This window comes from Bacillus sp. FSL M7-1345 (assembly GCF_038006985.1).
GTDB classification, from domain to species: domain Bacteria; phylum Bacillota; class Bacilli; order Bacillales; family Bacillaceae_G; genus Bacillus_A; species Bacillus_A cereus_U.
Window position 1 is genome coordinate 4,514,023 of the sequence record NZ_JBBOWG010000001.1, and the last position, 57,031, is coordinate 4,571,053.

Genomic DNA, 57,031 nt, shown 5'->3' on the forward strand with positions numbered 1-57,031 from the left:
ACTCTTTCCTTATTTGCAGGCTGCCAATCAACTAATAAAGCCGAAATGGAGCGTGAAGAAGGAAGTCGTGTTCTTGTTTCCAACAAAAACGACATGTATCATACGGAAAACACAAATACAAGACTCACGAGAGTCGGTTATTCTTCTAAACAGAAGCATGAAGTATCTAACAAGCAAGTAGGCGCTATTAACCGTGAGAAAGTCGCCGAAATGATTACGAGCATGACAGTCAAACTTCCTGACGTCACCAATGCCGCTACACTCGTTACCGACGACGAAGTGTTCGTTGTATACCGTGCAAACACAACGGATCCGAAACTCGTAACAGATCAAGTATATAAAACAGCTTTGTCCATCGTCCCTCGCTATTATAAAGCATATGTATCAACAAACCAAAAGTTGATTTCTCAAATTCAAGGTCTCCAATCTGGTAGCTTAAACGATAAAGAATATGAACAAAGTCTTGATATGTTAAAACGTGAAATGAGCAAAAATCCTCATTTGAATAATACGGGGGATCAAACTTTAAATAATATGATAAAAAAATAAAAAGGTGGAGAAAACATCCACCTTTTTACTATTTCTTACGATTCGCATAAACCTCCATCGCATCACACATAAACTGCGCTAATCCCCCGCCAAACTTATCAATATTTTTCGTAAAGCGCTCATCAGCAACATACATTTGACCGAGTCCCTTAAAGGCCTCTAATGAATATTCACCGAAGTTTTGCAAGTAATCGTACCATACCCCGATTGCTTCTTGCGCCTCTTTAGAATCCGGTGCTCCATTTCGAAGTGTTGCTAGCTTTCTGTAAATAGTATTAAACTCCTCCTGTTTCTCTGTAGACATACCCTTCGCTGTTTTATTCGCTTTATCTACAGCCTCATCTCCCCATCGTTCACGTGCTTCTTCTTCATACGGATTATGACTAAAATCAAATCCTTCAAATTTCTCTTTATTCGTCATCTCAATCTCTCCTTTTGTATGCTGAATTGTTTTATTAATCGTCGCTATCACTTTATCCAATCTAGCCCGCTTTTCAAGAAGCATTTTCTTATGAAGCTGTAATGCCTCTTCACGGTCGAATGAAGGACTCATGATAATCTCCTTAATCTTCTTTAAAGGGAAGCCAAGCTCTTTAAAAAATAAAATTTGCTGCAACGTTTCTAAATTTTCATTGGAATACAGACGATATCCAGACTCTGTCGTCTCATCTGGGGTTAACAACCCAATTTCATCGTAATGATGCAGTGTGCGCACACTAATTCCAACTAAATTAGCTACTTCTTTTACCCTCATTGTCATGCGTATCTCCCCCTTAATACATACGATAAAGTATGACGCAACGTTAGAGTCAATAAAAATTTCATTTTGTATTTGAAAGATTCATCTCTCCACATTCTCCTACATTTCATGCATAATATATATGTACATACATTAGAAAGCGGTGAAAGTATGGTTTCAAATACTGTAATTGCCAGTATCATAATTCAACTCGTTGTTTCGGTTCTGGTCCCAATTATTGTACTCGTTTATTTACGTAAGAAATATAATATTAATTTGAAAATAGTTGGCGTTGGTGTCCTTATCTTTATCGGGTTTACCCAAATTCTCGAAACACCATTCCAATTATTCATGCGTGGTAATCCAACAATAGGTCCAATTTTAGAAAACCCATTTATTTTCGCAATATATGGTGGGTTGACTGCTGGTATTTTTGAAGAACTAGGTCGTTTCGTTGCCTTTTACTACTTACTGAAAAAATATCGAGATTATAAGGACGGTCTTGCGTACGGAATTGGACACGGCGGTATTGAATCGATTTTAGTCGGCGGATTCGCTGGGCTTCAAACTCTTACCTTTGCAACATCTATTAACAATGGTAGCTTCGCTCAAATGGTTGAACAATACCCACAGTTGAGCCATATCAAGGACTTGTTAATAGAGCAACCTGCCTATTTTTACTTACTTGGTAGCCTAGAAAGAATTATGGCATTAGTACTGCAAATTGCCTTCACAATGCTTGTCGTATACGCGGTAAAACAAAAGAAATACATTTTCCTCGTATACGCTATACTATTCCACGCACTTGTAGACTTTTTCGCAGCACTTTACCAAACAAAAATGATTAACATCTTTGTAGCAGAAGGAATTACTCTTCTCTTCGCGATTGGTGCTTTCGTTCTTATTCGAAAAATGAAAGAGAAATTAGTGAGTACAGCAGAGTAAAAAATCAACCACCAAAATTGGTGGTTGATTTTTTATGTGGATTTTCGTAACAGTGATAACTTCGGCCACCTCGAAGTTCCTTCTTTGTTTCTGCATCTATAACTATATATTTATGCAACTCATCTACTTCATCTTGAGAAAAGGATCCAAAAAAATAAACTTGGCGATCAGGATGAATAAACGAATCTTGAAGCACCACTCTACTTCGACAGCCGACAGCTGTTTTTTGTCGGAAGGTAAATTCTGCATCTTGTACTTCTTTGAATAAGATTTTTTTACGAACGCTATATGTTGCATTTTTGTATTCCTTATAAACCTTCTTATCTAATTGTTCATAAAATAGATCTTCATTCACAAACGATTTATTTTGATTGCTCGGATATTCTAATTCTTGATTGGATTGTGCATATGCTGTGGACAATTGTATGAGAAAACAAACACTGAATACAATACATATCATTTTTTTCATAATTGCACCTCAAATTTTGATTTATCCACATTACTTTTCCACAGACTTAGATCACTATGCCCTTTCCAAGAAAAAGGAATTTTTTCCACATTTGTCGAAGTATATATCGTCAACTTGAAAGATGGGGATGAAATATGAAGAAAATTATTGTAATCAGGCATTGTTCAGCAACTGGACAAGAGCGTAATGCCGAATTAACAAACATAGGAAGAGACCAATCAAACACCGTTGCTACATTCCTCATGGAAAATCATCTACAAATAGATCATATTATTTCAAGCCCATTTGTCCGAGCTATCGATTCTATTCGGCCATATGCCCTCCAAGCTAATTTATCTATTCAAGAAGATGAACGGTTAGCAGAACGCATATTAAGCACTGTTTCAATGGATGATTGGCTTCAAAAACTAGAATACACTTTTACCAATATAGATATTGCCTTTTCGGGCGGAGAGTCAACAAAACAAGCGATGGATCGCGCCACCTCACTTATTCAGGAAGTTTTAACACTAGAGCATGACACAACATTACTCGTTACACACGGCAACTTACTCACATTAATTTTAAAGCACTTTGATCATACTATTGGCTTTGACGAATGGAAAACTTTAACGAATCCTGATATTTATGAAATTACACTTGATGAACAATCTATCATAAAACGATTATGGGAAGCGCCATCCAAGTAATATCCCTTTCCAATACATTCAGTTGACACCGCGAGAAGAGACTGTACTAACAATAGAGAGGGGTATCATTCAATATGTACGAAGACGTACTTTCTTTACTACATAAAACAAATGCTTCTTATGAAAAATTTGAACACGAACCAGTACTTGACTATGAGACTGATCGCATCGTTCGTGAAAGGCTCGGCTTACAAGGCACTCCAAGTAAAAGCCTATTTTTAAAATCAAAAGCCGGGGCGTATTACGTATTCTTTACGTTAGAGGGAACTCGCCTCAACCGAGGAGAGATGAAAGAAATAACAGGAGAGAGCTTATCTCTCTGTTCTCCTGATGAGCTAAGAGAAGAGACTGGTTGCATACCAGGATGTGTAGCTCCTTTCGGTTATTCACAAGATGTAACGATTATTGTGGACAGTTCGATTTATACTTACAAGAAAGTTTTAATCACACCTGGTGTACCTGAATTTACAATTGAATTATCCACAGAAGAATTAAAAAGAATTTTATCAACGTGTCAAAATACTGTTTTAGAGTATAAGAAAAAGGAGAGCTAATATTAGCTCTCCTTTTTCTTTATTTCGCTTCTGCTGTTTTTTCTTTTGCAGAACGTACTTGCTCGTCCGCATGGTAAGAAGAACGCACAAGTGGGCCAGCTTCACAGTGGCTAAATCCTTTGCTAAGTGCAATTTCTTTAAGCTCTGCAAATTCTGCTGGTGGGTAATATTTAAGAACTGGTAAATGCTTCTTAGATGGTTGTAGGTATTGTCCAAGAGTTAAAATATCCACATTGTTTGCACGTAAGTCATCCATTGCTTCAATTAAATCTTCTCTCGTTTCACCTAATCCCAGCATAATGCTCGATTTAGTTGGAATATCAGGCTGCATTTCTTTTGCTCGACGTAAAAACTCTAATGAACGGTCATATTTTGCTCTAGCGCGAACTCGGTTAGATAATCGACGTACTGTTTCAATGTTATGGTTCAAAATATCTGGTTTTGCATCCATTAACATTTTTAAGTTTTCTTCTACCCCACCCATATCAGATGGTAATACTTCGATTGACGTGAATGGATTTTCACGACGTACAGCGCGTACTGTTTCAGCAAAAACAGCTGCTCCGCCGTCCTTTAAATCATCACGTGCAACCGCTGTTATAACAACGTGCTTTAAGCCCATTTGTACTACAGAATCCGCTACGCGTTCTGGCTCTTGTAAATCAAGCTCAGTTGGCAAGCCTGTTTTAACCGCACAAAAACGACAAGCACGTGTACAAACCGCACCTAAGATCATAAATGTTGCTGTTTTCCTTACAGCCCAGCATTCATGAATATTCGGACATTTCGCCTCTTCACAAACTGTATGAAGATTTTTAGAACGCATCATTTTCTTTAAGCCTGTATAGTTTTCATTCGTGTTTAACTTAATTTTCAACCATTCGGGCTTGCGCTTATACTCTGTTTGTTTTGTCATGGTTATCAACTCCGCACAATATGAAATAGTTTACCGTGTTCGCTTCTTTCAATGTAACATATCTATTCTAACGTATGAAAGCGATTTGCTCAAATGAAGATTCTAAGATTTTTTCCAATCGTTCCCTATAATGAAATACTCCGTATATCCCACACTAAAAAGAGTGATGTTGTGAAAGGAGTCTATTTCATGCTTCGAAAAATTTCTCTTTTGCTTTCGATTTGCTTTCTTCTCCACCAAAACATCGCTTACGGTGAAGATAATCAGCAAAGCATATATGAAAAGCGCATGGCACTATATAAAGAAACTGAGCAATCTTCAAGTATTCCGTGGTATTACTTAGCTGCAATGGATCAATACGAAAGAAACATACGGAGCGTAAGAAAAGATATTCCGAAAAAACCAGATGCCATCATTTCCCTTTATTTCAAACCTGAAATATGGGCTGGACCTGTTAATAGTACTGATACTCTCCCCCATACGATTTCTCTATTTGGCGGAATGGGTTTAGATGGTGACAAAGATGGATTTGCAAATGCAAATAACGACCGTGATCTTCTGCATACAGCAGCAACTATTTTAAAGAAACAAGGAACGTCAGAAGAACATATTAACATTATGCTTTGGGAATATTATAGACGTGCAAAAACAGTTGAATTGATTACAGAATACGCCCGAATTTATAAACATTATGGACGCATTAATTTAGAAGGAAATGCTTTTCCCCTCCCTATTCGCAGTGACCATAGCTATCGTAGTACTTTTGGTGCTGGTAGAAGTTTTGGCGGCAGGAGGATTCATGAAGGAACCGATATTTTTGCTGGATATGGCGTACCAGTACGATCAACTTGCTATGGCGTTATTGAAACAAAAGGATGGAATCGTCTTGGTGGATGGCGCATTGGTATTCGTGACCTTCATAATAATTACCACTATTACGCTCATTTAGGCGGGTTCTCTAAAGAAATACAGCTCGGACAAATTGTCGAACCAGGAAAAGTAATCGGATTTGTCGGTAGTACTGGTTATGGTCCTCCTGGTACAGCTGGAAAGTTCCCGCCTCACTTACATTTCGGCATGTATAAAGACAATGGCTATACCGAATGGGCTTTCGATCCATACATGCATTTAAGCCTTTGGGAACGAAAAGAACGAGCAAATACAAAACGATAACCGTAGCGAATTGCTACGGTTATTTTTTATCCCGCTATTTGTGGGCAGTAAGACCCCTACCTCAAAATTCAGCGAAAGCAAAGAAGTTCGGTGGGGGTCGGGCTGCCCGTAAAAGCCCGATTGGTGAAGGCTAATAATCAGTGGGGGACAAAGCCCCCCACTGATTAAAGTTTCACTTTATATTCACTAACTATCCGTTTTCTTTTTATCTGGTACAACAACCCCGCCACTTCCGTAATAAGTAGGCACTTCACCTTGAACGATGCGCGTCGCAATCGGAATGTTTTGCTTCACTTTAATTTCTTTCGTGCGTAACGGAATCATAACTTGTAACGTCACTTCCACTTCCATAATAATTTTGATCGCCGTATTATTAATTCCTTGCGGCTCAACTAGCTGTTTAATATCTGTATTCACATGACCAATTGGCGTAAAATTAATCGGAATATCTGGTCCTATATTACCAAGAAGCGCATTATCAGTTATGCGCCCAAAAGGAACTGACATAGATACCCCGTTCTCTTCAAAAATACCAAGTGCTTTCGTATCCCCTTTTTCTACTTGCTGTAAATATTTCTCTATGTATGCAGTAGTCGATGTTAATATTTCATTTACTTGTTTTGTATTTAAATCAATTGTAGATACTTTCCCGTTCTTATCCGTTTGTACTTTCATTAATGAATCTACATCAAACCCTTCATTAATTCGGTCTTTTACCGCTTTCGTCATAACTGCTGTTGCCATTTTATGCGTCTCTGTTTCCCCATACTTAATTAACGTTGGCTGAATACTTTTATTTACAATCCATAAACCTTGAACTACCATTACGATAAAAATAATAAACGAAATAAGCAGTATATACCGAAAGGAAATCGGTCCCCTTCGAAACCGCGAATTTTTCGAACGAAATATGCTCATAAGAAAACCCTCCTTCTTATATTATTTCTATGCAAGAAGGAGGGACGATATATGCTTATCTCATTTTTAATAGTGCATCTTTTCCGATTGTGCCTACCGGAATGCCTAAAGCTTCGGCTTCAATCGTTACTGATTCCAGCGGTGCTTCAAGAAGTTGTTCAATCGTTCTTACACCAACCGCACGGCCAGCAATAATTCCTCGATCGCCTAACTTCTCATTTAAAAGACCTACATCTAGAGCACCGCACATAATATATCCTTTATCGCTCATTACAGCTAGCAAATTTGTCTTCGGAAGTTTTACGCTAACAGCAATGAACGTATAGTTATCAATTATAATTGGCTCTACATTAACCATAGTTCACACTCCTCTCTTTCTTATCTTTATGACAAGAGAAAAATGAGTGTTACAAGTTAACTAGCCTATAGTTTGACTGAAGATGTATAAGTTATCAACATGTCTGTTAGTACATCTCTAAGTAATTCCGGCATATAATATTGTTTGTCAGAAAGTGTGGATAGCTCTGGGTATAAGTATCCGAATGTAAACATATCAATCGTTCCTACCGTATATATACGGTCTAATTCCAGCGATTCGCCGTTAATCAATACATCTTCTAGTAAAATTTTATTCCCTGGAATCGTATCTGGAATCACTTCCAGCCCATCGTAAATCATTTTCCCCATTACTTTTCCGCGAAATCCGAATCCTTTCACCTCAAGATTCTCCATATTCGGGCGGCGCGCTTTCAAAATAACTTCTCTTAACGTTTTCCCTGGTACTTTTAACAGACATGGATTAATTGGATGTGGACAAATTCGATGAATATCTCCGCGCGTCACAACACCTTCATTTAATCCCTCAAGAAGTACACCAGCGTTCACCATCCCAACATCCGCATTACACCACTCTTTAAGCGCACTTGCCAACATATGAGAAAACGTCGTCTCCTTAAACCAATCAACCGGCAATGACTCTTTTAAATGAACGACAGGCTCAGCCATTATCTGTTTACTTTCTTCCTTTAGCATTTCAATTGTGGATAACGGCTCGCTATAAGCACCTAACCGTTCTGTCTTAATCGCTCTACCGTCTTTTTTCACCAGTCTCTTCGTCTCTTTATCCACAGTAAGCTGAACATGTCCAACGTAATGTCCCCACTTTTCACAACAGCAAAGCAAAGTATTATCCACAAGAACGCCACGCTCAAATAAATGATGCGTATGTGCCCCTAAAATAACATCTATATCATAATGCTCAGCCATATACTCGTCCATACTTTTTCCAAGATGAGAAAGTACAACCGTAATATGAGCTGTATCCTTAACTTCTTCTAAAATAGATTCTAAATGGATGATTGGATCTTCGATATGCCAATCGAGCATTTCATAAAACTCTGGATAAGCTACCGTTAATCCAATAAAAGCAATCGTAATCCCATCTGTCGTTGTATGTAATTTATAAGGCCGCGCCCACGCCGGACGTACACCTTCTTTTTCAAATAAATTCGCTACGAGCACCTCAAACCCAGCATCATCATATAGACGATTCAAATGCTCTTTCGCCAATGTAATTCCTTCATTATTTCCGATCGTTACATAATCATATAACGCCTCATTTAAAAGCTTCGTATTCCCAAGTCCATTTGTCGCTTCCGAAATACTATGAAAACGATCCACATGATCGCCAATATCCACAGTTAAAACAGTCTCTCCCGCTTCCTGTCTTCGCTTTTTCTCCCCTAGTACAAACCGAGAAATTTGCGGCCAATTTTCAAAATGACTATGTATATCGTTTGTATGATAAAGGTGGATGATCGTTTCTTTATTTATATTCAGAGAAAAAACCTCCTCTCAGTTCCTTACTGCCATTTACGCTACACGTACGCAATAATCCTGTAAATACTTTTCGTCTTTTCTTGCTATTCTACATTGTACTCGCATTGTGAGAAAAAGCAAAAGATTGTCCTTTTATTATGGAAAACTTTATATTACTTTTTCTAGTGTGTGAAATAATTCTAGCTGGTGGAGCGGGGATTTGTCAGAAAGTTTAACAGAGAGCTTGTTGGCTGGGTCTTCGGCGGATTTGTCAGTATCTTTGCCTTACTTCCATATAGGTGCTCCTCTCGTATTTGAATGTTGAGGGGTATATGAGAGATTTCTTTTGTCTCATTTTGTCGATAAGTCGATATTCCTTGTCGAAACGCCGATATATTGAAATAATCGCCGATAAATTCCGAGTTATGGTCGATATATTTGAATAATCGCCGATATTTTTTAAAAAACACCCACCTGGGTACCCACCAATGGCAATTGCACACAACATAAAAAAGCGCCCTGCATGCAGGGCGCTTCCTTCATTCTACATATTAACCAATAGAACCTTCCATCTCAAACTTGATTAGGCGGTTCATTTCAACTGCGTATTCCATTGGAAGTTCGCGAGTGAATGGCTCGATGAAGCCCATTACGATCATTTCTGTAGCTTCTTGCTCAGAAATACCGCGGCTCATTAGGTAGAATAATTGTTCTTCTGATACTTTAGATACTTTCGCTTCGTGCTCAAGTGAAACGTAATCGTTTTTGATTTCGTTATAAGGAATTGTATCAGATGTAGATTGGTTATCCATGATTAACGTGTCACACTCGATGTTAGAACGAGAGTTTTTCGCTTTTGGTCCGAATTGTACGATACCACGGTAAGTTACTTTACCACCATGCTTCGCAATCGATTTAGAAACGATTGTTGAAGATGTGTTTGGTGCTAAGTGAATCATTTTCGCACCAGCATCTTGGTGTTGGCCTTTACCAGCAATCGCGATAGATAATGTTAAACCACGAGCGCCTTCGCCTTTTAAGATAACTGCTGGGTATTTCATCGTTAATTTAGATCCGATGTTACCGTCAATCCATTCCATCGTTGCGTTTTCTTCACAAACCGCACGTTTTGTAACTAGGTTGTATACGTTGTTCGCCCAGTTTTGGATTGTTGTATAACGGCAATATGCATCTTTCTTAATGATGATTTCTACTACCGCACTATGAAGTGAGTTAGTCGTGTAAACAGGTGCTGTACAACCTTCTACGTAGTGTACGTGTGCGCCTTCGTCTACGATGATAAGCGTACGCTCGAATTGTCCCATATTTTCAGAGTTAATACGGAAATACGCTTGAAGTGGTGTATCAACTTTAATACCTTTTGGAACGTAGATGAATGATCCACCAGACCAAACTGCAGAGTTTAATGCAGAGAATTTGTTGTCTGTTGGTGGGATTACTTTTCCGAAATGCTCACGGAAAATATCTTCGTTCTCTTTTAATGCGCTATCTGTATCTTTGAAGACGACTCCTAGATCTTCTAGGTCTTCTTTCATGTTGTGGTATACAACTTCAGATTCGTACTGTGCAGATACACCAGCTAAATATTTTTGCTCAGCTTCAGGAATACCTAATTTATCAAATGTCGCTTTAATTTCCTCAGGTACTTCATCCCAAGACTTCTCAGATTTCTCAGATGGTTTTACGTAGTACGTAATTTCATCGAAATCTAAGTCGTTTAAGTCGCCGCCCCATTGTGGCATTGGCATTTCATAGAACTTATCCAGTGATTTTAAACGGAAGTCTAACATCCACTGTGGTTCTTCTTTCATACGTGAAATCTCTTCAACGATCTCTTTTGTTAAACCGCGTCCAGCACGGAAAATCGAAACGTCTTTATCCTTGAAACCATATTTATAATCGCCGATATCTGGCAGTTGCTTCGCCATGTTGGTGTGTCCCTCCTTATATAACCTCGTTTTTAGGAACCTTTAACATTACTTATCTTCGTTTAAGCCCTTTTCTAACGCTTTCCACGCTAATGTTGCACATTTAATACGTGCCGGGAACTTGCATACGCCTTGTAATGCTTCAATATCTCCTAAATCAATGCTGTCATCATACTCTTTTCCTAGCATCATGTCAGAGAAAATTTTAGAAAGCTGAAGAGCCTCTTCAATTTTCTTTCCTTTTACTGCTTGTGTCATCATTGAAGCTGAAGACATTGAAATTGAACATCCTTCGCCTTCAAACTTCGCTTCTTGTACAATACCCTCTTCTACTTTCATCGTAAGTTGAATACGATCGCCGCAAGTTGGATTGTTCAAGTTAACGGTAACACTATCTTCTAACACGCCATGGTTACGAGGATTTTTGTAATGATCCATAATAACTTGACGATATAACGTATCTAAATTATTAAATGACATTTGTGAAATACTCCTTTGTCTTGATTAGCGATTCAACAAATGTATCAATTTCTTCTTTTGTATTATATAAATAGAAGCTCGCACGTGCTGTAGAAGAAGCTTTCAGCCACTTCATAAGTGGTTGTGCACAGTGATGTCCTGCGCGAACCGCAATGCCTTCTACATCTAATACAGTTGCTACATCGTGAGGATGTACTTCATCAATATTAAATGTAACTAGACCAGCGCGATGCTTTGGACCATAAATTGTAACGCCATCTACTTCTGATAGTCTCTCTAAAGCATATTGCGCTAATTCATGTTCATGCTTTTCAATATTATGAAGACCGATTTCTTCTAGGAAATCAATTGCCGCACCAAGTCCGATTGCATTACCGATAATCGGTGTACCTGCTTCGAACTTCCACGGAAGCTCTTTCCAAGTAGACTCTTGTAAGTCTACGAAATCAATCATTTCACCACCAAATTCAATTGGTTCCATATTGTTTAGCAATTCTTTCTTACCATATAATACGCCGACACCTGTTGGTCCGCACATCTTATGAGCAGATAATGCGTAGAAATCACAGTTTAAATCTTGTACATCCACTTTCATATGAGGTGCACTTTGTGCTCCATCAACGATCATGATTGCACCGTTTTCATGTGCGATTGCTCCGATTTCTTTTACAGGGTTAATCGTTCCAAGTACGTTTGACACGTGCATAATAGAAACAATTTTTGTATTCGGTGTAACTGTTTGACGAACATCTTCTAAAGAAATTGTACCGTCTGGTTGAAGCGGAAGGTATTTTAAAGTTGCGCCAGTTTTCTTCGCAACTTGTTGCCACGGAATGATGTTACTATGGTGCTCCATGTAAGAGATGACGATTTCATCGCCTTCTTTTACATTATCAAGACCATAGCTAGCTGCTACTGTATTTAATGCAGTTGTCGTTCCGCGCGTGAAAATAATCTCTTCCATTGATTTCGCATTAATAAACTTGCGAACTTTCTCACGTGCACCTTCATACGCGTCGGTAGCTTTCGTACCGAGCGTATGAACACCGCGATGCACGTTAGAATTATATTCTTTATAATAACGTTCTAACGTTTCAATGACTTGAATTGGTTTTTGAGAAGTTGCTGCACTATCGAAATAAACAAGTTGTTTGCCGTTCACTTTTTGATCAAGAATTGGAAACTGTTTGCGTATTTCATGAATATTCATTAGCGAACTTTCCTTTCAATTACCTCAACAAGCTGTGCTTTTACTCCTTCAATTGGAAGCTCATTTACTACAGGTGCTAAGAATCCATGGATGACTAAACGTTCTGCTTCGCGTTTTGGAATCCCACGGCTCATCAAGTAGTATAATTGGTATGGATCTACGCGGCCTACTGAAGCTGCGTGACCTGCCATTACATCATCTTCATCGATTAAAAGAATTGGGTTTGCATCACCGCGAGCTTTCTCATCTAACATAAGAACGCGAGAAGATTGTTGTGCATTTGATTTAGATGCACCGTGTTCAATCTTACCAATTCCATTAAAGATAGATGTTGCACTATCTTTTTGTACTCCGTGTTTTAAAATCCAACCTTCAGAGTGTTTACCGAAGTGAACAACTTTAGTTGTAAAGTTTTGTGTTTGGTTACCACGGCCAATTGTTACTGTTTTTGTATCAGCAAATGATCCGTCGCCCATTAAGTTCGTAACGTTCTCTGAGATTGTATTTCCGTCATTCATAAGGCCTAGAGCCCAATCAATACGGCCGTCGCGTCCAACAATGCCGCGGCGGTTAACGTACGTTGTTACGTCTTTTGCTAATAGATCAACCGCACCGAATTTCACTTGTGCGCCTTGTTCCACGATTACTTCTGCTACGATATTTGCAATACCTTTAGCATTTTCATTGGCAACGTAGTTTTCTACATATGTTGCAGTACTGTTCGCATCAGCTACGAATAATACATGGTTATATACGTTAGCTTCTTCGCCGTCTACTAAGAATACAGCTTGAAGTGGAGTTTCAAGAACAACGTTTTTCGGAACATATACGAATGCACCGCCGTTGATTAATGCAGCATGAAGTGCAGTTAGACGATGCTCGTCTACTTTCACGCCGTCTTTCATTAAGTACTTTTGTACTAGTTCAGCATGCTCTGTTGCAGCTGTTACGATGTCTGTAAAAATAACACCTTTTTCTTTCGCTTCGTCTGCTAAAGAAACGAACGCAGTTGTACCAGCACGTTGTACTAATACGCTGTTATTTTCATCGATTAAGTTTTTCACTGCTTCTGGAAGCTCTGTTAAAGAACTTACAGGCTCTTGCTTAGCAGCGTCGCCTTTTCCGATAAAGTCCCATTTTTCAATTTTCGTTTTATCAGGCGTTGGCATTGGAAGTTCAATTGCTTGTGCAAGAGCTTGTAAGCGGAACTCAGTCAACCAAGCAGCTTCGTTTACTTCGCTTGCGCGCTGACGGATTGTTTCTTGATCGAAAGGTAATGTACCGATTGTCATGTTTATGCTCCTCTCTTACGCTTCTTGCTCTGCTGTTTCGTCTTCAATACCTAATTCTTTTTTAATCCAGTCATAACCTTCAGCTTCTAGACGTTGTGCAAGCTCAGGGCCACCAGATTTAACGATACGACCGTTCATCATAACGTGAACGAAGTCTGGAGTGATGTAGTTTAATAAACGTTGGTAATGCGTAATCATTAGGCAACCGAAATCTTCGCCACGCATTTGGTTAATACCTTTAGATACAACTTTTAATGCATCGATATCAAGACCTGAGTCGATTTCATCTAAGATTGCAATTTTTGGCTCGATCATCATTAATTGAAGAATCTCATTACGTTTTTTCTCACCGCCAGAGAAACCTTCGTTTAAGTAACGTTGTGCCATTTCTGGATCCATTTCTAGGAATTCCATGTTTTTATCTAATGTACGGATAAATTTCATAAGAGAAATTTCTTCGCCTTCTTCACGACGTGCATTAATTGCAGAACGTAAGAAGTCAGCGTTTGTTACTCCGCTAATTTCACTTGGATATTGCATTGCTAAGAATAGACCTGCTTGTGCGCGCTCGTCTACTTCCATTTCTAATACATCTTCACCGTCGATGATGATGCTACCTTCTGTTACTTCATACTTTGGGTGACCCATAATCGCAGAAGATAAAGTTGATTTACCTGTTCCGTTAGGTCCCATAATTGCGTGGATTTCTCCACCTTTTACTTCAAGGTTTACACCTTTTAAAATTTCTTTGCCGTCGATTGATACGTGTAAGTCTTTAACCGTTAATGTAGAACCAGCCATCTCAATACCTCCATTAATCCTCTATATACATTTTAAAAATTACTAAAACGTTCATATTCTCATTTTATTCTCATTCTAATCTTATAGCAAATAAAATGATATCGCAAACACTAAGAAAATGTAACAATTTTTTCACAAATGTATATAAGTATTTCCTTTACATCCTCTTATGATACACCTTTCTTCTTATATATATAAAGAAAAAAGGACTGGGTTATTCCCAGCCCTTTCCAGCACCTATTCGTTCACAGGAAGTACAGCACCTTTATATTCTTTGTTAATAAAATCTTGAATTTCTTTTGAATGTAGCACTTCTACTAGCTCTTTAATTTCTTTTTTCTTCTCGTCACCTTTACGAACTGCGATAATATTTGCGTAAGGAGAGTCTGATCCTTCAATTGCGATTGCATCCTTTGTTGGATTTAATTTCGCATCAATTGCGTAGTTTGAATTAATAAATAAAGCATCACCTTCATTGTTTTCGTACAGCTTCGGTGAAAGCCCAGGTTCTACATCTGTTTTAAACTTTAAATTTTTCGGGTTTTCTACAACATCTTTCACTGTTGCTTTAACGATATCAACACCGTCTTTTAATTTAATAACGCCGCCTTTTTGTAACAACGCTAACATACGGCCACGCTCAGCTACGTTATTACTCATAATAACCGTTCCTCCATCTGGAAGATCTTTCAAGCTTTTATATTTCTTAGAATAAATGCCCATTGGCTCTAAATGAATTTTCCCTGCGTTTACAATTTTATATCCTTTTTCTTGAATTTCTTTATCTAAATAAGGGATATGTTGAAAATAATTTGCATCGATTTCTTTATCTGCTAACGCTTTATTCGGTAACACATAGTCCTGGAATTTTTTAATCTCTAATTTAATACCTTTTTTCTCTAATATCGGTTGTGCTTTCTCTAAAATAACAGCGTGCGGCACGTTAGAAGCTCCAACAACAAGCTTATTCTCCTCTTTCCCCCCGCAAGCAGCTAATGTAAATACAGACAGTGCTGTAACAACTGATAGTATAATCTTTTTCATATAATGTCCCCTTCTCCCCTATAGTTATGTAGCTATGAAAAAGAGCCGGCATACACCAGCCCTTCTTCAAACGATTATTCTTTTACAGGAACAACTGCCCCTTTATATTCTTTATTAATAAAATCTTCAATTTCTTTAGAATGCAGCACTTCTATAAGAGCTTTAATCTCTTTTTTATCTTTATCACCTTTACGAACAGCTACTACGTTTGCGTATGGAGAATCATTTCCTTCAATTGCAATCGCGTCTTTTTCTGGGTTTAACTTCGCATCAATTGCATAGTTAGAATTAATTAGAACTGCATCGCCTTCTTTATTGTTATACACTTGCGGCAATAAACCAGGCTCGATATCCGTTTTGAACTTTAAGTTTTTCGGATTATCTGCAATATCTTTTGGAGTCGCTTTAACCGGATCTACTCCATCTTTAATTTTTAAAACTCCTTCTTTTTGTAAAATCGCTAAGCCACGTCCATGATCAGCAACAGAATTGCTCATAATAATTGTCGCCCCGTCTGGAAGTTCTTTTAAGCTTTTATATTTTTGAGAGTACACGCCAATTGGTTCTAAATGAATTTTCCCCGCTATTTCAAAATCATATTTTTTATCTTTAATTTCTTTTTCTAAATACGGAATGTGCTGGAAGTAGTTTGCATCTAAATCCTTATCCGCCAATGATTTATTCGGCAACACGTAATCTTGGAATTTTTTAATTTCTAACTCAATTCCTTTTTTCTCAAGTAACGGCTTTGCCTTTTCTAAAATAACCGCATGAGGTACGTTAGAAGCACCAACAACTAGTTTCTTTTCATCTTTATCTTTCCCACCACAAGCAGCTAACCCAAAAATTGAAGTTGTAATAAGTGCTGTAAGTAATAATTTTTTCATTTGAAATATCCTCCCGTTTTTCATTATCTTTTATCTATTCGAGTCGTTAAACTATCCCCAATCCACTGAATGAAAAATACAACTAGTAATACACAAATTGTCGCAACGATTGTTACATCGTTATTTCCTCGCTGGAATCCTTCTAAATAAGCAAGTGTTCCAAGGCCACCCGCACCAACAACACCTGCCATTGCCGTATAGCCTACTAAAGCAATTGTCGTTACCGTAATACCAGATACTAACGCTGGTAACGCTTCTGGAATTAATACTTTCAAAATGATTGTGCTTGTTTTTGCTCCCATTGCTTTTGAAGCTTCAATTACCCCTTTATCAATTTCACGAAGTGCGATTTCAACCATTCTCGCGTAAAATGGTGCCGCTCCAATAATTAAAGCTGGCAGCGCTGCACTCGCTCCGAGAATTGTTCCAAGAAGAATCTTTGTGAATGGGATTAATAAAATAATTAAAATGATGAACGGTATAGAACGGAAAATGTTTACGAACGCTCCAATCACCGTATTAATCGCTTTATTTTCCCATAAATTATCTTTCGCTGTCATAAAGAGTAATAGTCCTAAAATAAGTCCTAAAACAAATGTGGCAAGCGCTGCGATTGCCGTCATATATAACGTTTCACCAGTTGCTTCTAACATTTGATTCCAATCAACATTTGCAATTAACTTATCCATGTGCAATCACCTCCAGCTCTACTTGATCTTGATGAATCCCTTCTATTGCTTGCTGGATCGCTGTTTCTTCACCATTTAAATGAACGACTAAACTTCCGTAAGAGCCGTTATTCGTTTGTGCGATATTTCCTTGCAAAATGCTAACTTCTATATCACCGCGCTGCATTAACCTTTGAAGTACCGGTCTTTCTACTGCTTCACCGACAAACTGCAAACGAATTACTTTTCCATCTGGATACTTTTCTATCAAACTTTCAATCGTTTCATTCGTATCTTCAGAATCAGTTAACTGCTGTACAAATCGTTTTGTAATGTCTTGCTGTGGATTACGGAATACGTCAAGTACTGGACCCGTTTCTACGATCTTTCCTTTCTCCATTACAGCAACACGATTACAAATTTTGCGAATAACGTGCATCTCATGCGTAATCAATACAATTGTTAAGCCGAGACGCTTATTAATATCTAATAATAAATCTAAAATTTGATCTGTCGTTTCCGGATCAAGAGCTGACGTTGCTTCATCACATAAAAGTACTTGTGGATTGTTAGCTAACGCTCTTGCAATCCCGACGCGCTGCTTTTGTCCACCACTTAGCTGAGATGGGTACGCGTCTCCTCTTCCCTCTAATCCAACAAGATGAATTAACTCATCGACACGTTTTCTTCTCTCCGCCTTATCGACACCTGCAATTTCAAGTGGGAATGCGATATTTTCACGCACAGTTCGTGACCAAAGTAAGTTGAAATGCTGAAAAATCATTCCGATTTCTTGTCTTGCCTTACGAAGTTCATTTCCAGTAATCGCTGAAATCACACGATTCGCAATTGTAATTTGGCCAGAAGTTGGTTTCTCTAACTGATTAAACAATCTGATTAACGAACTTTTCCCAGCGCCACTATATCCAATAACACCAAATATTTCGCCTTTCTCTATTTGTAAGTTGGCGTTATCTACAGCAGTGACATCACCGCTTTTTGCCTTATATATTTTCTTTACATTTTCTAATAAGATCATGATGCTCACCCCTCTTTTGTTTGGACAGACTCCGCATTTTTTTATTTTTGATACGTGTAGTCCATCGTTATAGCTCCTCTTATTATTTGAATATCCTCCGCATTCAAACAACAAAAAACCTTTCCGCTTCTAGAGAAGCAGAAAGGTTTATATGCGTATATAACAACATTATCCCTCTCTCTCATCTCTCAAAGCATTTGCTTTGCAGGAATTGGCACCATTTCAACATAAGTTGACGGTTGCCGGGCTTCACAGGGCACAGTCCCTCCACCTCTCTTAATAAGAGAAATCAGATTAAATTTTCGTCTGATTTAAAATTTATGAAATTGTCTATATTTTATGAATTGAATTGTATCAATATCCACACGCCGTGTCAACAGAAATTTTCGCAAAAAAAGAAACTTCAGAATTTTAAGCCCCGACTGACATCGGTTTACATATATGAAACATTGATTCAACTAATAACATCGTTCGATATGTTCCAGAATATTGTACCCGTCCATCACTCATTAACGTTTGCAACCTCATATTTCCAGTCACTAATTTTTGTACATCCTCTTCCTCTAAACAAACGATTTGTTCCGTTCCTCTCGCCTCTTTCAAAAGTTCTATATAATCTCTTGAAATTTGTAACGAACAGCATTCATCTCCAAAACGAAAATTAACAGTTCTTTCTCCTTGCCTTAAAAGCGGTTCTAAATGATATTGACCATTAGCGTAATTTACAAATGATTGAAGCAAAGAATATAATTTCATCCTAAACCACATCCCTCATATCACTTTCTATTACATACCATTCCCTCTTATTAAAGAGCAATCCTGTTACTTTCGCTCGACAAATACTGTATCTATCACGCATGTCGACATATTTCCCAAGAAATATGTCGAGGCGGCAAAAACTTTGCCGCCTACTTTAATTCCGTATATAAATATTCAACCGAATGAAATGCATATATTTTCTTCATCAGTGTCCCATTTTCAAAAACAAGTAAACACGGTACACTTTCTATCCCATACTCTTTCGCTAAATGCGGGGCATAATTTAAATCTAACATCCCAATTTTCAAATCTTCAATCGTCATCTCGACGACCGTTAACATCTTCTTTGCTAACTGGCATGTTCCACACATTGGTGTATACACATATAACACTGTTTTTTCTTCATTTCCTATTAGGTCTGTAGCTTCGGCACCTGTCCAATCAATCACTTCTATCATTCCTTACCGTAAATATTCTGTATAAACGTCAATGTCAGCTCCCCATAATACATTTGCTAAATGTGAAGAAGGTGCAGTCGCCACCTCGCGATACGAGCGATCAATATAAATATGCTCTGCTTGCGGAAATTCTTTTCGGAATTGTTTCCTTAACTTTTCTCCTGCATCATCAGCATCCACTAGCACATATACGTCCTTATCAAAAAGTTGATCAATGAGCTCATCCATTTTCGACAAACCAATTGTACCATTTGTACAAACAATTTCCACTGGTTCACGAATAATAGATTCAATCTTTCTTCTATCCGATTTACCTTCTACAATAATGACTTTTTCCACATAAATCATATGTCATCACCCGATCACCATATACTATACAACCTTTAACTTAGTATATAGTATATTCGTTATTTTCATGTTGTTTCCTGTTTATTTTTGCAAAAGAAAAGCGCAAGCGGCTCGTTCAGAACAGGAGGGCATTGGAACTCCTGAACTGGAGGCGCTTTTTGCCTCAAGTGAAGGCGTAAAATGACCGACTGTTCTAGCCGCTGGAGCTAGACAACGAAAAGCGCAAGCGGCTCGTTCAGATGGTGAGGGGGATGGAGCTTCTGACGTAGAGGCGCTTTTTGCCTCGCAGGAAGACGCGAAGCCACCGAACATTCTAGCCGCTGGAGCTGGATCATAACGAAAAGCGGAACCGACTGTTTAGCCCTGTTGGCTAAGGTTCTTTCGTACAGAAGACGCTTTTTGTCTTCTCGTACGGAAGGTTCTTAGACATGAAGGGCTAGGAGGTGGAGCTAGACAATGAAAAAAGTTTTTTCAAAAACGTTCTCCTATATAATAATTAATATATATGTTTTTAAATTCATTATGTACACAACATAAAAAAGGACAGCACAAAGGCTGTCCTTTTTCTTCGACTATAATTAGTCTTGGTTTGTCATTTCTGCATATTTTTCTGCAGTTAATAACTTCTCAACTTGGCTTGCATCAGAAAGTTCAACTTTAACCATCCATGCACCCTCGTATGGAGATTCGTTAACTAGTTCTGGTTGGTCACTTAATTCTTCGTTTACTGCTACAACTTTACCACTTACAGGTGCGTATAATTCAGAAACTGTTTTAACAGATTCTACGCTTCCGAATGGCTCGTCAGCTTGGATTGTTGCACCTACTTCAGGAAGTTCAACGAATACGATATCGCCTAACTCACCTTGTGCAAAATGAGTAATACCGATAACAACCGCATTACCTTCTGTTTTTACCCATTCGTGTTCTTCAGAGTAACGTAAATTATTTGGAATGCTCATGACTGTACCTCCAGTGAATGTATTAATTATGTAAAAATACCTTATTGGTATTTTTTCCACGCACTTTCAAACTGCTCTTCGTTAAAACCAAGTGTTACACTCGTTCCATCTGTTACAATTGGACGTTTAATTAACATGCCATCAGATGCTAAAAGCTCGTACATTTCGTCTTCGCTTGCATCCTTTAACTTATCTTTTAAACCAAGTTCGCGGTAACGCATTCCACTTGTATTAAAGAATTTTTTTAATGGTAATTCACTTTTCTCATGTAAATTACGTAAATCTTCTTTTGACGGTGGATTTTCAACAATATGAATCATCTCATATGCTACATCGTTTGCCTCAAACCATTTCTTTGCTTTTTGACATGTGCCACACTTTGGATATGAATAAAATGTTACTGTCATAAATTCACCTACTTTTTTACTAACCTTTACCTTTATCATATAGAAAACATTTTATTATTTCAAACGATTATTCGCTAAACTTTTACTTATTTCGTGATAATTTTTAATAATCCTGCTAATTTTTCTTATTTTTCCGCCATTTATTAAGAAAAAATAAATATATAATTTTTTTAAAACTTTTTTCTCATTCCATGCCGAACATATATCTTAAACAAACGTTTGATTAATTTCATATTTTTCTACCTCAGCCTTTGGAATACGTAGATTCTTTCATACCGAACATATACCTTAAACAAACGTTTGATTAATTTCATATTTTTCTACATCCACCGTTAAAAAATATGACTTTTCCCATACCGAACATACCTCTTAAACAAACGTTTGATTAATCTCATGTTTTTCTATATCACCGTTGGAAAACATGATTTTCTATACCGAACATATATCTTAAACAAACGTTTATTTAAAAAATAAGAAGCCCTTTTACAGGCTCCTTCATCATCGACTTAAATAGTCCGAAATGGTTTGAAATACTACTATATACATATTATGAATATTTTGATTGGAAACCGTATCATTATATAACCCTATACCCCAATATTGTCCTTCGGGTCTTCCCATATTCACAAAACCTTGCGTATACATCATTGCCCTATCCCTTGGAGCATTGTCAAAATCTAAATCTTTTTCAGTAAAAATCAAATACGGTCTATCTTGTAAACCGATAAAAAACACCGGCTTCTTTAACGATAAAAATAAGTCCGTATACTGTTCCTTTGATGCTTCTTGAAAATATTCTTTCATGACGAGAAAACCATCAACTTTTTCGGATTTCTCCTGCATCTCTTCTAACTTCACGTTTTCAAACTTTATATTTCTAAATGTATCTTTCGGCTTTTCACCAACAACTCCAATGACGAGCGCTCTCCCGTTATATTCTAATGTATCTCCTTCATTATCCTTGGCACATCCAGTACCCACTAGGCATAACAATATAAAAAATAAGAAATAAAGTGAACGCTTCATATAGCACCCTCCCCCTCTTTTAAGTCAAGTGACAAAAATGTAAGGTGAATTCAAGAAAATGTAAGTGAAATCGATAGCCCAATTGGATTTTCTATATTATAATCAATTGAATTTATTTACATTACTAAAACATAGGAGATTATCATGAAGAAATTTAAACTTTCATCTCTTCTTCCGTTAAGTTATATACTTCTACTCGTACTCGTAAGTCCCCTTTACGATGTATTAAATAAATCTACTGTTCACGCAGTAGATGTCACAACTGTAGTAGATGATTGGATTCCATTTGTGAAAGCATTTATTATTCCTTACTTACTTTGGTTTCCATACTTATACGGTGCACTTATTTATTACTGTTTTGCTAATCGAAAGCAATATTATGTCACTTTAAGTAGTGTAATTCTTGGAAAACTTGCTTGTTTTTCGATTTACTTTTTTTGGCAGACAACTGTGCCACGCCCAACCGTCGTTGGAACAGATGTATTTTCCGAACTAGTCCGCTATATTTATAGTATTGATCAACCAGTAAACTGTTTCCCAAGCATTCATGTCCTTACGACATTTGTAATTATGTTAGCTGCCTTTAAGCGTAGAGAACAGCATGCTTTGGAATATTACATCCTTACTTTCTTCGGTACGCTTATTATTTTATCAACGCTATTTACGAAGCAGCATGCCTTTGTAGACGCCATTTCTGGAATGACGCTCGCAAGCATACTATACTTCGGTGTTCAACTATTATTAGCAAAAGAAACAGTACGCGTTCCAGTAAAACGAAATCATAAAATGTAAAAAAGCAGACTGTGGCTTCAGTCTGCTTTTCCCTATATTAAGGAGATTTTCAAATTAAGATTGCGGTACAGTCATATCACCAGAATGAATACGACCTGCTTTTTTAAGAGCAATGTAAAGTATATAAGAAACCGCTACTGGGATGATGATATAAGTGATTATCATCGCTGGGACAACCTCCCACCCTTGGCTGGAAATTAAATTAATTGGTGCGATAAGAGAGCTTAATCCAAGACCTGCAATTTCTTTTCCTGCTTCCAGTTGGAAAATTAATGCTGATACTGGGCCCACTATAGCACTGGCGACGACAGTTGGGACGAGAATCATTGGATTTTTAGTAATGTTCGGCAACTGTACTTTTGGAGTACAAAGTGCCTGAGCTAATATGCCACCTAAATTATTCTCTTTCGCTGAAATAACAGAGAATCCGATAAACTGAGCAACACATCCTGCAAGTGCTGCACCGCCTGCAACACCATCTAAGCTAAGTGCTATCGCTAAAGCAGCCGATGAAGCTGGAGAGATAAGTAATAGTCCCCAAACTACAGCAATCACGATAGAAGCGATAAATGGGCTACCAGCTGAACTATCTTTAATGAATGCTCCAACTGTATTTAAAACTGGGCTAATATTTTGAGCTAACCAAATACCGACTAAACCAGAACCTAATATTGCTGCAAATGGAACGAGCATCATATCTAAAGCAGTTTTTCCACTTAATCGTTTACCAATATAAACTGCTAAAGTCGCTGTTAATAATGCACCGATCGGTTCACCTGTTTTAATGATGAGACCAGCTTCAGTAATTGAAATTGAACCAGCTCCAATTGCTCCAGCTACCATCGCTGAGAAAATTACGAGTCCGTTTGCACCGAGCATAAAAGCAATCCCGGCTCCAATTGCTGGTGCCATAAGTGATTTTGCAACAACTCCGATTGTAATAAGTAATGGGATATCAACAATTCTTCCTATATTTTCGATCAGTAAACCAATTCCAAGGGATACGAAAATACCCTGTGCGATTCCGGCAGAAGCTTTAAACACACGAGACATTATATATTCTTTCATTTGTTTCACCTTCTCCTATAATTTAGTAACCAATTGTTTTCATATAATCGCGTAAAACATCGTTTGATTTTGCAAAGCGGCTTTCTTCATCTTCTAATAAGTTCAGTTCTACCACTTCTCTTATACCGTCTCTAGTAATAATTGCTGGTACTCCTGTACAAATATCGTATTCGCCATATTCACCATCTAAAATAGCTGAAACAGCGATAACACGGTGATCATCATTGAAAATTGAGCGCGCAATATAAGCTAAAGAATTTCCAATTCCGTAATAAGTAGTTCCTTTGCGCTTATAAATTTCCCATCCAGCTTTTGCAGTCTTCTCAACAATTTCATCTAAATCTATTTCACCTAAGCGTTCTTTTTGTTCCTCTAAAATTTGCAGAATTGATTTTCCACCAACAGTTACATGAGACCAAGCAACCATTTGAGAATCACCATGTTCTCCTAATGAATACCCATGAATACTACGAGGGTCTACATGTAACATTTCAGATAAAATTGTTCTTAAGCGAGAAGAATCTAGTGATGTACCTGTACCAATCACACGATTTCTAGGTAATCCAGATAGCTTCCACACTTGATATGTAATAATGTCAACTGGGTTCGATGCGAGTAAGAAAATGCCATCAAATCCACTTTCCATTACGCCGCCAACAATGCTTTCCATAATCTTAGCGCTTGCTCCTAAAGTGTCTAAACGACTTTGTCCAGGCTTCGGCGCTGGTCCTGCTGTAATAATAACAATGTCCATATCTTTGCAGTCTTCATAACTTCCTGCATATACTTTTGTTCTTGTATTTGTAAAGTTAATGCAGTGCGATAAATCCATCGCTTCTCCAACTGCACGTTCATGATTTATATCAATTAACAATAGCTCTTCGCAAATCCCTTGGTTTACAATGGAATACGCACAGCTTGATCCAACTAATCCAGTACCGATAATTGCAATTTTTCTTGTGTTTCTATTCATAGCAATCTCTCCCAATTGATTATGTAGTCTATTTCTTTGGTTCTTTACACTCCTAATTATAGAGGTTCTCACGATAGAAACCATGGATACTTTGTGAAATGTTGAGCAAAGTTTTTGTCCTTTTTGTGAATTGTTATATTTAATTTTTGTCATATTTGTTACAACTGGAAAAATATTTATTATGTATTTATTGACATATACCAAACAAAAAAACGAGCGAATCCATTCGCTCGTTTCATTCATCGCGCTATTCCGCACTTAATTGACTTTTTAGTTGCTGTACAATCATTGGATTAGCAGGCGCTGCCGGCTTATAATAACTTTTTTGCTTTGCGTATTCATACATATTACGTTGACGAGATTCATCTTGATTACGAATTTGAATTAACGTTTGATGTAACTGTTCATTATCAGATTGAGAAATATAATTTGCATAACTTGTTAAACTTGAATTTAACCCTGCTAAATAATCATTTACCATATCTTTTTCATTCATTTCTCTCTTCCTCCTATCCTAAAAAAGTCATTAACTGCTGTTTCGTATTTCGTGCATCTTGCGCATCCTTTTGTAGCATTTGTTTCAACTCTGGATCTGTACAAGCCTGTGCATACTGGTCCAATTTGTTAATAATCGTCGCATGACCACCAATTAAATGACGTAAATTTTCTACTTCAAGCTCTGTTAAATTTTGCATAGAACATACCCGCCTTTCTTTTTTCATTCGTCATTAGTATTTGGGGTTTTTTGGATTGTATGCATAAAAAAAGTCGCAGTATACAAAGCCTAGTTTTCATTTTTTTACACGCGTGTTCGAATATGCAAAATTACATATTTTTAACTTTTATTTTCACATTAAAATATGGACATATACTATAAAATAATTAACATGAAAATCCCTTTAAAATACTTCTCATTCTTTGCAATTCCACCATTTTTATTATTCATCATCTCTCGTCTTCTTTTACACCAAATAATAAATTATTAATGAAAGGAGAAATAAACATGAAAACACATGACTTCCTTACAGAAATCCAGAAGGGCTCTGAACCTAATCCATATCAAGATCCTATCGCATTTATTTTCCTTTGTTTTTCCTTAGCCATATACACATTTTTAAAACCAGCAAAATAATATCATCTAGCAAAAAGAGCCTCAAAATTATTTGAGGCTCTTTCTTGTTAAATTCCTTTCCGCTTCTTCAATCGCCCGTTGCATTTGCACTAACGGATCTTTAATCATCTTCCCATGCCCTGTCGCTAATATAGACGGCTTATACTCCAGCAATTTCTGAGCACTCGTTAATGAAACTTCTGCATCCCACGTACCAAACATAGGAAATGGAAAAAGCCAATTTAATTGCCCTGCTACCGCCACTCCACCTCTCGTTTGAAATGCATCTCCAACAATGAGTGCATCATTTCTCGTGTCTAAAAACGCCATTGATCCCGGTGTATGACCTGGAGCTGCAATCGCTACAAGGGACCCTATTTGATCTCCCTCTTGAAGAAGAATATCTGGAATCGTCTTTATCCTTTTTGACACACTTACTTTTACCTGCGTGTCTGGTTCCCCTATTTGCAGTGACAAATCCCCTTCAAGTAAACTTGCATCTCTTTTAGAAATATAGACCGGAACATTCGGCAATTCTTGTTTTATAGCATCGAGCGCCCCTATATGGTCATCATGCGCATGTGTAATAACGATATTCGTAATCGGTTTTCCTATTTTTCGAGCCGCTTCTAAAATCTTCTTTGCACAAAATGGTAAAGCAGCATCAATTAAAGTTAATCCAGCATCCGCCTCAACAAAATAACAGTTGATTGGAAATAGATGCGGGAAAAATGCTATTTGATGAACTGTTTCTGCTTTTATTAACTTCATCCCCTTTACCTCCATTAAAAAAAGCCGTTTACAAATACATATGTAAAACAGCCCTTTTTCATTTAATATTTTCTTTTCAAAACTACGATAGTTAAAGCATAAGAACAAAGTACCCCTGCTAATAAAAATGAATTCGCTAATTTATATTGTTCGCCTGTCAATGAATATAGATTCCCAATTAAAAAGATAACTAAATATAGAAATAAAAATACAAATAACGAAATTTCAGCTGCATTCCCCGTAATATGCTCGCCCCTTTCGTCTTCCCCCTCATTCTTCTGAAAACGTGTTGAATATAAAACACCTATTAGTCCTGCTACTGAAATTATTATCCCTACTACAATACTCATTCCGTTTCCCCCTCTATCTTATATTGAAAAACTTCATGAAACTCCTTACCTAAAATACGTGCAATTTCAAAAGCTAAAATTAAAGATGGATTGTAACGATTCGCTTCAATTGAAGCGATCGTTTGTCTACTTACCCCAGCTTGGTTCGCTAAATCCGTTTGTGACCAGCGTTTTTCTGCTCGGAGTACAACGAGATTATTTTGTAACGTTCCACTCTGTTTCATAACCTCTCCTCATTTTACATTATTTTCTATATTTTAATTGTAATTTATTTTTAACATCATGTAAACTATTTTTAACATCAATAAAAATAAAAAACCAGCAGCCAACAGGCCACTGGTTCCCCATCATCTATTAAACTGTGTAACGCTCATCTTCTAAAATTTTCGCAGCGATTTCACGTTTCTTCGGAATTACGTTAAGTGGCGTGTGGCGAGTTAATTTGCGTAATGATGATAACATCATTCGCAGCATGTCGCCGTTTTCAACTGCGATAAGTGTTTCTTTCGCATCTGCTTCGATTTCGTTGAATGCTTCTTGGCAGAATACTTCAGTGTATAACACTTTTTGTTTATTCTTTTCAAGGCCAGTTGTTTTAATTGCTTTTTCTGTACGAAGAAGAGCAGATTCCATTGCGTAAAGGTTGCTTACGATGTCAGCGATATTCACAAGAATTTCTTGCTCTTTATCTAATGCTTTACCGTATTTTTGAGCAGCTAATCCAGCTACCATTAAGCCGATTTTCTTCGCGTTCTTTACTAAATATTTTTGAAGTGCTAATGGCTCATCGCCTACTTCTTCTGGCATCATCATCATTAACTCTTCTTGTAATTTTTGTGCTTTTTGTAGTAATGGTAATTCACCTTTCATCGCTTTACGTAAGAACGTACCTGGTACGATTAGGCGGTTGATTTCGTTCGTTCCTTCGAAAATACGGTTAATACGAGAATCGCGGTACATTCTTTCAATCTCGTACTCTGCCATAAATCCGTAACCACCGTGAATTTGAACACCTTCATCTACCGTATAATCTAACACTTCAGAACCGAACACTTTATTTAAAGAGCACTCGATTGCATATTCAGCGATAGAAGCTGCTACTGCTTTACCGTCTTTTACTTCTTCTTCAGATAATGTGCTCATGCGGCTTTCGAATAAACCTACTGTACGATATACAGAGCTTTCAGCTGCATATGTTTTCGCTGCCATATTCGCAAGTTTCTCTTGAATTAATGGGAAGCGAGCGATTGGTTGTTTGAACTGTTGACGTTGATTTGCATATTGTGCTGAAATTTCTACTGCACGTTTCGCAGATCCAACTGTACCAACACCTAATTTATAACGACCGATATTTAAAATGTTGAACGCGATAATATGGCCTTTACCAATTTCCCCAAGTAGATTTTCTTTCGGTACTAACGCATCTTCTAAAATTAACGTACGAGTTGAAGAACATTTAATACCCATTTTCTTTTCTTCTGGGCTTGTAGATACACCAGCGTATTCTTTCTCTACGATAAATGCTGAGAAGTGCTCGCCGTCTATTTTTGCGTATACGATAAATACGTCAGCGAATGCAGAGTTTGTAATCCATTGTTTTTCACCATTTAATACGTAATGTGTACCTTCTGCATTTAAACGTGCAGTTGTTTTCGCACCTAATGCATCAGATCCAGAACCTGGCTCAGTTAATGCATATGCAGCTAATTTTTCACCAGTTGCAAGTAGTGGTAAATATTTTTTCTTTTGCTCTTCGTTACCGAATAATACGATTGGTAAAGATCCGATACCAACATGAGCACCGTGAGTGATTGCAAAACCACCAGCGCGCGAGAATTTCTCTGCGATTAACGCTGAGCTTACTTTATCAAGACCAATTCCGCCGTACTCTTCTGGTACGTCAGCGCCTAATAAACCAAGTTCACCAGCTTCTTTTAAAAGACGCACAGAACGATCAAACTCGTGTTGCTCTAAATATTCAAGCTCCGGAAGAACTTCATTTACGATAAAGTCCTCTGTCGTTTTTGCAATCATTTTATGCTCAGATGAAAAATCTTCTGGCGTAAACACTTGATCAATCGTAATCTCATCTACTAAAAAGCTACCGCCTTTAACCGCACTTCCTACTGTTTTTTCCATGAAAATTTCCTCCTTCATATTTTCATGAGCCGCTTCTCTCATTTTGAAAGAAGCTGGCTCTCACGTTTATTTTTTATAAACCTTTGTTGCTTCCATTCTTTGCTTTAGCGTCCTCTTGTTTTGAGCGAGCCACCTGCACTTTTTTTATAATCTAGTTCCAGCGGCTAGAATGTTCAGTGGCTTCGCTTCTTCCTGCGAGGCAAAAAGCGCCTCTACATCTGAAGCTCCATCCCCCTCACATTCTGAGCGAGCCGCTTACACTTTTTTTATAATAATTCAAATACTCCCGCTGCTCCCATTCCGCCGCCGATACACATTGTTACGATACCGAATTGTTGGTTGCGGCGTTTCATTTCGTGAATAAGGGATAGTGTTAGTTTTGCTCCTGTACAGCCAAGTGGATGTCCAAGTGCGATTGCACCGCCGTTTACGTTCACTTTTTCTTCATCTAAACCAAGTTCACGAATAACTTGGATAGATTGAGAAGCGAATGCTTCATTTAGTTCGAATAGACCGATATCAGATAGCTCTAAACCAGCTAATTTTAACGCTTTCGGAATTGCAGCAATTGGACCGATACCCATTATTTCTGGTGGTACACCAGCTACTGCAAATGAACGGAATTTCGCAAGTGGCTTCATGCCATCGCTCACTGCTTTTTCACGATCCATTAATAGTACAGATGCTGCTCCATCACTCATTTGTGAAGAGTTACCAGCCGTTACAGAACCACGAACGTTAAATGCTGGACGTAATTTACCTAAAATGTCTAGCGTCGTCTCCGCTCTTACACCTTCATCTTGTGCGAAAATACGTGTTTCTTCTTGCAGTTTGTTGTTTGCTCCAACAGTGCGTAACATTACATCTACAGCTACTGTTTCATCCGCAAAGTTCCCTTCAGCTAACGCTTTTGCTGCGCGCTGGTGACTTCTTACCGCAAAAGCATCTTGCTCTTCACGAGAAATTCCATATTTCACAGCAACTTGCTCTGCTGTATGTCCCATACCCATATAATATTCTGGAGCTGCTTCTACAAGGCGACTATTCGGACGAACAACGTGCCCCATCATTGGAACTAAACTCATTGATTCCGCTCCGCCTGATAATACAGCTTCAGAGTGCCCTAGCATAATGCGCTCTGCTCCGTAAGCGATACTTTGTAAACCAGAAGAACAGTAACGGTTAATTGTAATAGCTGGAACATCGTAAGAAAGTCCTGCTAGCCCGCCGATATTACGAGCCATATTTAAACCTTGTTCTGCTTCTGGCATCGCACAACCGAAAATTAAATCGTCGATTGGCCCTTCATAATTCGCACGCTTTAACGTTTCCTTTACTACTAACGCCCCTAGATCGTCAGGACGAACTGTTTTTAATGAACCCCTCTTTGCTTTTCCAATTGGTGTTCTTGCTCCCGCAACAATGACAGCTTCTCTCATGAACGATATCTCCCCTCGTTATTAGTTACGTAATGGCTTTCCTTTTACAAGCATGTGCTGCATTCTTGCTTGTGATTTCATCTCACTTACTAAGCTAATAAATGCTTCACGTTCTACATCTAATAAATACTGCTCATCAACTTCTGTTCCGTACGGCACTTTTCCGCCCGCAATGACATATGCAAGTTTCTTCGCAATGTGAAGATCATGTTCAGAAATGTAACCTGATAAATGCATTGCTTCTGCACCAAGTACAAGCGTTGCATAGCCTGTTTCACCAACAACTGGTATCTTTTTACGAATCGGCGCTTTATAACCCGTTTCATATAAAGAAAGTGCCTTTTGTTTCGCATCATATAGTAAGTGATCACCATTCACACTAATACCGTCTTTATCGCCTAAGAAATTGTTAGAGACAGCTTCTTGCGCTGATGTAGAAACTTTCGCCATCGCTACGGATTCGAATACTTTATTCGCAACTTTTTGTAAGTCGAATTCTACACCGTTTGCCATTTTGTTTAAGTGTTTAATGTATAGCTCTTTGTTACCGCCTCCGCCAGGGATTAAGCCAACACCTACTTCTACTAAGCCCATATATGTTTCGCTAGAAGCTTGAATGCTCGCTGCTGGTAAACAAACTTCTGTACCGCCGCCAAGCGTCATACCATATGGCGCTGCTACAACTGGCTTAGAAGAATACTTAATTTTCGTCATTGCATCTTGGAAGTTTTTCACAACCCACTCAATTTCAAAGTAGTTGTCGTCTTGTGCTTCCATTAAGATCATTGCAAGGTTCGCACCAACGCAGAAGTTCTTCGATTGGTTTCCGATAACAAGACCTTTATAATTTTTCTCTACTTCATCAACAGCGTAGTTAATCATTTGCGTAATATCCATACCGATTGCATTACTCTTCGAATGGAATTCTAAGCAAAGGATGCCGTCGCCTAAATCAATTAAGCTCGCTCCGCTATTTTTCTTTAACACACCGTTTTTCGCTTTTAATTGCTTAAGCGAAATTGCTTTTTTGTTACGTTCGATTAGCTTATATTCACCATTGTCGTAATAGTAGCTATCACCATTATCATGTTTATAGAAAGTAGCAAAACCTTTCTCTACCATTTCTTTCACCCAAGCAGGAACAACTGCGCCGTTTTCTTCCATCTTTTGAACGGACTTTTCAACGCCAATTGCATCCCAAATTTCAAATGGACCTTGCTCCCAGCCGAAGCCCCATTTCATCGCTTGGTCAATTGCAACGATATCGTCAGCAATTTCTTTATGAAGTTTTGCAGAGTATAAAAGAGTTGGTGTGATAATGTTCCATAACAGCTCTCCTGCGCGATCTTTCGCGTATACAAGCGCTTTCAATTTATTCGCTAATCCTTTTTCTTGCTTACTTAACTCGATGGATGCAGCTTTTAATTTTTTGCGCGCTCCATATTCCATCGTTTCTGGATTTAATTCTAAAATTTCTTTTCCTTGTTTTAAGAAGAAGCCTTGACCCGTTTTACTTCCAAGCCATTTTTTATCAAGCATGTCATGCATGAAAGCAGGTACTTTAAATACATCGCGCTCTTCTTCTTGTACATTTTCATATACGTTATTTGCAACGTGTACAAATGTATCTAAACCAACAACATCTAATGTGCGGAACGTTGCGCTCTTCGGACGACCAATTAATGGACCTGTTACAGAGTCAACTTCTCCAATGCTATAGCCACGCTTAATCATTTCTTGAAGCGTTACAAGCAAGCCATACGTACCAATGCGGTTTCCAATAAAGTTTGGTGTATCTTTTGCGATAACAACGCCTTTTCCAAGAACGTCTTCGCCAAATAGTTTCATGAAGCTTAATACTTGTGGATCAGTTTCTTTCGTCGGTATTACCTCTAGAAGTTTTAAATATCGTGGTGGGTTAAAAAAGTGTGTTCCTAAGAAGTGTTTCTGGAAGTCGTCTGAACGACCTTCTGCCATTTTTTCAACGGAAATGCCTGATGTATTTGAGCTCACAATTGAGCCTGATTTACGAACAGCATCTACTTTTTCAAATAGTTTCTTCTTTATATCTAAGTTTTCAACTACTACTTCAATAATCCAATCTACATCAGCAAGACGCTCAAGATCATCTTCAAAGTTACCTGCTTCAATCAGCGCTAGATTACCTTTCACTGTCAGAGGAGCTGGTTTTTGCTTTACTAGTTTTTGCAAAGCCGTGTTACTAAAACGATTTCTCACACTTTTATGTTCTAATGTAAGTCCCTTCGCTTCTTCTTCCTTCGTAAGCGCCGGTGGTACAATATCAAGCAATAATGTCGGAATACCAATATTAGCTAAGTGTGCCGCAATCCCTGAACCCATTACGCCTGAACCTAGAACAGCAGCCTTTTTAATTTGGAACATCCATTTCTCCCCCTATTCTTGAATGAATGCTCATTCAATTTTTCGACATAAGTCGCAATCAATGAGTGAGCCTCTACTAATAAATATATGATACAGTTTGAATTTTCGCAATATATTTATTGATAAAATTTTCTGAAATAAATATATTTCTTTCATTTGGCTATGCTATACATGTGTATTTTCTTTATTAAAATGCACTTTTCCTTTTTTATAATCTGACGAAACTGGAGGAATATATATGGCAAAACTTAAGAAGAACCCTTCAAAAGCTGGAATTAGCGCAGCAAGTGTAACTGGAAATGCCGGTCCGCATAATCACGGTGTTGAAAAAGGGCGTCAAGGTAATAACCAACAATATAAGAAGCACAATATGGGCGAAAAATAACGCTATATTTTTGGGCAGAGAACGTGGCATAATGATTAATGGCTGCTTTTTCTGCCCAATTTATTTGTACATATGGAAAACAAAAGAGGGAACGACGATGAAACGAACAGTAATTATGATTGTAATGATCGCCACACTATTTACAGGGATGATTTTCTTCTCTTATGCACAACGGCAACAAGTTGTAAGAGCAGATCAGCCTAACATTACTGGGCAATACGGGATTACAATCGATGCAGACACAGGTGAAACTTTGTATGGAAAACGGGAAGATGAACGCTCTTATCCCGCTAGTATAGGGAAAATGATGACTACCTTACTCTTACTAGAGAATGTAAAAGAAGATGAAGAAATTACGGTTACAGCGAATGCGATTAAAACGGAAAGTCAAAGTAAGAAGATTAAGCTTCGCGCGGGTGAAAAGTTAAAACGTGATGAGGCATTAAAACTTATGCTTATTATTAGTGCAGACCCAATCGCTGAGTCAATCGCTGAACATATTGCGGGATCAAAAGAAGAGTTTGTGAAAATGATGAATGCTAGAGCGAAGGAACTTGGTACAAAGCATGCGACTTTCAAAAACGCAAGTGGTGCTGATGCACTTGGAAATAAAGTATCACCTTATGACATTGCTATTATTACGAAAGAAGCATTAAAGTATCCAATTGTTTTAGATTATATGAACTCAACACGTACTACTCTACATACTTCAGAGCGCTCTCCAAACATTGCAAACTATGGACGAGAAGAACTATATGACGATTCATATGCCATTGGAAGTAAAAGCGGTTTATCAGCACTCGGAAAATACACAGTCGTAACAGTTGATGAAAAAGACGGTAAACGCGTCATTAACGTCGTGTTATCTTCTACTCGTACACAGCTATACCCTGATACGAAGAAAATGGCGAACTACGCATTTCAGCAATTAAAATAACCAAGGAGTATTTTCTCCTTGGTTATTTTTTGATCATACCTTTTAATACGAACGCAACGTTTGCTGGACGTTCTGCTAGACGGCGCATGAAATAGCCATACCAGTCGTTTCCATAAGGTACGTAAACGCGCATTTTGTAGCCTTCTTTTACTAGCTCAAGTTGACGCTCTGTACGAATACCAAATAACATCTGGAATTCAAATTGATCCCTTGGAATGTTGTGTTCTTCGGCAAGTTTTTTTGTATATTCAATAATCGCTTCGTCATGTGAAGCAATTGCAGTGTAATTTCCATTTAATAAGTGCATTTTAATAATTTTTTTATAATTGTCATCTACATCTTTCTTTTCCGGGAACGCTACTTCTTCAGGTTCTTTATAGGCCCCTTTTACAAGACGTAAATTAGGATTGTAAGCGTTTAAATCTTCCATATCCTTTTCTGTACGATATAAGTAAGCTTGAATAACAGTACCAATATTATCGTATTCAGATTTTAATTGTTTAAAGATATCAATTGTTTTCCCGCAGCGCGTATAGTCTTCCATATCAATTGTAATAAACACACCATTTTCTTTTCCAGCTTCTAAAATACGGCGCATATTGTTCATTACGATTTCGTCAGAGATATCTAATCCCATAGAAGTCATCTTTAAAGAAAGCTGCGAATTAAGACCTTCTCTTCCAATTGCACGAATCGCTTCAATCGATTCGCTAGCCATTTCATTTGCTTCCGCTTCGTTATCAACGAATTCACCTAAATAATCGATTGTTACACAAAGACCTTGCTTATTTAATGCTTTAATTGCAGCTGTCGCTAATTCAATCGTTTCCCCTGCGACGAAGCGACCTGCACCAAAGCGTAAACCGTACTTTTTAGCCAGTTTTGTTAGCGCTTTATTTTTAGATAAGAAAAGAAACGAATTTCGCATTAATTGTTCCATGTAATTCACCCCTATGACTATAATTTATCTGTTTTTTACCCCTCTTCGAAATTATATCACTGTTTAAAATTATTTGATACAAATAATTATTTAGATAATTTATAAAATACTATCAAAACATTTAAAACCCTATATTCTCGTTTGTAAATATGAAGAAAATATTTTTCGACATTCAGAAAAAACGGGTTTACTAGGGAAAAAATGAGCATGCCGAAAATATTCGACATGCTCACAAAACCATTTATATTTCATGTAAATTATATGAGGATATTAATAGCAAAAACTTGAGGTAACATTATCTCAAGCCTTCTTACTTCTCATTTCGCTTCTCATCATTCAGCTTTTTAATATTCGTAATTAACTGTACCATCTCTTCTTTTGCATCTGGATACGTCTCATTCCAATGTTTCACTAAAGCTGGCATCGTCTTAGCCATATAAGAATAAAGTGCCCATTTCTGTACCTGCTCTTTACGCTCTTCGTCGCTCTCTCCAAGTAATAGTTCCGTGTATTTCTCTAGCAAGCCATCAAACTGCTCATTAAACTTTTCACTCATCTTATTTTCCTCCTATATGAAAAAAGCAGCGAAAATCGCTGCTTCTTCTTATAATTTTGATCGAACAGAGTTTAATTTCTTCTCCATCGTACTTACTTTATCACGACGATCATCGATACGAATTGTTGTCGCAACGCGCTGTGCACCTTTCGTATATGGAACTTCATGCATTTGTTGAATGACTTCTAAAATGACAGGAAGATCCCCTTCAATTACTGTATTCATCGGTGTTAATTGATACTTCACGCGATCTGCATTTTTCTCTAGCACCTTTTGTACTTCTGCTACATATTCACTAACACTTGGATTACCTGTTCCTACTGGAATAATCGATACGTCAACAATTGCCATAATAATCTTCCTCCTATAACTGATTCTTATATATCCATTATCTATTTTACCGAAATCCTCATCATTTTACTAATACGTTACTCTTCTACTTTAAACTGCTCAACCACTCTCTCTAAGTCCTGCATATTCTCTGTCAAACTTTCCATCGTATGAGCTACTTTTTCTAAATGATTCACTTGTGACTCAGTTGCTGCATTTACCTCTTCAGAAACAGCCGCGCTCTCTTGACTTGTGCTAGCAATTGTTTGCATAACTTCTGTAATGTCTTCTTGCTCGTGACCTATGTTATTTACCTCTTCTACAATTTTTCCAACTGATGTACTAATTGTGCTTACAACTGACATAATTGTGCGGAATTCAGCCTCTGCCTCTGTCGTAACTTTTTTTTGTACATCCGCAATGTCTTTCAATTTACTTACAACTTCTACAACTCGTTTTACTTCTAACTGCACATCGCTAATCATTATTGCAATCTCACTCGTTGCCTCTTTTGATTGTTCAGCTAATTTTCGAACCTCTTCCGCAACAACAGCAAAGCCCTTACCTTGCTCACCTGCACGTGCTGCTTCAATTGAAGCATTTAAAGCCAGTAAATTCGTTTGATCCGAAAGACCTTTTATAAGTTCTACCACATTTTGAATCGATCCAACCCTTTGCTCTAACTTACCTGATGCTTCTTCCGTATGAACAACGATAGAAGATGATTGTTCTCTTGTACGAACTAAATTCCGCATCGTATTGAGTCCCTGCTTAGATGCTTCTTCCGCCTTGCCAGTCACTCCCTTTATTTCACCAACGGAACTATTCATTTCTTCCATCGACTGCGCCATATTTTCAAGTTGCGCTGAAACCTCCTCTACACTATTAGCAAGAGTAGACGCGCCTCCGCTCACATCATCCATTGCACCTGAAACTTCTCTACTAGCTGCTACAGTTTCATTCGTTAAATAATTCAGATTGTGAGTCGATTGCTGTACTGTCGATACACTATTTTTAATTTTACTTACCATTTCATTCATTTGCTCAACCATATCATTAAAGTGAGTCGTAAGCGTACCAACCTCATCTTTACTTGCCACCTTCATTTGTAGTGTTAAATCACCTTCCGCTACTTTTTGAACGTGATTTGTTAATAGTTGTAATGGTCTTGCTAATCTTCTTGAGAATATATATGATGCAACTATTCCAATTAATAAACTTATACACGCCGTTAAAATAACCGTATTTCTTGTTTCTATTAGTAAGTTATCAATGGACTCTTTCGGATATACAATCCCGATTTTCCATTTCATCTTATCAAACAATTGACTATAGGCTACTACATCTTTTCCGCCTAATGTCGCCGCTGCAAATTTCGTTTCATCTTTATTTAAACTTTTAACAAGTGGTTCTTTCGAAACATCTTTTCCTACCTTCTCTGGGTACACAATGGCAATATTTTTATCATTTATAATAAACATTTCTCCGCCATTATTATATTGAATATTATGGAGTAGCTTTTGAATCGTCCCTAGTGATACATCCATTGCTACAACACCTAACACAGAACCATCTTGCCTGACAATGGCTTTTGAAACTCCAATACTTAACTTACCTGTCGCGATTTCATATTGTGGTTGTCCCCAAATAATCGATTTTGTATCTGCTTCGGATGTTTTATACCACGGACGACTTGTTGGATCATATCCTTCAGGTACTTTTCCCCCATCAGCAAGATTTGCACTCAACGTTTTTTTATCTTTCGTCCCTATGTAGACATCTAAAATATCAGGATGATTCTTTTTAAACCTTGAAAATTCCTTTAAAATAAAACTCTCCTCTTCTGGAGTAACCCCATCTTGTAGCATGTTTTGAATATCATCATGAGTTCCATAATGCCCCATATCTTCTTCAATTCGCTGCATAAATGCAGTTAACTGCTCTGTCACAAGATCCATCGTATTTTCAGAATACTGGTCTAAGGAGTGCGTTTCTTTCTCTTTTTGCAATTGATACACAGCTGTACCTAATATTACAAACATCATAGAAATAAGCACCGAAAATACTACCGCAATTTTTAATCGTAAACTTCTCAACATCTTCCCTCAAGCATCCCCTTCTCGATGAATTTAATTGCATTAATCACTATATTAAGTATAATAGATAAATCTAAAAGCTCAATCTATATAGTTTAAAAAATTGAAATTTATTCTCATTTCAATCAACTTAGTTAGTATCGTAACACTTGTGTAAACACAAATAGTTCATTATCCTTAAACTATAATCTCATTCGTTCGGAGGGAACTATGCTACAAAAATTCGGTTTCTCACAATATGAAAGCCAAGCTTATGAAGTTGTCGTATCAAGCAATGACCCATTAGATGCAACAACTATCGTTAAACATTCAGGTGTTCCAAAAGCAAAAATATACGAAGTGTTAGCACGACTCATTGATAAAGGGATGGTAATGGATTCTGTTTCTGAAAAGAAAAAATTGTATACAGCATTACCACTCAAGCTAGCAATTGAAAAGTTAACGACAGAATTCCAATCTAATATTCAAGAACTTGAAAATAATATTTCTAAAAAGTCATTTACAGATGACCGCGTTTGGAGTTTAAAAATGCAGTCTTCTATTAAAGTACAAAGTAGGCAACTTATAGAAGATGCCAAAGAATCCATACGTATCTCAGCATGGAACGATACCCTTTTAGAATATCTTCCTTTACTAGAACAAAAAGCAAAACAAGGCGTCAAAATCGAGTCCCTCATAGTTGGAAAAGTAAAAACAGAGTTAGAAAACATGCATTTTCTAATCCCAACTGAAGAACCTAACGCATTAGAGCGTTATTTACTACTTATCGTTGACGACCGCGAAATTTTATTTGCTGGTGTAGAGCGAGAATCATGGCAAGCGATGAAAACAATGTCACAACCTTTCGTGAAGTTCTTTACGGAGTTCTTCTATCACGACGTTGCACTTGCGAAGATTACAGAGAAGCACCATGATCTCTTTATGGAAGATGAGGAAATTAAGAGTTTGTTGATGAAGTTGAGATATTAAAAAAAACGCCTTTATTTCAAGGCGTTTTTTTCTACATTTCTTTTCTATTTTTCAACCTTAACACATATGCACCAGCAATAATAAAACCAATTCCTAGAATAAATAAGAGCGCAAACTCTTCCGTACCACCTGTCATTGGTAAACGAACTTCATCCTTAGCAGGCTTTTCTATTGCCTTCACATCATCTATAGAAGGTTTTACTTCTACACTCGGTGTTTGAGGCTGATCCGGTTTAGGAGTTGTGGAAGGTTTCTCTTCTTTCCTATTCTTTACAGTATGTTTAATAATTTCTCCATTCTCTTTTATTTCAAATGAGAACGTCTCTTCATTTACTACGTAACCATTCGGTGCTATTGTTTCTTTATACGTATACTTTCCGTATGGTAGTTTGAATTTCGCTACACCTTGCTCATTCGTTTTTCCTTTTACTACTTCTTTCCCTTGCTCGTTATAAATTGTAAACTCTGCATTTGGTAATTTCGTATTCCCATCCGCTACATCTACTTTTGTTATTTCTAGTTCACCTTTTATATTTTCATTTTTTAATTCTAAGACAGCTGTTTCACCAGTTTTCACCTCAATTTTTTTAACAGCATTGTCTAACACATACCCGGCCGGCGCTTGAATTTCTTTCACGCTATATATACCGATAGGAAGATTTCCTAACTCCGCAATCCCCTTATCATTTGTAGTAACATTTTGTTTAAAGTTTTCATTAGAGACTTCAAACACAGCTCCTTTTAATACTTCCTTCTGCTCTCCTAATTTCATAATCTTTAAAGATCCTACCGATTCCCAGTTTACGATTAAATCTGTACTGATTTTCTCACTATTTCTTTGTAACAATACCGTTGTGTTTTGAATTTTTTCCGAGCCCTTAAAAGCTATTGCTTGTAAATTTGTTAAAGTAGATTTCACTTTCATTTTAAAATTCCCACTAATCGTATCTTTCGGAATTAAAATTTTGAATTTTTCATTAATTGATAATGTACTTTTCTCTTCTCCTCTTTCATTTACAATTCTAATACCTTTAGGAGCATTTTCAGGAAGAATTGTATAGGAACCAGACACTGCATTTGTTTGAATTGCATAAAACGCTGTTTCTAAATAATCACCTTTTTGCATTGCAGTTTGTGGATCTATAGGATTAACTTTAAAAAATACATCTTGTGATTCGGTTTCTTTTTTTGAAGCCTCTACTAAACGCTTCATAAGATTATGTACTTGTTCATTTTTTGCAACTAAATCTTCTTCAGTTAATTCATTTGATGCAATCCATACTGCTAATTGTGTAGCATAATGCGCTTCTTCCGTTGTCGCTACACCTAATTCAGATGGGCTTTTTTGAGGATACCCATTAACTAAAACACGATATACAGCATCAGATGTTTTTCCCATCTCAGGTAAATCCTCTCCATTAGGAGAACGTAAATCAGGCGTTAAACAATAAGCAATACTACCCGAAGCTGTTTTAATTATTTCCGTCTTTATTTCACGATCTTTTGCTTTACTATAACTCCAATCCATTTCATACTTTTCTCTGTTCATTACTTCTGCTTTTACTTGTGGCATCGCAATTCCTAATAAAATAATAAGAGCACTTAAAAAACTAAACCATTTTCCTACCATCTTTCGTTCCATTCTCTCCACCACCATATATAAATTTCTACATGAAGCAATCTTACTGTTTCATTGTACTTATAGTGAAAAAAAGAGAATAGGTGGTTTTTTGGTAGTATCTTGTCGAATTGTTGAGAAATTTAAACGAATAAACTGCGAATTTTGAATTTCTCATTTTCATTTGACTATTGATAAATAAAGATAATTTGTGCTCAGCCCTTTAAACATAATAAAAAGGCACTTTCAAAAGTACCTTTCAAATTTGCTAAAATTATATTTCTTTATATCTGTATATATATATTTAAAAATAACTACTATTACTTATTTTTCTCCTTTATCTCCGTCAACAACTCAATAATCTTCTCATTTTGCTCCACTTGCTTCTCTGAATTTTGATAGATGAAACGAATCCATCTAAATACAAAAATAATAAGAAATAATGGGACTAACGAAATTAGAAAACCAATAATTGAAAAATTAGACTCCATATGCTATCACCTCGCTATATACTCCCTTCTCCATTTTTCTACTAACCCCTGCAATTTTTTACAAATAAAGAAGAACCTATCATAAGATAGATTCTTCTTTCGCAAACTGATTCGAGCGTCCTCTCGTAATAGAGAAAATCGCACAAAGCAGTGCCAATATAATGAAAACGCCACCTACCCAAGCGTTATATATAACAGATGATCTTTCAATAACAACTCCGCCCACTGTTGAACCGAGTGCAATCCCTAAATGAAGTGCAGAGTTATTTAAACCTTGCTGAATACCAGCTGATTCTGGTGCAATTTCAATTAAATAGTTTTGCTGCGCTGGTGAAATCGCCCAGCTCAGCATACTCCACAGTCCCATCATAATGATGAAGAGCGGGAATGAGAATGTCATCATCGGCAACATAAAGATTGCACATGCAAATACGATAATGATGGAAATAATACTTTTCTTCGATCCCCATTTATCAGCAAGCCAGCCGCCAAGGCCACCTCCAAGTACCGCTGCAATTCCGAAAATGAAGTAAAACACACTAATCCAATTTGCTTCAACATGCATGACATCTTTTAAAAACGGCGTTAAATATGCGTATAGCGTTAAATGACCTGTTAAAAATAAAAATGATGTTAACTGTGCACTTACAATTTTTTTATCCTTTAACGTAGCGATTTGTTCTCTTATTGATAATACCGATGTCGGTGGTACTTTCGTTAAGAATAATGAAATACAAGCAATCGCCATAACAGTTAATATTGAAATTAATACAAATGGTGCACGCCATCCATATGCATTTCCGAGTACAAGACCGAGCGGTACTCCAAGTACGAGTGATCCACTAATACCCATGAAAATGATTCCAATTGCACGCGCACGAAAATGCGGCTCTACTACACTAGAAGCAAGTGTTACCGATAGTGCAATAATAAGCGATCCACTCGCTGCACAAATTACTCTCGAGAACATTAACATCCCGTAATTCACACTAAATGCCGAAATGATATTTCCAATTAAGAAAATTGATAATGCCACAACATACAATTTCTTTCTTTCAAACTTGCCTGTTAATGCTAATAAAACTGGCCCTGATAGAGCGAATACTACTGAAAATATTGTAATAAGCTGACCAGCTGCACTAATCGACACACCTAAATCATTGGCAACTAAATCAAGCGTTCCTCCTATAATTAGCTCAACCGTTCCGACTACAAAAGCCGCAATAGCTAAAATATACACACGAAAATTCAAGTCTTTCCCCACACTTTCTCTTTTGGTTACTACTGTTATAGTAACCAAAAGAGAAAGTGGACGCAAGTACAATTTTTTTACAGCAAAAAAGCAGGCGTATTATACGCCTGCCCTTCAATCATTAAACTCCAGTTTCTTTTTTCTTATTTAAGTACCAATACACCGGAAGTCCAGTAAATACAATTCCAATTGATAAGAAGCAACTTACCGGATCGTTAATAATCGCACTTCCAAGTACAAATAACGATCCTAAAATCGCAACGATTGGTACAATCGGGAATAACGGTACACTATATGCACGCTCTTTATCCTTGTTACGCTTTCTTAAAATGAAGACACCTATAAATGTCATTACATAGAAAATATAAATAATGAATACGGAAATCTCAGATAGCTTATTCGGATCACTAATAAGCATTAAAATAATTCCTAATATGATTTCAACAGTAATCGCATTCGCTGGTGTTTTAAACTTCTCGTGTGCCTTTGCGATAAACTTAGAAAACGGAAGGTGTCCACGCTCTGCCATCGACATCGGAATACGTGGGAACGTTAAAATCTTTCCATTTAAACAGCCGAAAATAGAAATGATAATACCAATACTAATAATTTTCCCGCCATATTCTCCAAGTAACATGCCCGCAGCTGTCGCCGTTGCGTTTTCTCCAAGGTCCACAATTTTCGCTGCTGGTAATACATTTAGTAACGCTAAGTTAATTAATACGTAAGCAGCTGTTACAATTAAAATCCCAATTGTCATTGCCTTTGGTAATAACTTTGTTGGGTTCTTCATTTCTCCGCCAATAGAAGCAAGTAAAATCCAACCATCATAGGCAAATAAAGTTGCTAAAATTGCCATCCCGATACTTTGATTTTCTGATATCGGTACAACTACGTTGAAGATATCACTATTCCCTTTCCAAAACCCTAGCACAACAATTAATATAATTGGAATCATCTTCCCAACTGTCGTAACCGTTTGGACGATGCCCCCATATTTTGTTCCCAAACTATTTATAACGCCTAGGAACACAACTGTTCCAATTGCGATTGGTAAATTCCAGACTTTATCTAAATAGAAAAAATTGATCATTAAAGAACTAAAATACAAACCTAACGTTCCAATAATAGCTGGTCCATAAACAATTGTTTGCATCCAGCCAGATAAATACCCCCAAAAACTTCCGTAAATCTCCTCTAAATACGTATACAACCCACCATTTTTCGGAATTTGCGCTCCAATTTCGGCTACTGTTAAACCACTTGCTAACGTCAACAGACCGCCAATTACCCAAGCAAAAATAGCCATATTAGAACTCCCTGAGTAATCTAATACGCTCCCTGGTTTCATAAACACACCAGACCCAATAATAGTTCCTACTACGATAGAAAGTGCCACTGTTAAACCAATTTTGTTTTTCTCATCATGATGCATGCTGCGTATCCTCCTTCCAATTCTAGTGTGATGCAAAAATGAAATAAAAAAACACTCCTCCCTAAAAAAGGGACGAGTGTTGTATTCGTGGTTCCACCCTTGTTTCAATTAGTAAAGTGACACACTTCACCAATTTCTCAAGTCTAAATAACGGTTTTTGCCGGCAAGCAATTACTAGATATCCGTTCACTGCTGCAGTTCAGAGGTGGTAATCGATTTTCCCGTATTAGGAAGCTCACAGCCAAAGGCCTCCCTCTCTGAGAATCGTAAAAAATTGATCATATCCTCATCATCACTTCTTGATGTCGAATTTTGTAGTTATTGTTCATTATATTGAATTGTTAGAAAAAATCAATATATTTTTTTATATAACATAAGAAATATTCCTCTCCTTATATTATAACAGAAGTTACCATTTTTCTCTAACTTCCTAAAAAATGGTATAATCCATATAGGAGGTGTACTAATAATGATTGCTATTTTTTGTATCATCGCTACGGTTCTTTCTTTTATATTCGCTATCATGTATCGATATAAGTATCCTGGTTACAGTATTTTAGCAGTAGCCATTATACCAGCCGCTTCCTTCTATATATTAGGTAAATACCAATATACTGAAGTGTTTGTCGGTTTTGCAATCTTCTACTACATCTTTGGATACATACTAACAATGAAAAAGATTTCAATGAATCATTAAAAGGGACCGATTTCTGCTTACAGAAATCGGTCCTCGCATGTATCATATCCCTCGGTTGCCCACGCGAAAGATACGACATAGTTCAATTATTTATCTTCATTTTTCATAAAAAATTTATGATTTGGAAGATCAACATTCAATTCCTCTAGTTTTTTCTTTTCATTCTCTAAAATTGCTTTCGCTTTTTCTTTTGTCGCTTCATCTAATCCCGTAAAGATGTCTTCATGCTTCTCTTTCTCTGGGAGGTTTACGCCTAACTCTTTCAATTTCTCTTTCACTTGCTCACGAGTTAATGCTCCAGACTTCCCTTGCTCTAAAATCGACTTCGCTTTTTCTTTCGTCGCCTCATCTAAGTTTGCAAACATGTCCTTGTGCTTACCTTTCTCTGGTAAGTTTACGCCTAACTCTTTCAACTTCTCTTTCACTTGCTCACGAGTTAATGTTCCAGACTTCCCTTGCTCTAAAATCGATTTCGCTTTTTCTTTCGTCGCCTCATCTAAGTTTGTAAACATGTCCTTGTGCTTACCTTTCTCTGGAAGGTTTACGCCTAACTCTTTCAATTTCTCTTTCACTTGCTCACGAGTTAATGTTCCAGACTTCCCTTGCTCTAAAATCGACTTCGCTTTTTCTTTCGCCTGATCATCTAATCCCGCAAACATTTCCTTGCGATTACCCTTCTCTGGGAATTTCACACCTAGTTCCTCTAACTGTTTCTTTGTATCGTCCATAATCGTTTTTACTTTTTGTTTTGTCGCCTCATCTAAATTCTTCTTTGCAGTTCCTTTTGTAACTTGCTCAGCTGCTGGAGTATTAGTTGCCGCAAACGCTGGTATGCAAGCTCCTCCTATAATTCCAAATGATAAAGCACCTGCAATTGCTACATACCCAAATGTTTTTTTCTTCATAGGAAATTTCCTCCTTCATATTTCTAAAGCATGTACACTTTCGTATACAACGCCTATAGTAATGTTGGTTTCTTAAAATTTCCTTAACGATTTAAATAAAGTGAAACTTTAACTAGTGGGGGGATTTGTCCATCCTCCACTAATTATTAGCCCAAACCAATCGGGACAAAAAAACACCGCTCATCACGAGCGGCGTTTTTCTAAGCATTTTGTAATTGTACTTCTTCACGTTCCATTACTTTTCTTAATACAATTGTTTGTGTCATTGTAAATAAATTACCTGTAATCCAGTACAGCACAAGTCCTGATGGTGCCGCAATACCCATAAACAAAATCATTGCTGGCATCATAATTTGCTGTATTTTCAGCATTTGTACTTGCTCTCCAGGCGTTATATTTGATTGGAACACCTTCATTTGAATAAATGTTGTTAACGCTGCGATAATCGGTAATATATGATATGGATCTGCATGTCCTAGGTTCACCCATAAAAATGAAGATGTACGAATCTCTTCAGTTCGGCTAATCGCATAATACAAAGCAGAGAAAATCGGCATTTGTATAAATATTGGCCAGCACCCAGCTAACGGATTCCAACCGCCTGATTTCATTAGTTCTGACATTTCTTTTTGATACTGCTTTTGTTTTTCAAGATCTTTACCCACATCACCGTATTTCTGTTTCAGCTTCTGTAATTCAGGTTGCATTTTTTTCATTTTCGCTTGGCTACGATATTGCGAAACAGCTAATGGAATCATCACTGAACGAACAACAAGCGTAATGATAATGATTGCAATCCCGAAGCTAGCTCCAGGTATATGATGAGCAACAAATTGAATCATAAATGAGATTGGATATACGAAATAATGGTTCCAAATTCCCGTACTATGTGAATCAATTGTACCTGCATTACTGCAGCCAGATAAAACAAAAACAAGTAATAATGATAAACTAATGAGCCTAGCTCGGTATGATTTTAACATGTTCATTCCTCCAATGTTTCGTAATTAATTAGCGAAACATTGGTGTATACGGACCTACCTCGTCACTCTCTCCACTCGATTCTTGTCTGCGGACAGAACGAATCATTCCATATTTATAAAAAATAGAAAATAGCGGTACATTTCTTGTACCCTCTTCACACGTATCAACTAGTTTAAACGCTCTCTGTCTACCGTTCGATGCTTGCTGACGCACAAAGCGAGAAACGTTAGCAAGAAAGAAAACTTCTAATAAACAAAGCGCCGTCGTTACAAACGATATATATAGAATTGCATCCTGCAATAAAAATTCCATCGCTTCACATCCTTAATAAAGTCATTTTAGCACATTCCACAAACATTCTCTATTTCCTTTTGTTCTCAAAAGTTTTTTTGCATATTTTCTCAAAAAATTATGCTAGAAAACTAATGTATTCGCTTTCTTTAGTATATTCACACGTATCTTTGAATAGGTTTAATTTGTTAGAAATTTATAAAATTTTTGTATTATAATAAAACTATTGCCAGTTTTTGAAAAAAGCTTTATTCTCTTCTTGTAATCAAAAATGAATATGGAGATGAAACATACTATGGGTCAACTAGGAGACGCCGATTACGTTCCCGACACCGCCTTTTTATCCTTCCCAGCAGCTAAAACATTTCACTTAGAATTTATGATACAGTTAGTTGTTATTTTTATAGCTTCTATTTTGTATGCAATTTCTATGAATATGTTTTTTATCCCGCATAATATGATTAGCGGTGGGTTCGCTGGTGTAGGGATGATTATCGGTTATTTAATGCACTACAATATCGGAGCACTTATCTTTTTACTAAACATTCCGCTTCTTATTTTAAGTCACTTTTACTTAGGAAAGAAGACAACCTTTTTAACGGCATACTTTGTAGCTGTATCATCTTTAGCGATGAACATTATCCCAGTACACCAAGTCTCAGACGATATTTTACTTTCTTCTGTATTCGGTGGTGTCATCTGCGGTGCTGCCTCAGGAATCATATTCCGATTTGCTTCTTCAACAGGTGGTTTTGATGTTGTTGGATTGATTGTAGCGAAACATCGCGATGTTTCAATTGGAGCAATCATCTTTGGATTCAACTTAATCTTACTTGTTGCAGCAGGATTTATTTTCGGATGGGATATTACGCTTTATACGTTAATTAGTCGGTTTGTAGTCAGCAAAGTAATTGATGCCGTGCATACAAAACATATTAAATTAACGATAATGACAATTACAGAAAAAGGTGAGGAAATAAAAAGCTCACTATTACATCACGGCATACGTGGGGTGACAATGGTAGATGCTGTCGGCGGCTATACAAACCATAAGAAAAAAATGATTTACACTGTCGTAACTCGCTACGAGTTGGGCGAAATGAAACGTATTATCCGCCAAGTGGATAATAAAGCATTTATGAACATTACTGAAACAGTTGAAATTGTCGGCCGTTTCAAACGTATATAAAAAAGCGCAAGGAACTACAATTCCTTGCGCTTTTTATTTTTTACACTTATTACAAAATCAGATAATTCTATTATTGTATCACTAAATGTGTTATAATAAAACTAGACTTACAAAAAAGAGTATATAGACTTGGAAGTTTCTCTTATTTTTATAAGCAAAAAGAAACGAGCAGTCGGGTATATTTCAGACACCATACACGTAACGGTTTTCCAAAAGCCGTTCATCTTAGTTATTCTTCACTGATCTTTTTATACAAAGATACGTACAACTAAAATTCACTTCAATATACTATACCTACCTTTTTGACTTCCAAATCATCTTATTACATAAGGAGATGAACATATGAATCAATATATACGATACACACTAGCTGTCCTATTTGCCATCGTCGGCGGTGCAATCTGTTTCTGGACAAACACTCAACTTGGGGAGAATATCATTTTTAATGGAATCGAAACCCTTGTAAGCGCTTCAATTTTAGGCGGATACATTTTCTTCCTCTTCAATCCAGAAGAAAATGCTCAAAAAACAATGTTATTAACAATGATCGGAATCGTTGGTGGATGTATTTCCTACTCAATGACAAACTATACATTACCACTTCAATTAAGCTCAGCTTTCTTCCACGGTCTATGGACTTGGTTTATCGCATTCTGCCTAGCAGACGTATTCAACCTACTACAAGACCACGAAGAAGAAAATGGTCAACAAATTGAAAGCAATTCTTAAGCTGGAAGATACTCTTCCAGCTTTTTTGTTTGCTATTCTCCACGCTTGCATACCCCGCTTGGTATTTATCGAAATATATCAGCGATTTTTTCATTATATCGACGTTTCGACACAGGATATCGATTTACCGACAATTTTGAGCAACCTACTTATACTCAATACCCCATCACTAAAATAAAAAGAAGTTACCTTTACGGCAACTCCTTTCCCACATACCCCACTCAGTATTCACTAAAATATATCGACGTTTCGACACAACATATCGATTTAACGACATCCTTCGACAATCAAAACGTGCAACATACCCTATCCCCCAAGCAACTTACTACCGAACTCCACGATTAAAAAGATAACTAACAGGATCGCAAGTATTTTCAATGCTACATACGTCACTTTAAAAATTACATAAATGAGCAAGACTAACAAAATAATCGCTAAAATTTCCATATATAATTCCTCCAAGCTTTGCTCTTCTTATCTCATTTTACTCGCCCCGAACTTTTTATGGAACGGCAAAAGATTACATACAGAAAAGAGGATACCTCACCCATCGTAAGATACCCTCTCCTTCAACTGCTCAAACCATTCTCTCTCTAATTGTAAATATCCTATCTCACTCTTCTCAGCGCTCTTCAATTCTTTATCAGCTTTCCTCATATAAGTGCGTGAAGCTTCTAAATCACCCTCTAAATATTTAACAATTCCTTGTGTGCGGTAATACCCATTTAAGTCCATTTTTGTAATTGCCTTTGCATGTTCCTTCGCTTCTTGCAGGGAAAGATTTCCCTCCTGATACAGTACTTTATATAAAAGATACCAACTATGAAAACTACCAACAAAATATTTATTCTCTTTTGTCACAGGTAACTGCACAATTTTCTCTAAATGCACTATCGCTTTTTCCATTCCCTCTTGATCAGCTCGGGCATAAAAGACAAGCATAAGTCCACTCATTATCTCGCTTATACTTTTATCCTCTTTTAATTTTCCCTCACTAAGTTCTATTAATCTCTCATCCCAATTTTCCGGTCTTTTGTAACTAAATAACTCACTCGATACTTGAATCGTGTATAAATGCTCTCTAGCCTTTTCATCATCTTTAATTAAAATGAGAAATTGCATGCCATCGCTTAGTAGCGCTCCCTTTATTGGAATTGCTGTGACGACAAAGATTGCAAGGTGTAAAACAGAAAAGTATAAAAGCATGTGGTAATAACTCACCATATATATGTAACCTGATACAATGCCAAATACGAAACTCGTTAATGGTCCGCTTAAAGTCATCCATGCCCATTTTTTCGAAAGGTTCGGTGTGTATGTGGAAGGCGGTACTAACATTGCGACGCCACCAACATACATCCATATTTTATTTTCTCGAATTCGTATTTTTCCCTTTTCTTTTTGAACAGTAATAGGCCCTACTGTCATCAACTTAAATTTCAAACCGACTATCAAACCACATATTACATGCCCTAATTCATGAATAGCTAACACTAGCAATGCAATCCCGAAAAAGGCCCATATTTCTATAATTTGCTGTACTTTTTCTATTCGAATGAATCCGTATAAAGCGGAGCAAACGAAGGCAACGAATAATGAAAAAGCAGGTCTTCTTAAAATGTCCACCGTTTCTCTCCCCTTAATAAATCATCTTTTTATGCATTTCGTACATAAATTTCCCGATATGTAATATCCAAATAAACGAGATTAAGCCAAGCAACACGAAATTGATATCACTAGTCGCTGTATATATAACGGCAGCCCACCAAGCCAACGCCAGTACTGTATTTGTAAATTCATACGCTTTATATCCAGCCTCATGCACAATATGCTTTAACCCCTCATCTGCATTTTTCGTCCACATTTTCATCGATTCCATATATGTTACACCTTGTTCAGGATATAGCTTGTTATAACGATTCTTTGTTATGATCCCGATAATCACTACAATGGTTAAACAGGCAGTAGCAGCTACCAAATTCCAAACTGTAAATGAAACATTTTCGTCATGTATGAGTGCACGTCTACATGTAATAATTGCATATACAAACCATGCCTGCATCACTATATCACCTACACGTAAATACATGATTATAATGCCTAACTTTCTGCCTTGTACGCTCTCTTCTTCATCGCGTGCTTTCGCTAACATACGTGTATTCTTCCAAGTGTAATAAATCATTACTACTCCAAATATCGTACATACCCCTAGTAATATATTCGGTGATAATTTTCTCGGTTCATCCGAAAGCAAATCTAAAGCTATATAAGATGCAAAAAAGCCAAATATCATACTTAATAAAAACTTCCCCAAAATATTGAATTGTTTTTTTAGTCTACTCTCCATCTTCCTCTTCCCCCTCCACTAACATAAATATCTCCTCCACCGACGCTCCAAAAATTTGTGCGATTTTTAGCGATAACACAATAGACGGCGCATAATCTCCGCGCTCAATTAAACTAATGGTTTGCCGAGATGAACCAATCGCTTTACCTAACTCACCTTGTGATAAACGATGCTTTGCTCTAAATTCCCTCACTCTATTTTGAAGCTTCATGCTTTACCTCTTTTTCATTTATTTAATTAAAATTGTAAATAATATCCTTTCAAATGTCAATTATCATTGTCATTTTGACGTAGATACATGTCAAAAATGGATATATATTATACTAGACATAACGTATATAATAATTTTTAAGAACTACATAATTGAGGTCAACGTAAACTTCCTTATTACTGAAAATAGCACCTACCAAGGTTATAGCACTGGCTTTTCTAGTGAATTTAATAAAGTGAAACTTTAATCAGTGGGGGTTTTGTTCATCCCCCACTGATTATTAGCCCTCACCAATCGGGCTTTTACGGGCAGCCCGACTCCTACCTAACTTCTTTGCTTCAGCTGAATTTTGAGGTGGGAGTCTTACTGCCCGGCAAATAGCGGGATAAATATGAACCTATGTCCATACTAAGCAACGATACGTACGAACTTTCACCTAGTAAAACGGGAACATATTATATAGTAGTGACCGGTTACGGTATCGAGGGAAAAATAAAAGCAAACTGGAAAATACAATAAAAAAGGCAGTGCTTTTGCACTGCCTCCCTTAAATCTGACATAGAATGGATTCCATATTAACTTGCGTTTTGTAAAAATACTCGTTTTAGTTGTTTGCGGAAACGAATGCCTAACGTAATCGCTACAATGACAATAGCTCCGAAAATGATTTTACCGATATGATCTCCCAGTAATCCGAAAATATCATGTAAGTTACCACCTAACCAGTAGCCACCAATTAAGAAGAATGATACCCAGAATAAAGCACCTGAATAAATTGTAATCGCAAAGCGGCGAAACGGTAAGTTAATGATACCTGCAAAGTATCCTGTAAAATGACGTACACCAGGAATGAAGAAACCGATAAAGATTAGAAAATAGCCATACTTATCGAACCACATTCTCGTTAAATCAATTTTTCTTTGTGTTAAAAATACGTACTTCCCGTATTTTTGAACAAAAGGCATACCAAGCTTATTTCCTAAAAAGTATTGGATTGTCATTCCTACACTTGTCCCAATAAAGGATAGGATAATTAAAATAGGTAAACTTAGGTCACCCTTCTGTGCTAAAAACCCCGCATATGCTAATGTTGGCTCTCCCGGAAACGGAAGTGCAATATATTCTAACAGCAAGCCTACAAGTACTACATAATACCCGTATTGCTGAAATAATTCATGAACCCATTCCATGTCATCTCCCCTTTCATTCACGTACAACTTGTTACTATTATTGTATAAAAAAATTGTCGAAATAACTATCACAATAGCTTACATTTTTATTACATTTTTGTAAGGCTCATGCTAAAGTTTTCTGTTCTTTATTTAATTATATAAGTTATCGTTTTAAAACGGGATGACACCTATCTATTACAATGGCTAGAGTCATTAATATACAAATTTCATCCAGTTTTCAGCACTCGAAAATCGCCTCATTTTGTTCTCTATAAAAAACCATAACAAACTCATACTAACTTCATATTAGCTTCATATACGTATTGTAAGATTATATCGGAATTTGTTGAAAACTTTTACTACTATATTACCTAAACATTAAATTGAATAAATATAAATCGCTTTCTGAAAATGAAAAAAGGGAGAATAAGAATGGAAGCTTATAAAATGCACGATTTTATTAATACCAATATTGAATCTCATCCAAATGAAACGATTTTTAATTTACACATATGTGAAACAAATGAATTTGACGTAAGTTTAACAAAATCCACAACGCTATCTTTTGTCGTTTCTAAAAAGAATATTAAAATTGTCACGAAAAAATGGACTAATTCTAATCAAGAAAGCATGATTGGAAAAAGTTATATCATTCCAACGAAAGCGTTTCACTATTTCTTACCTATGATTTCTGAAACAGAAGATGAAATGAGTATTCAAGTACAGAGCTTCGGACTACACGGTGAGCTTTTACTAAATGAAAGATTGCTCATTGATAAAAACAACAAACATAATACAAAAATCACCACTTTTTTTGAATCACTAAATGAAAACGTACATCAAGCATTACGAGGATTACAAATTCATTGCATGTAATACTACTAAAATAGTAAAAGGAGAATATCAATGAAAAAATTACTAGTAACTATAATGTTATCGTTAGGTTTTTTAACTGTTCCATATATGTCTGCGGAAGCAGCTTCAACTAACGAACAGCTTATCGTTGACACGAAATTAAATAAAATGGATTTCTATCAAAATGGAAAGTTTATAAAAAGCTTCACTGTCGCTACTGGCAAAACAGCAACACCTACACCTAAAGGTACTTTTCAAGTGGTAAATAAAATTAAAAACCGTCCTTATTATACAGGACATATTAAAGGCGGCGATCCACGTAATCCACTTGGTGACCGTTGGCTCGGATTAAATATGGCAGGAACATACGGAACAACGTATGCGATTCATGGGACTAACAACAATCAAGCGATTGGCAAAGCTACAACACTTGGCTGTATTCGCATGTATAACAATGATATACATTGGTTATTTGAACGTATTCAAGAACGTGCCACTGTCACTGTAAAATAACCTATGAACAAGATTTACATGTAGCCAAGAATTTTATATCTTGGCTTATTTTATTTATTCATTTACAGTAGCTAAACAACTCTACTTGCATATATAATGAGAGTAGACTGCACTAAATAGCATAAAAACATTAATAAACATAGATATTAAAATTATACAGTTATAATATTTTATAAATTTCACACTGCATACTATAATAGAACTACTGTGATACTGAAATATTCAGTTCCAAAAAACAACTCCCCTTGCTACTTTTATGATTATTTTATAGCGGGGGCTTATTATATGTATATACAACTTGAGTCACCCGAAAAATGATGAATTCGAATATTGCAGTAAAAAGCGTTATTTAGGAGGTGTTACTATGACGCATATACTGGTGATTGAAGACAACCCAGATATACAAGAACTTATTCGTGAATTTTTAACTGCCCAAAATTTTACCGTTGATGTGGTTGGTGCTGGAACGGAGGGAATTCTTCTTTTCCAAAAAAATTCATACGACCTTGTCCTCCTTGATGTAATGTTACCGGATATAGATGGTTATAGTATTTGTAAAATTATGCGAGGACAGTCTGATGTACCAATCATTATGTTAACAGGCTTACATAATGAGGAGAGTGAAATTAAAGGGTTTGAGTTGGGCATTGATGACTATATTACAAAACCGTTCCATTACACGGTATTTATTAAACGCGTAGAAGCTGTATTAAGAAGGACAACAACGAAGGAAGCCGAAACTGCAACTATACTACAATTCCATGAATTGATGTTAAATTCTACAGCATATGCGGCTTATGTTCATGGTAATCAAATTGAACTAACAACTAAAGAGTTTGAGATTATATATACGTTGTTACAAAATCGAGGAAAAGTATTATCAAGAAGTGATTTGTTAAATAAGGTATGGGGCTATGAACATTATGGTGATGTAAGAGTTATAGATACACATATTAAAAATTTAAGGAAAAAATTAGGGATTACTTATATTAAAACGGTGAAAGGCATTGGCTACAAAATCGAAGCATAGTAAGGATAACATCACCAAAAATATTTTCATCAAAACCCTATTGTTTTGTGTTCTTTTATCAATTTGTCTTTATCAAATCATTTATTTTCTAGCTTTAAACTATGATAAAGGGCGTTATGCGAAAAACCCTGAAACTCAAACTGTGGAACATGCGAATTCAGTTACGAAAAACGAACAAAATAAAAGAGAACAGAATAAAGCTGTTTCAGAGGGTAGCATTTCAAATTTCCAGTCATCTATTATAGATTTCAAAACACTCTCTACGGCTATTAATCATCTTTTGCAACCTAGCCAAACTACAAAAGCAAAAGAAAATGTAGCAAATCTTTCGGAGGAAAGTAACAAAACTGAATCACATACTAAAGCGGAACAAATAGCCGCTAACACTGATTCCTTACATACACAAAATGCAGCAAAGAAAACAAACGAAACACATGATAATCCTAGTTTAGCAGATGCCTTGCAACAATTAGCTCCAAATATTGGTGCAACAATGCTTGCATTATCTCTGCTCGGCTCTTTATTTTATGCCAAACTAATTGCCAAACCTTTTCAATATATGAGTGATACTTTAAAAGATATTATAAATCTGGACTTTTCAGATCAACAATCACCTAACAAAAATACAGATCAAACAGATTTTAATTTGCAAGTAGCCGCTTCACAAGTCCCAACCATTGTGAAGAATCTACATGAAACAAATACAGATTTACGAAATGAGCTCAAGAAAGAACAACAATTAGAACAATCTCGCAAAGAATTTATGTCTATGGTATCCCATGAATTAAAAACACCTATCGCAGCCGTTATGGGCCAACTAGATGGCATGATTCACGGAATCGGTGCATACAAAGATAGAGACAAATACTTAAAACGTTCCTACGAGATGATGCAGGATATTAACATATTAACGGAAAAGATGTCAGAATTATCCAAAATGCAAAATCCTCAATTCAAACCGAATTTAGAAGTTATTTCGCTATCTAACATCATTGAGGACGTTATGAAGAAAGTAGATTATTTTATATCTGTAAAGCAATTAAATGTTCAATCTAATATTAAACAAGACGTACAAATTTTAGCTGATCCTAAATTTATTCAAACTGCTATTTTTAATATTATTTCAAATGCAATTCACTATACAATCGATCATCAGCATGTATATATAAAGCTTTATGAAAAACCGAACGGTTACGCATTAGAAGTATTAAATACAGGTTCACAAATTGATGAGGACAAACTCGCTCATTTATTTGAGCCATTCTATCGCGCTAATCCTGGAAATAACGGTTTAGTACAAGGTAGCGGTCTTGGATTATATATTGTAAAACAAATACTAGATAAACATCAGTTTCCTTATGGAATACAAAACACACCTCAAGGTGTAAAATGCTCAATTGTCTTTCCAAAAGCAATGTAAACTACTACTATAATTTCATACCCCAAACTCATACTTCGTATGAGTGGCGGAATTTTGTAGAGTCTCTGTCTCTGTTTCGTTCGCCCGTTGTCCTTATTAGGATAACGGGCGTTTTTTATTTATCCCGCTATTTGAGGGCATTAAAACTCCCACCTCAAAATTCGGCTGGAGCAAAGAAGTTAGGTGGGAGTCGGGCTAATAATCAGTGGGGGATGAACAAAACCCCCACTGATTAAAGTTTCACTTTATATAAGGAGGTTTTCACATGGAGAAATTTAAGTATTCATTACTAGTTTTATTCGGCGCTTGTAGCTACGGCGTACTTTCAACTATTTTTAAACTCGGATTCATCGAAGGATTTTCATCACACCAACTACTAGGAGGACAATATGTCTTCGGATGGATTGGACTCCTTTTACTCGTTCTGTTCTTTTCACGTCATAAAGTATCAAAAAAACAATTCTTTTCGTTACTAACAGTCGGCACAACAATGAGCATGACAGGTATTTTCTATGCTATTTCCGTAGAAGAAT

Annotated in this window: 64 protein-coding genes, 1 pseudogene, 1 riboswitch and 1 other annotated feature (2 of these 67 running past the window's edge); of the genes and pseudogenes, 18 read left to right on the forward strand and 47 right to left on the reverse strand. The window is 36.8% G+C overall.

Features of this window, described 5'->3' with window-relative positions:
- Positions 1-549 carry the 3' portion of a YhcN/YlaJ family sporulation lipoprotein gene (locus tag MHB76_RS23710; protein WP_002112644.1) on the forward strand. 30 nt of this gene lie to the left of the window's left edge, so only the last 549 of its 579 coding nucleotides appear in the window; its start codon lies off the left edge, out of view; its stop codon occupies positions 547-549.
- Between the two features lie 28 nt (positions 550-577).
- Here MHB76_RS23710 and MHB76_RS23715 read toward each other — a convergent pair whose 3' ends face one another.
- Positions 578-1,309 carry a MerR family transcriptional regulator gene (locus tag MHB76_RS23715; protein WP_078173454.1) on the reverse strand — a complete coding sequence of 244 codons (732 nt, stop codon included), beginning with the start codon at positions 1,307-1,309 and terminating at the stop codon, positions 578-580.
- A 108-nt stretch (positions 1,310-1,417) separates the two neighbouring features.
- On the opposite strand from MHB76_RS23715, the gene MHB76_RS23720 reads away from it, so the two are divergent.
- Positions 1,418-2,233 carry a YhfC family intramembrane metalloprotease gene (locus MHB76_RS23720; RefSeq protein WP_078173453.1) on the forward strand — a complete coding sequence of 272 codons (816 nt, stop codon included), beginning with the start codon at positions 1,418-1,420 and terminating at the stop codon, positions 2,231-2,233.
- A gap of 4 nt (positions 2,234-2,237) precedes the next feature.
- Here the strand turns inward: MHB76_RS23720 and MHB76_RS23725 are convergent, their stop codons facing one another.
- Complete coding sequence (locus MHB76_RS23725) at positions 2,238-2,702, reverse strand: hypothetical protein (RefSeq protein ID WP_078173452.1); 465 nt, start codon at positions 2,700-2,702, stop codon at positions 2,238-2,240.
- Positions 2,703-2,836: 134 nt separating this feature from the next.
- Between MHB76_RS23725 and MHB76_RS23730 the strand changes: the two genes are divergently transcribed.
- Together MHB76_RS23730 and MHB76_RS23735 are read left to right on the forward strand one after the other, a co-directional pair.
- Positions 2,837-3,391, forward strand: a complete 555-nt coding sequence (locus MHB76_RS23730; RefSeq protein WP_016106532.1) for a histidine phosphatase family protein — start codon at positions 2,837-2,839, stop codon at positions 3,389-3,391.
- A 74-nt stretch (positions 3,392-3,465) separates the two neighbouring features.
- Positions 3,466-3,945: a YbaK/EbsC family protein gene (locus MHB76_RS23735; protein ID WP_078173451.1), complete on the forward strand. Its 480-nt coding sequence runs from the start codon at positions 3,466-3,468 to the stop codon at positions 3,943-3,945.
- 19 nt (positions 3,946-3,964) lie between these two features.
- On the opposite strand, the gene lipA is transcribed toward MHB76_RS23735, so the two are convergent.
- Positions 3,965-4,861: a lipoyl synthase gene (gene lipA, locus MHB76_RS23740; RefSeq protein ID WP_078173450.1), complete on the reverse strand. Its 897-nt coding sequence runs from the start codon at positions 4,859-4,861 to the stop codon at positions 3,965-3,967.
- Positions 4,862-5,050: 189 nt separating this feature from the next.
- Here lipA and MHB76_RS23745 point away from each other — a divergent pair, with 189 nt between their 5' ends.
- Positions 5,051-6,034 (forward strand): M23 family metallopeptidase, encoded by a 984-nt coding sequence (locus MHB76_RS23745; RefSeq protein WP_078173449.1) that lies wholly within the window; start codon positions 5,051-5,053, stop codon positions 6,032-6,034.
- Positions 6,035-6,220: 186 nt separating this feature from the next.
- Here the strand turns inward: MHB76_RS23745 and yunB are convergent, their stop codons facing one another.
- From yunB to MHB76_RS23835, 18 genes are all read right to left on the reverse strand, one after another.
- Positions 6,221-6,952 carry a sporulation protein YunB gene (gene yunB / locus MHB76_RS23750; RefSeq protein WP_002112657.1) on the reverse strand — a complete coding sequence of 244 codons (732 nt, stop codon included), beginning with the start codon at positions 6,950-6,952 and terminating at the stop codon, positions 6,221-6,223.
- Between the two features lie 55 nt (positions 6,953-7,007).
- Positions 7,008-7,310 (reverse strand): YunC family protein, encoded by a 303-nt coding sequence (locus tag MHB76_RS23755; protein WP_002112658.1) that lies wholly within the window; start codon positions 7,308-7,310, stop codon positions 7,008-7,010.
- A 65-nt stretch (positions 7,311-7,375) separates the two neighbouring features.
- Positions 7,376-8,791 (reverse strand): bifunctional metallophosphatase/5'-nucleotidase, encoded by a 1,416-nt coding sequence (locus MHB76_RS23760; protein WP_213020125.1) that lies wholly within the window; start codon positions 8,789-8,791, stop codon positions 7,376-7,378.
- Between the two features lie 530 nt (positions 8,792-9,321).
- Complete coding sequence (gene sufB, locus MHB76_RS23765; RefSeq protein WP_002015928.1) at positions 9,322-10,719, reverse strand: Fe-S cluster assembly protein SufB; 1,398 nt, start codon at positions 10,717-10,719, stop codon at positions 9,322-9,324.
- Between the two features lie 48 nt (positions 10,720-10,767).
- A complete protein-coding gene (sufU, locus tag MHB76_RS23770; protein ID WP_000009523.1) occupies positions 10,768-11,199 on the reverse strand; it encodes a Fe-S cluster assembly sulfur transfer protein SufU in 432 nt (143 codons plus the stop codon).
- On the reverse strand, positions 11,189-12,409 hold the full coding sequence (gene sufS / locus MHB76_RS23775; protein WP_002145051.1) for a cysteine desulfurase SufS: 1,221 nt from the start codon (positions 12,407-12,409) through the stop codon (positions 11,189-11,191). Before sufS ends, sufU begins: the two co-directional genes overlap by 11 nt.
- Positions 12,409-13,701, reverse strand: a complete 1,293-nt coding sequence (sufD, locus tag MHB76_RS23780; RefSeq protein ID WP_002159996.1) for a Fe-S cluster assembly protein SufD — start codon at positions 13,699-13,701, stop codon at positions 12,409-12,411. Before sufD ends, sufS begins: the two co-directional genes overlap by 1 nt.
- Before the next feature lie 15 nt (positions 13,702-13,716).
- Complete coding sequence (sufC, locus tag MHB76_RS23785) at positions 13,717-14,502, reverse strand: Fe-S cluster assembly ATPase SufC (protein WP_002112662.1); 786 nt, start codon at positions 14,500-14,502, stop codon at positions 13,717-13,719.
- A gap of 237 nt (positions 14,503-14,739) precedes the next feature.
- Positions 14,740-15,546 carry a methionine ABC transporter substrate-binding lipoprotein MetQ gene (gene metQ / locus MHB76_RS23790; RefSeq protein WP_078179387.1) on the reverse strand — a complete coding sequence of 269 codons (807 nt, stop codon included), beginning with the start codon at positions 15,544-15,546 and terminating at the stop codon, positions 14,740-14,742.
- A gap of 74 nt (positions 15,547-15,620) precedes the next feature.
- Complete coding sequence (gene metQ / locus MHB76_RS23795) at positions 15,621-16,433, reverse strand: methionine ABC transporter substrate-binding lipoprotein MetQ (RefSeq protein WP_016106539.1); 813 nt, start codon at positions 16,431-16,433, stop codon at positions 15,621-15,623.
- 23 nt (positions 16,434-16,456) lie between these two features.
- Complete coding sequence (locus MHB76_RS23800; protein WP_002112667.1) at positions 16,457-17,122, reverse strand: methionine ABC transporter permease; 666 nt, start codon at positions 17,120-17,122, stop codon at positions 16,457-16,459.
- Positions 17,115-18,140: a methionine ABC transporter ATP-binding protein gene (locus MHB76_RS23805; RefSeq protein WP_061673671.1), complete on the reverse strand. Its 1,026-nt coding sequence runs from the start codon at positions 18,138-18,140 to the stop codon at positions 17,115-17,117. The genes MHB76_RS23800 and MHB76_RS23805 overlap by 8 nt, the downstream gene beginning before the upstream one ends.
- 178 nt (positions 18,141-18,318) lie before the next feature.
- A riboswitch (SAM riboswitch) is annotated at positions 18,319-18,426 on the reverse strand.
- Positions 18,427-18,551: 125 nt separating this feature from the next.
- Positions 18,552-18,896 (reverse strand): hypothetical protein, encoded by a 345-nt coding sequence (locus MHB76_RS23810; protein WP_002068015.1) that lies wholly within the window; start codon positions 18,894-18,896, stop codon positions 18,552-18,554.
- A 152-nt stretch (positions 18,897-19,048) separates the two neighbouring features.
- On the reverse strand, positions 19,049-19,357 hold the full coding sequence (locus tag MHB76_RS23815) for a thioredoxin family protein (RefSeq protein WP_087945836.1): 309 nt from the start codon (positions 19,355-19,357) through the stop codon (positions 19,049-19,051).
- A gap of 3 nt (positions 19,358-19,360) precedes the next feature.
- Positions 19,361-19,705 carry a toprim domain-containing protein gene (locus MHB76_RS23820; RefSeq protein ID WP_002159991.1) on the reverse strand — a complete coding sequence of 115 codons (345 nt, stop codon included), beginning with the start codon at positions 19,703-19,705 and terminating at the stop codon, positions 19,361-19,363.
- A gap of 578 nt (positions 19,706-20,283) precedes the next feature.
- Positions 20,284-20,667 (reverse strand): glycine cleavage system protein GcvH, encoded by a 384-nt coding sequence (gene gcvH / locus MHB76_RS23825; protein ID WP_000026895.1) that lies wholly within the window; start codon positions 20,665-20,667, stop codon positions 20,284-20,286.
- 41 nt (positions 20,668-20,708) lie between these two features.
- Positions 20,709-21,074, reverse strand: a complete 366-nt coding sequence (locus MHB76_RS23830) for an arsenate reductase family protein (protein ID WP_002159990.1) — start codon at positions 21,072-21,074, stop codon at positions 20,709-20,711.
- Positions 21,075-21,572: 498 nt separating this feature from the next.
- On the reverse strand, positions 21,573-22,100 hold the full coding sequence (locus MHB76_RS23835) for a hypothetical protein (RefSeq protein WP_002159989.1): 528 nt from the start codon (positions 22,098-22,100) through the stop codon (positions 21,573-21,575).
- Between the two features lie 144 nt (positions 22,101-22,244).
- On the opposite strand from MHB76_RS23835, the gene MHB76_RS23840 reads away from it, so the two are divergent.
- A complete protein-coding gene (locus tag MHB76_RS23840; protein WP_340987852.1) occupies positions 22,245-22,892 on the forward strand; it encodes a phosphatase PAP2 family protein in 648 nt (215 codons plus the stop codon).
- 54 nt (positions 22,893-22,946) lie between these two features.
- Here MHB76_RS23840 and MHB76_RS23845 read toward each other — a convergent pair whose 3' ends face one another.
- The 4 genes from MHB76_RS23845 to MHB76_RS23860 all read right to left on the reverse strand — a co-directional run bounded on the left by MHB76_RS23845 (position 22,947) and on the right by MHB76_RS23860 (position 25,628).
- Positions 22,947-23,960 carry a PTS transporter subunit IIC gene (locus MHB76_RS23845; protein WP_002112681.1) on the reverse strand — a complete coding sequence of 338 codons (1,014 nt, stop codon included), beginning with the start codon at positions 23,958-23,960 and terminating at the stop codon, positions 22,947-22,949.
- A gap of 22 nt (positions 23,961-23,982) precedes the next feature.
- The gene (locus MHB76_RS23850) at positions 23,983-24,933 is read right to left on the reverse strand and encodes an L-lactate dehydrogenase (RefSeq protein ID WP_414731884.1); all 951 of its coding nucleotides are present in this window, start codon (positions 24,931-24,933) and stop codon (positions 23,983-23,985) included.
- 247 nt (positions 24,934-25,180) lie between these two features.
- The gene (locus tag MHB76_RS23855; RefSeq protein ID WP_002034620.1) at positions 25,181-25,429 is read right to left on the reverse strand and encodes a spore coat protein; all 249 of its coding nucleotides are present in this window, start codon (positions 25,427-25,429) and stop codon (positions 25,181-25,183) included.
- Positions 25,430-25,442: 13 nt separating this feature from the next.
- Positions 25,443-25,628 carry a hypothetical protein gene (locus MHB76_RS23860; protein WP_002112687.1) on the reverse strand — a complete coding sequence of 62 codons (186 nt, stop codon included), beginning with the start codon at positions 25,626-25,628 and terminating at the stop codon, positions 25,443-25,445.
- A 308-nt stretch (positions 25,629-25,936) separates the two neighbouring features.
- Between MHB76_RS23860 and MHB76_RS23865 the strand changes: the two genes are divergently transcribed.
- Positions 25,937-26,065: a hypothetical protein gene (locus MHB76_RS23865; protein WP_002112689.1), complete on the forward strand. Its 129-nt coding sequence runs from the start codon at positions 25,937-25,939 to the stop codon at positions 26,063-26,065.
- Between the two features lie 27 nt (positions 26,066-26,092).
- Here the strand turns inward: MHB76_RS23865 and MHB76_RS23870 are convergent, their stop codons facing one another.
- From MHB76_RS23870 to MHB76_RS23895, 6 genes are all read right to left on the reverse strand, one after another.
- The gene (locus MHB76_RS23870; RefSeq protein ID WP_078179394.1) at positions 26,093-26,815 is read right to left on the reverse strand and encodes an MBL fold metallo-hydrolase; all 723 of its coding nucleotides are present in this window, start codon (positions 26,813-26,815) and stop codon (positions 26,093-26,095) included.
- A gap of 62 nt (positions 26,816-26,877) precedes the next feature.
- Entirely contained in the window at positions 26,878-27,165 is a 288-nt protein-coding gene (locus MHB76_RS23875; protein ID WP_340987856.1) for a DUF2178 domain-containing protein, read from the reverse strand.
- Entirely contained in the window at positions 27,162-27,389 is a 228-nt protein-coding gene (locus MHB76_RS23880) for a helix-turn-helix transcriptional regulator (protein WP_000813846.1), read from the reverse strand. Before MHB76_RS23880 ends, MHB76_RS23875 begins: the two co-directional genes overlap by 4 nt.
- A gap of 130 nt (positions 27,390-27,519) precedes the next feature.
- A complete protein-coding gene (locus MHB76_RS23885; protein ID WP_088079627.1) occupies positions 27,520-29,304 on the reverse strand; it encodes an acyl-CoA dehydrogenase family protein in 1,785 nt (594 codons plus the stop codon).
- A gap of 266 nt (positions 29,305-29,570) precedes the next feature.
- Positions 29,571-30,743, reverse strand: coding sequence for an acetyl-CoA C-acetyltransferase (locus tag MHB76_RS23890; protein WP_002112692.1), 1,173 nt, complete (start codon positions 30,741-30,743; stop codon positions 29,571-29,573).
- Between the two features lie 21 nt (positions 30,744-30,764).
- A complete protein-coding gene (locus MHB76_RS23895; protein WP_016106546.1) occupies positions 30,765-33,146 on the reverse strand; it encodes a 3-hydroxyacyl-CoA dehydrogenase/enoyl-CoA hydratase family protein in 2,382 nt (793 codons plus the stop codon).
- A gap of 238 nt (positions 33,147-33,384) precedes the next feature.
- Between MHB76_RS23895 and MHB76_RS23900 the strand changes: the two genes are divergently transcribed.
- Positions 33,385-33,531 (forward strand): YuzL family protein, encoded by a 147-nt coding sequence (locus MHB76_RS23900; RefSeq protein WP_001096344.1) that lies wholly within the window; start codon positions 33,385-33,387, stop codon positions 33,529-33,531.
- Between the two features lie 97 nt (positions 33,532-33,628).
- The gene (locus MHB76_RS23905; protein ID WP_340987857.1) at positions 33,629-34,468 is read left to right on the forward strand and encodes a D-alanyl-D-alanine carboxypeptidase family protein; all 840 of its coding nucleotides are present in this window, start codon (positions 33,629-33,631) and stop codon (positions 34,466-34,468) included.
- Positions 34,469-34,490: 22 nt separating this feature from the next.
- Here the strand turns inward: MHB76_RS23905 and MHB76_RS23910 are convergent, their stop codons facing one another.
- The 4 genes from MHB76_RS23910 to MHB76_RS23925 all read right to left on the reverse strand — a co-directional run bounded on the left by MHB76_RS23910 (position 34,491) and on the right by MHB76_RS23925 (position 38,393).
- Positions 34,491-35,408 carry a proline dehydrogenase family protein gene (locus tag MHB76_RS23910; protein WP_002112697.1) on the reverse strand — a complete coding sequence of 306 codons (918 nt, stop codon included), beginning with the start codon at positions 35,406-35,408 and terminating at the stop codon, positions 34,491-34,493.
- A gap of 310 nt (positions 35,409-35,718) precedes the next feature.
- Positions 35,719-35,964 (reverse strand): YusU family protein, encoded by a 246-nt coding sequence (locus MHB76_RS23915; RefSeq protein WP_088033224.1) that lies wholly within the window; start codon positions 35,962-35,964, stop codon positions 35,719-35,721.
- 48 nt (positions 35,965-36,012) lie between these two features.
- Positions 36,013-36,315: an MTH1187 family thiamine-binding protein gene (locus MHB76_RS23920; RefSeq protein WP_001018862.1), complete on the reverse strand. Its 303-nt coding sequence runs from the start codon at positions 36,313-36,315 to the stop codon at positions 36,013-36,015.
- Positions 36,316-36,392: 77 nt separating this feature from the next.
- On the reverse strand, positions 36,393-38,393 hold the full coding sequence (locus MHB76_RS23925; RefSeq protein ID WP_340987860.1) for a methyl-accepting chemotaxis protein: 2,001 nt from the start codon (positions 38,391-38,393) through the stop codon (positions 36,393-36,395).
- Positions 38,394-38,600: 207 nt separating this feature from the next.
- On the opposite strand from MHB76_RS23925, the gene MHB76_RS23930 reads away from it, so the two are divergent.
- A complete protein-coding gene (locus MHB76_RS23930) occupies positions 38,601-39,359 on the forward strand; it encodes a TrmB family transcriptional regulator (RefSeq protein WP_340987862.1) in 759 nt (252 codons plus the stop codon).
- Positions 39,360-39,390: 31 nt separating this feature from the next.
- Here the strand turns inward: MHB76_RS23930 and MHB76_RS23935 are convergent, their stop codons facing one another.
- The 4 genes and pseudogenes from MHB76_RS23935 to MHB76_RS23950 all read right to left on the reverse strand — a co-directional run bounded on the left by MHB76_RS23935 (position 39,391) and on the right by MHB76_RS23950 (position 44,155).
- Positions 39,391-41,001, reverse strand: coding sequence for a SpaA isopeptide-forming pilin-related protein (locus MHB76_RS23935; protein ID WP_340987863.1), 1,611 nt, complete (start codon positions 40,999-41,001; stop codon positions 39,391-39,393).
- Positions 41,002-41,297: 296 nt separating this feature from the next.
- Positions 41,298-41,468, reverse strand: a complete 171-nt coding sequence (locus MHB76_RS23940) for a hypothetical protein (protein WP_199710693.1) — start codon at positions 41,466-41,468, stop codon at positions 41,298-41,300.
- Between the two features lie 79 nt (positions 41,469-41,547).
- Positions 41,548-42,842 (reverse strand): annotated as a pseudogene (locus tag MHB76_RS23945) (MFS transporter).
- The gene (locus MHB76_RS23950; RefSeq protein ID WP_002159975.1) at positions 42,842-44,155 is read right to left on the reverse strand and encodes an APC family permease; all 1,314 of its coding nucleotides are present in this window, start codon (positions 44,153-44,155) and stop codon (positions 42,842-42,844) included. Before MHB76_RS23950 ends, MHB76_RS23945 begins: the two are co-directional and overlap by 1 nt.
- 65 nt (positions 44,156-44,220) lie before the next feature.
- Positions 44,221-44,457, reverse strand: a binding site (T-box leader).
- A gap of 167 nt (positions 44,458-44,624) precedes the next feature.
- Here MHB76_RS23950 and MHB76_RS23955 point away from each other — a divergent pair.
- Entirely contained in the window at positions 44,625-44,852 is a 228-nt protein-coding gene (locus MHB76_RS23955; protein WP_199710699.1) for a hypothetical protein, read from the forward strand.
- Between the two features lie 86 nt (positions 44,853-44,938).
- Here the strand turns inward: MHB76_RS23955 and MHB76_RS23960 are convergent, their stop codons facing one another.
- From MHB76_RS23960 to MHB76_RS23970, 3 genes are all read right to left on the reverse strand, one after another.
- Complete coding sequence (locus MHB76_RS23960) at positions 44,939-45,757, reverse strand: hypothetical protein (protein ID WP_215572169.1); 819 nt, start codon at positions 45,755-45,757, stop codon at positions 44,939-44,941.
- A gap of 200 nt (positions 45,758-45,957) precedes the next feature.
- Positions 45,958-46,740, reverse strand: coding sequence for a membrane protein insertase YidC (locus tag MHB76_RS23965; RefSeq protein ID WP_199710090.1), 783 nt, complete (start codon positions 46,738-46,740; stop codon positions 45,958-45,960).
- A gap of 28 nt (positions 46,741-46,768) precedes the next feature.
- Positions 46,769-47,053, reverse strand: a complete 285-nt coding sequence (locus MHB76_RS23970; protein WP_002112708.1) for a hypothetical protein — start codon at positions 47,051-47,053, stop codon at positions 46,769-46,771.
- A 274-nt stretch (positions 47,054-47,327) separates the two neighbouring features.
- Between MHB76_RS23970 and MHB76_RS23975 the strand changes: the two genes are divergently transcribed.
- Together MHB76_RS23975 and MHB76_RS23980 are read left to right on the forward strand one after the other, a co-directional pair.
- Positions 47,328-48,221 carry a YitT family protein gene (locus tag MHB76_RS23975; RefSeq protein ID WP_002145016.1) on the forward strand — a complete coding sequence of 298 codons (894 nt, stop codon included), beginning with the start codon at positions 47,328-47,330 and terminating at the stop codon, positions 48,219-48,221.
- A 342-nt stretch (positions 48,222-48,563) separates the two neighbouring features.
- On the forward strand, positions 48,564-48,950 hold the full coding sequence (locus MHB76_RS23980; RefSeq protein ID WP_002159972.1) for a DUF3938 domain-containing protein: 387 nt from the start codon (positions 48,564-48,566) through the stop codon (positions 48,948-48,950).
- 306 nt (positions 48,951-49,256) lie between these two features.
- On the opposite strand, the gene MHB76_RS23985 is transcribed toward MHB76_RS23980, so the two are convergent.
- The 5 genes from MHB76_RS23985 to MHB76_RS24005 form a co-directional block, all read right to left on the reverse strand.
- On the reverse strand, positions 49,257-49,397 hold the full coding sequence (locus MHB76_RS23985) for a DUF3985 family protein (protein ID WP_002159971.1): 141 nt from the start codon (positions 49,395-49,397) through the stop codon (positions 49,257-49,259).
- Between the two features lie 96 nt (positions 49,398-49,493).
- Positions 49,494-50,576: a M50 family metallopeptidase gene (locus MHB76_RS23990; RefSeq protein WP_199710093.1), complete on the reverse strand. Its 1,083-nt coding sequence runs from the start codon at positions 50,574-50,576 to the stop codon at positions 49,494-49,496.
- A gap of 13 nt (positions 50,577-50,589) precedes the next feature.
- Complete coding sequence (locus MHB76_RS23995) at positions 50,590-51,297, reverse strand: DUF3169 family protein (RefSeq protein WP_002112712.1); 708 nt, start codon at positions 51,295-51,297, stop codon at positions 50,590-50,592.
- Entirely contained in the window at positions 51,287-51,508 is a 222-nt protein-coding gene (locus MHB76_RS24000) for a helix-turn-helix domain-containing protein (protein ID WP_199710094.1), read from the reverse strand. Before MHB76_RS24000 ends, MHB76_RS23995 begins: the two co-directional genes overlap by 11 nt.
- A gap of 575 nt (positions 51,509-52,083) precedes the next feature.
- The gene (locus MHB76_RS24005; RefSeq protein WP_078173431.1) at positions 52,084-52,698 is read right to left on the reverse strand and encodes a DedA family protein; all 615 of its coding nucleotides are present in this window, start codon (positions 52,696-52,698) and stop codon (positions 52,084-52,086) included.
- A 414-nt stretch (positions 52,699-53,112) separates the two neighbouring features.
- Here MHB76_RS24005 and MHB76_RS24010 point away from each other — a divergent pair, with 414 nt between their 5' ends.
- The 5 genes from MHB76_RS24010 to MHB76_RS24030 all read left to right on the forward strand — a co-directional run.
- Positions 53,113-53,556, forward strand: a complete 444-nt coding sequence (locus tag MHB76_RS24010; protein WP_078173430.1) for a DUF3978 family protein — start codon at positions 53,113-53,115, stop codon at positions 53,554-53,556.
- Positions 53,557-53,586: 30 nt separating this feature from the next.
- The gene (locus MHB76_RS24015) at positions 53,587-54,048 is read left to right on the forward strand and encodes a L,D-transpeptidase (protein WP_002112718.1); all 462 of its coding nucleotides are present in this window, start codon (positions 53,587-53,589) and stop codon (positions 54,046-54,048) included.
- A 364-nt stretch (positions 54,049-54,412) separates the two neighbouring features.
- Positions 54,413-55,078: a response regulator transcription factor gene (locus MHB76_RS24020; protein WP_002159964.1), complete on the forward strand. Its 666-nt coding sequence runs from the start codon at positions 54,413-54,415 to the stop codon at positions 55,076-55,078.
- Complete coding sequence (locus MHB76_RS24025; protein ID WP_340987872.1) at positions 55,056-56,498, forward strand: sensor histidine kinase; 1,443 nt, start codon at positions 55,056-55,058, stop codon at positions 56,496-56,498. Before MHB76_RS24020 ends, MHB76_RS24025 begins: the two co-directional genes overlap by 23 nt.
- A gap of 265 nt (positions 56,499-56,763) precedes the next feature.
- A protein-coding gene (locus MHB76_RS24030) for an EamA family transporter (RefSeq protein ID WP_002159962.1) crosses the window boundary here: on the forward strand, positions 56,764-57,031 show its 5' end (the start). The gene runs 635 nt beyond the window's last position; only the first 268 of its 903 coding nucleotides appear in the window; it begins with the start codon at positions 56,764-56,766; the stop codon falls past the right edge of the window.

Bases quoted from the DNA above. Each gene is read 5' to 3' on its own strand.
- sufC (WP_002112662.1), bottom strand. From the start codon at position 14,502: ATGGCTGGTTCTACATTAACGGTTAAAGACTTACACGTATCAATCGAC.
- MHB76_RS23910 (WP_002112697.1), bottom strand. From the start codon at position 35,408: ATGGAACAATTAATGCGAAATTCGTTTCTTTTCTTATCTAAAAATAAA.
- MHB76_RS23870 (WP_078179394.1), bottom strand. From the start codon at position 26,815: ATGAAGTTAATAAAAGCAGAAACAGTTCATCAAATAGCATTTTTCCCG.
- MHB76_RS23970 (WP_002112708.1), bottom strand. From the start codon at position 47,053: ATGGAATTTTTATTGCAGGATGCAATTCTATATATATCGTTTGTAACG.
- MHB76_RS23980 (WP_002159972.1), top strand. From the start codon at position 48,564: ATGAATCAATATATACGATACACACTAGCTGTCCTATTTGCCATCGTC.
- MHB76_RS23895 (WP_016106546.1), bottom strand. From the start codon at position 33,146: ATGTTCCAAATTAAAAAGGCTGCTGTTCTAGGTTCAGGCGTAATGGGT.
- MHB76_RS23835 (WP_002159989.1), bottom strand. From the start codon at position 22,100: ATGAAGCGTTCACTTTATTTCTTATTTTTTATATTGTTATGCCTAGTG.
- MHB76_RS23715 (WP_078173454.1), bottom strand. From the start codon at position 1,309: ATGACAATGAGGGTAAAAGAAGTAGCTAATTTAGTTGGAATTAGTGTG.
- MHB76_RS23820 (WP_002159991.1), bottom strand. From the start codon at position 19,705: ATGATTTATGTGGAAAAAGTCATTATTGTAGAAGGTAAATCGGATAGA.
- MHB76_RS24010 (WP_078173430.1), top strand. From the start codon at position 53,113: ATGGAAGCTTATAAAATGCACGATTTTATTAATACCAATATTGAATCT.
- MHB76_RS23755 (WP_002112658.1), bottom strand. From the start codon at position 7,310: ATGGTTAATGTAGAGCCAATTATAATTGATAACTATACGTTCATTGCT.
- MHB76_RS23815 (WP_087945836.1), bottom strand. From the start codon at position 19,357: ATGATAGAAGTGATTGATTGGACAGGTGCCGAAGCTACAGACCTAATA.
- MHB76_RS23730 (WP_016106532.1), top strand. From the start codon at position 2,837: ATGAAGAAAATTATTGTAATCAGGCATTGTTCAGCAACTGGACAAGAG.
- MHB76_RS23805 (WP_061673671.1), bottom strand. From the start codon at position 18,140: ATGATCTTATTAGAAAATGTAAAGAAAATATATAAGGCAAAAAGCGGT.
- MHB76_RS23855 (WP_002034620.1), bottom strand. From the start codon at position 25,429: ATGAATGAAAAAGATATGGTAAATGATTATTTAGCAGGGTTAAATTCA.
- MHB76_RS23880 (WP_000813846.1), bottom strand. From the start codon at position 27,389: ATGAAACAGAGTGGAACGTTACAAAATAATCTCGTTGTACTCCGAGCA.
- MHB76_RS23735 (WP_078173451.1), top strand. From the start codon at position 3,466: ATGTACGAAGACGTACTTTCTTTACTACATAAAACAAATGCTTCTTAT.
- MHB76_RS23920 (WP_001018862.1), bottom strand. From the start codon at position 36,315: ATGGCAATTGTTGACGTATCGATTATTCCAGTAGGAACAGGTAATCCA.
- MHB76_RS23830 (WP_002159990.1), bottom strand. From the start codon at position 21,074: ATGACAGTAACATTTTATTCATATCCAAAGTGTGGCACATGTCAAAAA.
- MHB76_RS23965 (WP_199710090.1), bottom strand. From the start codon at position 46,740: ATGTTAAAATCATACCGAGCTAGGCTCATTAGTTTATCATTATTACTT.
- MHB76_RS24000 (WP_199710094.1), bottom strand. From the start codon at position 51,508: ATGAAGCTTCAAAATAGAGTGAGGGAATTTAGAGCAAAGCATCGTTTA.
- sufD (WP_002159996.1), bottom strand. From the start codon at position 13,701: ATGACAATCGGTACATTACCTTTCGATCAAGAAACAATCCGTCAGCGC.
- MHB76_RS23915 (WP_088033224.1), bottom strand. From the start codon at position 35,964: ATGAGTGAAAAGTTTAATGAGCAGTTTGATGGCTTGCTAGAGAAATAC.
- MHB76_RS23845 (WP_002112681.1), bottom strand. From the start codon at position 23,960: ATGAAAGAATATATAATGTCTCGTGTGTTTAAAGCTTCTGCCGGAATC.
- sufB (WP_002015928.1), bottom strand. From the start codon at position 10,719: ATGGCGAAGCAACTGCCAGATATCGGCGATTATAAATATGGTTTCAAG.
- MHB76_RS23865 (WP_002112689.1), top strand. From the start codon at position 25,937: ATGAAAACACATGACTTCCTTACAGAAATCCAGAAGGGCTCTGAACCT.
- metQ (WP_078179387.1), bottom strand. From the start codon at position 15,546: ATGAAAAAGATTATACTATCAGTTGTTACAGCACTGTCTGTATTTACA.
- MHB76_RS23925 (WP_340987860.1), bottom strand. From the start codon at position 38,393: ATGTTGAGAAGTTTACGATTAAAAATTGCGGTAGTATTTTCGGTGCTT.
- MHB76_RS23905 (WP_340987857.1), top strand. From the start codon at position 33,629: ATGAAACGAACAGTAATTATGATTGTAATGATCGCCACACTATTTACA.
- MHB76_RS23995 (WP_002112712.1), bottom strand. From the start codon at position 51,297: ATGGAGAGTAGACTAAAAAAACAATTCAATATTTTGGGGAAGTTTTTA.
- MHB76_RS23950 (WP_002159975.1), bottom strand. From the start codon at position 44,155: ATGCATCATGATGAGAAAAACAAAATTGGTTTAACAGTGGCACTTTCT.
- yunB (WP_002112657.1), bottom strand. From the start codon at position 6,952: ATGAGCATATTTCGTTCGAAAAATTCGCGGTTTCGAAGGGGACCGATT.
- MHB76_RS23720 (WP_078173453.1), top strand. From the start codon at position 1,418: ATGCATAATATATATGTACATACATTAGAAAGCGGTGAAAGTATGGTT.
- MHB76_RS23810 (WP_002068015.1), bottom strand. From the start codon at position 18,896: ATGAAATTATATTCTTTGCTTCAATCATTTGTAAATTACGCTAATGGT.
- lipA (WP_078173450.1), bottom strand. From the start codon at position 4,861: ATGACAAAACAAACAGAGTATAAGCGCAAGCCCGAATGGTTGAAAATT.
- MHB76_RS23725 (WP_078173452.1), bottom strand. From the start codon at position 2,702: ATGAAAAAAATGATATGTATTGTATTCAGTGTTTGTTTTCTCATACAA.
- MHB76_RS24005 (WP_078173431.1), bottom strand. From the start codon at position 52,698: ATGGAATGGGTTCATGAATTATTTCAGCAATACGGGTATTATGTAGTA.
- metQ (WP_016106539.1), bottom strand. From the start codon at position 16,433: ATGAAAAAATTATTACTTACAGCACTTATTACAACTTCAATTTTTGGG.
- MHB76_RS23975 (WP_002145016.1), top strand. From the start codon at position 47,328: ATGGGTCAACTAGGAGACGCCGATTACGTTCCCGACACCGCCTTTTTA.
- gcvH (WP_000026895.1), bottom strand. From the start codon at position 20,667: ATGAGCATTCCAAATAATTTACGTTACTCTGAAGAACACGAATGGGTA.
- MHB76_RS23900 (WP_001096344.1), top strand. From the start codon at position 33,385: ATGGCAAAACTTAAGAAGAACCCTTCAAAAGCTGGAATTAGCGCAGCA.
- MHB76_RS23890 (WP_002112692.1), bottom strand. From the start codon at position 30,743: ATGAGAGAAGCTGTCATTGTTGCGGGAGCAAGAACACCAATTGGAAAA.
- MHB76_RS23935 (WP_340987863.1), bottom strand. From the start codon at position 41,001: ATGGAACGAAAGATGGTAGGAAAATGGTTTAGTTTTTTAAGTGCTCTT.
- MHB76_RS23930 (WP_340987862.1), top strand. From the start codon at position 38,601: ATGCTACAAAAATTCGGTTTCTCACAATATGAAAGCCAAGCTTATGAA.
- MHB76_RS23840 (WP_340987852.1), top strand. From the start codon at position 22,245: ATGAAGAAATTTAAACTTTCATCTCTTCTTCCGTTAAGTTATATACTT.
- MHB76_RS24015 (WP_002112718.1), top strand. From the start codon at position 53,587: ATGAAAAAATTACTAGTAACTATAATGTTATCGTTAGGTTTTTTAACT.
- MHB76_RS23955 (WP_199710699.1), top strand. From the start codon at position 44,625: ATGATTGCTATTTTTTGTATCATCGCTACGGTTCTTTCTTTTATATTC.
- MHB76_RS23860 (WP_002112687.1), bottom strand. From the start codon at position 25,628: ATGCAAAATTTAACAGAGCTTGAAGTAGAAAATTTACGTCATTTAATT.
- MHB76_RS23850 (WP_414731884.1), bottom strand. From the start codon at position 24,933: ATGAATAGAAACACAAGAAAAATTGCAATTATCGGTACTGGATTAGTT.
- MHB76_RS23960 (WP_215572169.1), bottom strand. From the start codon at position 45,757: ATGAAGAAAAAAACATTTGGGTATGTAGCAATTGCAGGTGCTTTATCA.
- MHB76_RS23885 (WP_088079627.1), bottom strand. From the start codon at position 29,304: ATGGAAAAAACAGTAGGAAGTGCGGTTAAAGGCGGTAGCTTTTTAGTA.
- MHB76_RS23745 (WP_078173449.1), top strand. From the start codon at position 5,051: ATGCTTCGAAAAATTTCTCTTTTGCTTTCGATTTGCTTTCTTCTCCAC.
- sufU (WP_000009523.1), bottom strand. From the start codon at position 11,199: ATGTCATTTAATAATTTAGATACGTTATATCGTCAAGTTATTATGGAT.
- MHB76_RS23875 (WP_340987856.1), bottom strand. From the start codon at position 27,165: ATGAGTATTGTAGTAGGGATAATAATTTCAGTAGCAGGACTAATAGGT.
- sufS (WP_002145051.1), bottom strand. From the start codon at position 12,409: ATGAATATTCATGAAATACGCAAACAGTTTCCAATTCTTGATCAAAAA.
- MHB76_RS23985 (WP_002159971.1), bottom strand. From the start codon at position 49,397: ATGGAAATTTTAGCGATTATTTTGTTAGTCTTGCTCATTTATGTAATT.
- MHB76_RS24020 (WP_002159964.1), top strand. From the start codon at position 54,413: ATGACGCATATACTGGTGATTGAAGACAACCCAGATATACAAGAACTT.
- MHB76_RS23800 (WP_002112667.1), bottom strand. From the start codon at position 17,122: ATGGATAAGTTAATTGCAAATGTTGATTGGAATCAAATGTTAGAAGCA.
- MHB76_RS23940 (WP_199710693.1), bottom strand. From the start codon at position 41,468: ATGGAGTCTAATTTTTCAATTATTGGTTTTCTAATTTCGTTAGTCCCA.